Origin of the sequence: Clostridium tanneri (genome assembly GCF_033659955.1) — a bacterium.
GTDB classification, from domain to species: domain Bacteria; phylum Bacillota; class Clostridia; order Clostridiales; family Clostridiaceae; genus Clostridium_AM; species Clostridium_AM tanneri.
Window position 1 is genome coordinate 1 of sequence record NZ_JARUJP010000022.1, and the last position, 57671, is coordinate 57671.

The 57671-nt window shown below is 32.5% G+C and carries 47 protein-coding genes and 1 other annotated feature (1 of these 48 running past the window's edge); of the genes, 33 read left to right on the plus strand and 14 right to left on the minus strand.

Features of this window, described 5'->3' with window-relative positions:
* The 6 genes from P8V03_RS15295 to argF form a co-directional block, all read left to right on the plus strand.
* A partial coding sequence (locus P8V03_RS15295; protein WP_318798836.1) for a methyl-accepting chemotaxis protein occupies nucleotides 1–2125 on the plus strand: 2125 nt, incomplete at its 5' end.
* Between the two features lie 151 nt (nucleotides 2126–2276).
* Nucleotides 2277–2570: a hypothetical protein gene (locus P8V03_RS15300; RefSeq protein WP_261671297.1), complete on the plus strand. Its 294-nt coding sequence runs from the start codon at nucleotides 2277–2279 to the stop codon at nucleotides 2568–2570.
* Between the two features lie 165 nt (nucleotides 2571–2735).
* Complete coding sequence (locus P8V03_RS15305; RefSeq protein ID WP_318798837.1) at nucleotides 2736–4052, plus strand: hemolysin family protein; 1317 nt, start codon at nucleotides 2736–2738, stop codon at nucleotides 4050–4052.
* 279 nt (nucleotides 4053–4331) lie between these two features.
* Nucleotides 4332–5393 (plus strand): glutamine-hydrolyzing carbamoyl-phosphate synthase small subunit, encoded by a 1062-nt coding sequence (gene carA, locus P8V03_RS15310; RefSeq protein ID WP_261671295.1) that lies wholly within the window; start codon nucleotides 4332–4334, stop codon nucleotides 5391–5393.
* Between the two features lie 5 nt (nucleotides 5394–5398).
* The gene (gene carB, locus P8V03_RS15315; RefSeq protein ID WP_318798838.1) at nucleotides 5399–8596 is read left to right on the plus strand and encodes a carbamoyl-phosphate synthase large subunit; all 3198 of its coding nucleotides are present in this window, start codon (nucleotides 5399–5401) and stop codon (nucleotides 8594–8596) included.
* A 22-nt stretch (nucleotides 8597–8618) separates the two neighbouring features.
* Nucleotides 8619–9539, plus strand: a complete 921-nt coding sequence (gene argF, locus P8V03_RS15320) for an ornithine carbamoyltransferase (RefSeq protein WP_261671293.1) — start codon at nucleotides 8619–8621, stop codon at nucleotides 9537–9539.
* Nucleotides 9540–9595: 56 nt separating this feature from the next.
* Here argF and P8V03_RS15325 read toward each other — a convergent pair whose 3' ends face one another.
* The 3 genes from P8V03_RS15325 to argB are packed head-to-tail and all read right to left on the minus strand — an operon-like array spanning nucleotide 9596 to nucleotide 12755.
* Nucleotides 9596–10714, minus strand: coding sequence for a M20 family metallopeptidase (locus P8V03_RS15325; protein WP_318798839.1), 1119 nt, complete (start codon nucleotides 10712–10714; stop codon nucleotides 9596–9598).
* Nucleotides 10714–11880, minus strand: a complete 1167-nt coding sequence (locus tag P8V03_RS15330) for an aspartate aminotransferase family protein (protein WP_318798840.1) — start codon at nucleotides 11878–11880, stop codon at nucleotides 10714–10716. The genes P8V03_RS15325 and P8V03_RS15330 overlap by 1 nt, the downstream gene beginning before the upstream one ends.
* Complete coding sequence (argB, locus tag P8V03_RS15335) at nucleotides 11862–12755, minus strand: acetylglutamate kinase (RefSeq protein ID WP_261671290.1); 894 nt, start codon at nucleotides 12753–12755, stop codon at nucleotides 11862–11864. The genes P8V03_RS15330 and argB overlap by 19 nt, the downstream gene beginning before the upstream one ends.
* 138 nt (nucleotides 12756–12893) lie before the next feature.
* On the opposite strand from argB, the gene argC reads away from it, so the two are divergent.
* Both argC and argJ read left to right on the plus strand, forming a co-directional pair.
* Nucleotides 12894–13931: an N-acetyl-gamma-glutamyl-phosphate reductase gene (gene argC, locus P8V03_RS15340; RefSeq protein WP_318798841.1), complete on the plus strand. Its 1038-nt coding sequence runs from the start codon at nucleotides 12894–12896 to the stop codon at nucleotides 13929–13931.
* 84 nt (nucleotides 13932–14015) lie between these two features.
* A complete protein-coding gene (argJ, locus tag P8V03_RS15345) occupies nucleotides 14016–15242 on the plus strand; it encodes a bifunctional glutamate N-acetyltransferase/amino-acid acetyltransferase ArgJ (RefSeq protein WP_318798842.1) in 1227 nt (408 codons plus the stop codon).
* Here the strand turns inward: argJ and P8V03_RS15350 are convergent.
* The 3 genes from P8V03_RS15350 to P8V03_RS15360 form a co-directional block, all read right to left on the minus strand.
* Nucleotides 15239–15709, minus strand: coding sequence for a hypothetical protein (locus P8V03_RS15350; protein WP_318798843.1), 471 nt, complete (start codon nucleotides 15707–15709; stop codon nucleotides 15239–15241). The genes argJ and P8V03_RS15350 overlap by 4 nt on opposite strands.
* 255 nt (nucleotides 15710–15964) lie before the next feature.
* Nucleotides 15965–16459, minus strand: coding sequence for a thiol peroxidase (gene tpx, locus P8V03_RS15355; protein WP_318798844.1), 495 nt, complete (start codon nucleotides 16457–16459; stop codon nucleotides 15965–15967).
* 126 nt (nucleotides 16460–16585) lie between these two features.
* The gene (locus P8V03_RS15360) at nucleotides 16586–17473 is read right to left on the minus strand and encodes a DUF2156 domain-containing protein (protein WP_318798845.1); all 888 of its coding nucleotides are present in this window, start codon (nucleotides 17471–17473) and stop codon (nucleotides 16586–16588) included.
* Nucleotides 17474–17791: 318 nt separating this feature from the next.
* Between P8V03_RS15360 and ymfI the strand changes: the two genes are divergently transcribed.
* The 4 genes from ymfI (at nucleotide 17792) to P8V03_RS15380 (ending at nucleotide 21494) form a co-directional block, all read left to right on the plus strand.
* Nucleotides 17792–18535 (plus strand): elongation factor P 5-aminopentanone reductase, encoded by a 744-nt coding sequence (gene ymfI, locus P8V03_RS15365; protein WP_318798846.1) that lies wholly within the window; start codon nucleotides 17792–17794, stop codon nucleotides 18533–18535.
* Between the two features lie 113 nt (nucleotides 18536–18648).
* Nucleotides 18649–20295: a methyl-accepting chemotaxis protein gene (locus P8V03_RS15370; RefSeq protein WP_318798847.1), complete on the plus strand. Its 1647-nt coding sequence runs from the start codon at nucleotides 18649–18651 to the stop codon at nucleotides 20293–20295.
* Between the two features lie 97 nt (nucleotides 20296–20392).
* Complete coding sequence (locus P8V03_RS15375) at nucleotides 20393–20770, plus strand: SdpI family protein (RefSeq protein WP_318798848.1); 378 nt, start codon at nucleotides 20393–20395, stop codon at nucleotides 20768–20770.
* A gap of 271 nt (nucleotides 20771–21041) precedes the next feature.
* Nucleotides 21042–21494 (plus strand): DUF6241 domain-containing protein, encoded by a 453-nt coding sequence (locus P8V03_RS15380; RefSeq protein WP_318798849.1) that lies wholly within the window; start codon nucleotides 21042–21044, stop codon nucleotides 21492–21494.
* A gap of 77 nt (nucleotides 21495–21571) precedes the next feature.
* Here P8V03_RS15380 and P8V03_RS15385 read toward each other — a convergent pair whose 3' ends face one another.
* The gene (locus tag P8V03_RS15385) at nucleotides 21572–22849 is read right to left on the minus strand and encodes an SH3 domain-containing protein (RefSeq protein ID WP_318798850.1); all 1278 of its coding nucleotides are present in this window, start codon (nucleotides 22847–22849) and stop codon (nucleotides 21572–21574) included.
* A gap of 488 nt (nucleotides 22850–23337) precedes the next feature.
* Here P8V03_RS15385 and P8V03_RS15390 point away from each other — a divergent pair, with 488 nt between their 5' ends.
* Nucleotides 23338–25410 carry a methyl-accepting chemotaxis protein gene (locus P8V03_RS15390; RefSeq protein ID WP_318798851.1) on the plus strand — a complete coding sequence of 691 codons (2073 nt, stop codon included), beginning with the start codon at nucleotides 23338–23340 and terminating at the stop codon, nucleotides 25408–25410.
* 282 nt (nucleotides 25411–25692) lie between these two features.
* On the opposite strand, the gene P8V03_RS15395 is transcribed toward P8V03_RS15390, so the two are convergent.
* The gene (locus tag P8V03_RS15395; protein ID WP_261671278.1) at nucleotides 25693–27375 is read right to left on the minus strand and encodes a methyl-accepting chemotaxis protein; all 1683 of its coding nucleotides are present in this window, start codon (nucleotides 27373–27375) and stop codon (nucleotides 25693–25695) included.
* A gap of 326 nt (nucleotides 27376–27701) precedes the next feature.
* Here P8V03_RS15395 and P8V03_RS15400 point away from each other — a divergent pair, with 326 nt between their 5' ends.
* The 6 genes from P8V03_RS15400 to P8V03_RS15425 all read left to right on the plus strand — a co-directional run bounded on the left by P8V03_RS15400 (nucleotide 27702) and on the right by P8V03_RS15425 (nucleotide 35882).
* A complete protein-coding gene (locus P8V03_RS15400) occupies nucleotides 27702–28385 on the plus strand; it encodes a DedA family protein (RefSeq protein WP_318798852.1) in 684 nt (227 codons plus the stop codon).
* A 132-nt stretch (nucleotides 28386–28517) separates the two neighbouring features.
* Entirely contained in the window at nucleotides 28518–30989 is a 2472-nt protein-coding gene (locus tag P8V03_RS15405) for an ATP-dependent DNA helicase (RefSeq protein WP_318798853.1), read from the plus strand.
* 33 nt (nucleotides 30990–31022) lie between these two features.
* The gene (locus P8V03_RS15410) at nucleotides 31023–31667 is read left to right on the plus strand and encodes an HDIG domain-containing metalloprotein (protein WP_318798854.1); all 645 of its coding nucleotides are present in this window, start codon (nucleotides 31023–31025) and stop codon (nucleotides 31665–31667) included.
* A gap of 227 nt (nucleotides 31668–31894) precedes the next feature.
* Nucleotides 31895–32326, plus strand: coding sequence for a hypothetical protein (locus tag P8V03_RS15415; RefSeq protein WP_318798855.1), 432 nt, complete (start codon nucleotides 31895–31897; stop codon nucleotides 32324–32326).
* Nucleotides 32327–32530: 204 nt separating this feature from the next.
* On the plus strand, nucleotides 32531–35092 hold the full coding sequence (locus tag P8V03_RS15420; protein WP_318798856.1) for an EAL domain-containing protein: 2562 nt from the start codon (nucleotides 32531–32533) through the stop codon (nucleotides 35090–35092).
* A 91-nt stretch (nucleotides 35093–35183) separates the two neighbouring features.
* Nucleotides 35184–35882: a L,D-transpeptidase family protein gene (locus tag P8V03_RS15425; RefSeq protein WP_318798857.1), complete on the plus strand. Its 699-nt coding sequence runs from the start codon at nucleotides 35184–35186 to the stop codon at nucleotides 35880–35882.
* Nucleotides 35883–35948: 66 nt separating this feature from the next.
* Here P8V03_RS15425 and P8V03_RS15430 read toward each other — a convergent pair whose 3' ends face one another.
* A complete protein-coding gene (locus tag P8V03_RS15430; RefSeq protein ID WP_318798858.1) occupies nucleotides 35949–37115 on the minus strand; it encodes a cysteine desulfurase in 1167 nt (388 codons plus the stop codon).
* A gap of 124 nt (nucleotides 37116–37239) precedes the next feature.
* A complete protein-coding gene (locus P8V03_RS15435) occupies nucleotides 37240–37818 on the minus strand; it encodes a hypothetical protein (protein ID WP_318798859.1) in 579 nt (192 codons plus the stop codon).
* 125 nt (nucleotides 37819–37943) lie between these two features.
* On the opposite strand from P8V03_RS15435, the gene P8V03_RS15440 reads away from it, so the two are divergent.
* The 12 genes from P8V03_RS15440 to P8V03_RS15495 all read left to right on the plus strand — a co-directional run bounded on the left by P8V03_RS15440 (nucleotide 37944) and on the right by P8V03_RS15495 (nucleotide 52268).
* Complete coding sequence (locus P8V03_RS15440) at nucleotides 37944–39536, plus strand: spore germination protein (protein WP_318798860.1); 1593 nt, start codon at nucleotides 37944–37946, stop codon at nucleotides 39534–39536.
* A 51-nt stretch (nucleotides 39537–39587) separates the two neighbouring features.
* Complete coding sequence (locus tag P8V03_RS15445) at nucleotides 39588–40787, plus strand: Ger(x)C family spore germination protein (protein WP_318798861.1); 1200 nt, start codon at nucleotides 39588–39590, stop codon at nucleotides 40785–40787.
* Between the two features lie 5 nt (nucleotides 40788–40792).
* Nucleotides 40793–41026, plus strand: a complete 234-nt coding sequence (locus tag P8V03_RS15450) for a hypothetical protein (protein WP_318798862.1) — start codon at nucleotides 40793–40795, stop codon at nucleotides 41024–41026.
* Between the two features lie 36 nt (nucleotides 41027–41062).
* Nucleotides 41063–42157: a GerAB/ArcD/ProY family transporter gene (locus P8V03_RS15455; protein WP_318798863.1), complete on the plus strand. Its 1095-nt coding sequence runs from the start codon at nucleotides 41063–41065 to the stop codon at nucleotides 42155–42157.
* Nucleotides 42158–42196: 39 nt separating this feature from the next.
* Complete coding sequence (locus tag P8V03_RS15460) at nucleotides 42197–43291, plus strand: GerAB/ArcD/ProY family transporter (RefSeq protein WP_318798864.1); 1095 nt, start codon at nucleotides 42197–42199, stop codon at nucleotides 43289–43291.
* 7 nt (nucleotides 43292–43298) lie between these two features.
* Complete coding sequence (locus tag P8V03_RS15465) at nucleotides 43299–44387, plus strand: GerAB/ArcD/ProY family transporter (protein WP_318798865.1); 1089 nt, start codon at nucleotides 43299–43301, stop codon at nucleotides 44385–44387.
* Nucleotides 44388–44585: 198 nt separating this feature from the next.
* The gene (locus P8V03_RS15470) at nucleotides 44586–45503 is read left to right on the plus strand and encodes a putative selenate ABC transporter substrate-binding protein (RefSeq protein WP_318798866.1); all 918 of its coding nucleotides are present in this window, start codon (nucleotides 44586–44588) and stop codon (nucleotides 45501–45503) included.
* A gap of 86 nt (nucleotides 45504–45589) precedes the next feature.
* Entirely contained in the window at nucleotides 45590–46345 is a 756-nt protein-coding gene (locus P8V03_RS15475) for a phosphonate ABC transporter ATP-binding protein (RefSeq protein WP_318798867.1), read from the plus strand.
* Entirely contained in the window at nucleotides 46338–47138 is an 801-nt protein-coding gene (locus P8V03_RS15480; protein WP_261671261.1) for a PhnE/PtxC family ABC transporter permease, read from the plus strand. The genes P8V03_RS15475 and P8V03_RS15480 overlap by 8 nt, the downstream gene beginning before the upstream one ends.
* The gene (locus tag P8V03_RS15485) at nucleotides 47135–47995 is read left to right on the plus strand and encodes a PhnE/PtxC family ABC transporter permease (RefSeq protein ID WP_318798868.1); all 861 of its coding nucleotides are present in this window, start codon (nucleotides 47135–47137) and stop codon (nucleotides 47993–47995) included. Before P8V03_RS15480 ends, P8V03_RS15485 begins: the two co-directional genes overlap by 4 nt.
* 279 nt (nucleotides 47996–48274) lie before the next feature.
* The gene (locus P8V03_RS15490) at nucleotides 48275–49996 is read left to right on the plus strand and encodes a methyl-accepting chemotaxis protein (protein ID WP_318798869.1); all 1722 of its coding nucleotides are present in this window, start codon (nucleotides 48275–48277) and stop codon (nucleotides 49994–49996) included.
* Between the two features lie 232 nt (nucleotides 49997–50228).
* Nucleotides 50229–52268, plus strand: a complete 2040-nt coding sequence (locus P8V03_RS15495; protein ID WP_318798870.1) for a methyl-accepting chemotaxis protein — start codon at nucleotides 50229–50231, stop codon at nucleotides 52266–52268.
* 69 nt (nucleotides 52269–52337) lie between these two features.
* Here the strand turns inward: P8V03_RS15495 and P8V03_RS15500 are convergent, their stop codons facing one another.
* Nucleotides 52338–53621, minus strand: coding sequence for an ArsB/NhaD family transporter (locus P8V03_RS15500; protein WP_318798871.1), 1284 nt, complete (start codon nucleotides 53619–53621; stop codon nucleotides 52338–52340).
* Nucleotides 53622–53713: 92 nt separating this feature from the next.
* Nucleotides 53714–53766: a sequence feature (sodium ion sensor (DUF1646 type); this cis-regulatory element may regulate processes involved in with the transportation of sodium ions), on the minus strand.
* 149 nt (nucleotides 53767–53915) lie between these two features.
* A complete protein-coding gene (locus P8V03_RS15505) occupies nucleotides 53916–54260 on the minus strand; it encodes a hypothetical protein (RefSeq protein WP_261671255.1) in 345 nt (114 codons plus the stop codon).
* A 167-nt stretch (nucleotides 54261–54427) separates the two neighbouring features.
* Here P8V03_RS15505 and P8V03_RS15510 point away from each other — a divergent pair, with 167 nt between their 5' ends.
* Complete coding sequence (locus P8V03_RS15510; RefSeq protein ID WP_261671254.1) at nucleotides 54428–54625, plus strand: alpha/beta-type small acid-soluble spore protein; 198 nt, start codon at nucleotides 54428–54430, stop codon at nucleotides 54623–54625.
* Between the two features lie 120 nt (nucleotides 54626–54745).
* Here the strand turns inward: P8V03_RS15510 and nudC are convergent, their stop codons facing one another.
* Entirely contained in the window at nucleotides 54746–55522 is a 777-nt protein-coding gene (nudC, locus tag P8V03_RS15515; RefSeq protein WP_318798872.1) for an NAD(+) diphosphatase, read from the minus strand.
* 132 nt (nucleotides 55523–55654) lie between these two features.
* Here nudC and P8V03_RS15520 point away from each other — a divergent pair, with 132 nt between their 5' ends.
* Nucleotides 55655–57025 carry a Na+/H+ antiporter NhaC family protein gene (locus P8V03_RS15520; protein ID WP_318798873.1) on the plus strand — a complete coding sequence of 457 codons (1371 nt, stop codon included), beginning with the start codon at nucleotides 55655–55657 and terminating at the stop codon, nucleotides 57023–57025.
* Nucleotides 57026–57067: 42 nt separating this feature from the next.
* Here P8V03_RS15520 and P8V03_RS15525 read toward each other — a convergent pair whose 3' ends face one another.
* Nucleotides 57068–57671, minus strand: partial view of a PAS domain S-box protein gene (locus P8V03_RS15525; RefSeq protein WP_318798874.1) — the 3' end only. The gene runs 1574 nt beyond the window's last position; the window shows 604 of its 2178 coding nt (coding positions 1575–2178); the start codon falls outside the window, past its right edge; it ends in the stop codon at nucleotides 57068–57070.

Consider the following 57671-nt stretch of genomic DNA (forward strand, 5'->3'; position numbering starts at 1 on the left):
GTCAGTATTTACTAATAAAGAAATGAATAAAAATACTCGATACATATGGTATGGGCACTGGTATCAGCATATTCAGTTTAGAATCAATTGTACTAAATCTATATTAGGAAGGGTGTTATACATGAAATTGAAAGCTATAAAAGTTAAAAGCATAAAGTCCAAGCTTACTGTAAGTATGATTTCTATTTGTGTAATTTCAGTACTGGCTTTAGGAATCGCCTCTTACCTTCAGACTAAATCTCTTTTAGCGAAAAAATTAGAGGTTACAAGTAAACAAACCTTATCAGAAGTAAATAGTTCCTTAAATAATTATTTTGAAGGTATTTCGGTACAAATGAAAATGGCATCTAATAATGTGAATTTTTCTGAAATAGATTTATCTGAGGGACGTATAGAATTTACGAAGAAATATCTTGAGGATATGAAGAAAAGTAGCGAAAGCATTATAAGAACATTCTATGGAACGGAATCCGGTAAATTTGCAATATATCCACAAGTAGAACTAGGTAATGATTTTAGTTACAAGAACAGAGACTGGTATACTTTAGCTGTAAATAATAAAGGTAAAACAGTATTTACTGATCCCTATAAGGATATAGTAACGAACAAAATAACTATCACTGCAGCTAGAGCTGTAGAACTTAATGGCAAGTTGGTAGGAGTAGCTGCCATGGACTTATCTCTCGATGTCCTTTCTGATACCTTTTCTAAGTCAAAAGTAGGAGAAACAGGTTACATATCTATATTTGATAAAAAAGGGATTATAATCTCTCACCCTAATAAAGAATTTATAGGTACAGATACTCCAACAAAGCAAAGTTTTTGGAAGGAAGTAAAGGAAAATAAAAGTGGTTTCATTTCTTATAGCTTTGAAGGACAAAGTAAGTTTGCGTCCTATGCTACAAATGAGGTAGCAGGATGGAAGCTGCTGGGCACAATGAATGAAAGTGAACTTCTAAAGGATGTAAATACTATAAAATACTTGATTTTTGTAACAATCTTAGTAGTAACAGTCTTAGCATCTATTATAGCGTTTCTCTTAAGTAGAGGTATAGGAAACAATATAAATAGAATTAAGACCTCCTTCAGCAAAGCGGCACAAGGAGATTTAACCACTGTGGTAGATATTAAGTCAGAGGATGAGCTTGGAGAACTAGGTGATGACTTTAACCTGATGATGTTAAACTTATCTAATTTAATGAAAAACCTAGGACTATCTTCTAAAACTATTCTAGAGGCATCCTCCAATATTGCAGGTATGTCGGAAGAAACTACTGCATCTATTAATGAAGTTTCCAAAGCCATAGGAGAGATATCTCACGGTGCCACTAATCAGGCGCAAAATGCTCAACAAGGTGCTAGTAATATGGGAGAATTAGCCCAGAAATTAGATCAAATAACCGAATCAACTATTGAAGTATCAGAGATTTCTTCAGAGACGCAAAAATTAAGTTCAAAAGGACTGCAAATGGTTGAAACCCTTACTTTAAAATCTGAAATAGCAAAGAAGTCTTCTGAGCATGTAAGTGGAATTGTTGAAGAGGTAAACAATAGTATAAGTCAAATCACATCAATTTCAGAGTCTATATCACAGATTACAGAACAAACTAATTTATTATCTCTAAATGCATCTATTGAAGCAGCTAGGGCAGGAGAAGCAGGAAGAGGATTTGCAGTAGTAGCTGATGAAATTAGAAAACTTGCTGAACAGTCGAGAAACTCTACTGAGGAAATTAAGAAAATTGTAGAGGATATACAAAGTAAGTCAATGACAGCAGTAAGTGCTATGGGAAACTCGGAAAGTATAATAAAGGAACAGGAAGAAGCTGTAATTGAAACAAAAGAAATATTTAATAACATAATAAATGGAGTTATATTGTTAACAGATAAGATAAGCAAGATCCAATATTCAATAACAGATATAAATGGAAACAAGAATATTGTGGCATCTCAAATTCAGGATATATCTGGAGTATCTGAAGAAATTGCATCAGGTACGGAGGAAGTCTCAGCGGCTACAGAGGAAGTCAACTCCACAATGGATGAATTGACAAAATATGCAGAGGATCTACAGGAGCTAGCTGAAAAGCTACAAGAAGAGATGAATAAGTTTAAGGTTAACTAAAGAAAGCAGTAAAGGTTTATCTATTTTGTTGCCGAAAGGCAAAATAGATAAACCTTTATTTATATTTAATATAAATGTAGCATAATTCACTCTTTTAGCTTAAAATATTAAATGAACTTTAAAATACTGAAGATTAAGGAGAGAATTATCTATGAGAAAAAATTTTCCCGTAAATAAAAGAACAGATGATGCAAAAAAGCCTATTCTACCTACAATTATAATTTTAGGATTACTTCTTTATATTCAAGGTTTTATTTTTGTTTCAAAGCTTAATACTATAATGATGTTGGCAGGAGGATTGTTTATATTCATACCACTTTTTATTATTGCATTTTCTAAGAGAAAAAAGCAGAAAGTAATGTCATCACTATTAATAATAATTTCAATTTATTTTATATTTCTTTTAATATATATGTTATATACAGTACTTCGCACAATGTTATAAAGACATAGTATTTAAATTGATTTCTGGTTATAAAAATGTAGGCTAAAATATATACTTTATATAAGCCTTATAAAAACTTTACAGATACTTAATTTGAAAAATTCTAATTTTTGTGATATTATTCTTAGTACTAATATTTTTTATGATTTCTAAGGGGGAATATCAATGGAGGGAGACCCTGGTAGTAGTATATTACCAGAATTATTATTAATACTATTTTTAATTTTAATTAATGCCTTTTTTGCTGCAGCGGAGATGGCAATCGTATCGCTAAATAAAAATAAAGTAAATCTTCTTGCAGAGGAAGGAAATGAAAAGGCAAAATTATTATTAAAGTTGACGGAAGAGCCAAGTAGGTTTTTATCTACTGTTCAGGTTGGAATTACTCTTGCAGGATTCTTCGCAAGTGCATCTGCGTCTGCAAGTATAGCTGACAACCTGTCACCTTTGCTTAATGAACTAGGTATACCATATAGTGAGAAAATTTCTGTGATTTTAATTACTATTGTTCTTTCTTACATTACTCTTGTCTTTGGAGAATTGTTTCCTAAGAGAATAGCATTACAAAAATCAGAGACACTAGCGATGTTTGCAGTAAAACCAATTATAGTTGTTTCTAAGTTAACTCTGCCTTTTGTAAAGTTGCTTTCAGGTTCAACAAACTTACTTCTTAGAATCTTCGGAATAAATATAGATAATCTAGAAGAAAAAGTATCTAAGGAGGAAATTAAGTCATTAATTGAGGTAGGACAAGAACATGGAGTTATTAATGAAACAGAAAAGGAAATGATAAATGGTATATTTGAGTTTGACAATAAGCTTGCAAAGGAGGTTATGACTCCAAGAACAGAGGTATTTTTAATTAATATTGATACACCAATAGATAAAGTTATTGACGATATACTTGAGGAACAATTTTCTAGAATACCAGTTTATGAAGGTGATATTGATAATATTATAGGTATTTTATATATAAAGGATGTCTTTATTGAGGGCAGAAAAACGGGAATGGAGAAGGTAGATATTAGGAAAATTTTACGACCAGCTTATTTTGTTCCTGAGACTAAAAATATTGATGATTTATTTAAGGAACTTCAAAATACTAAAAACCATATGTCAATTTTAATTGATGAATATGGCGGTTTTTCAGGTATTGTTAGCATAGAAGACTTAATAGAAGAGGTAATGGGTAATATCTTTGACGAATATGATGAAGTTCAGCAGGATATAAAGAAAATTGATAATAATACTTTTATCTTAGATGGATTATTACCAATTGATGAGGTAAATGAACACCTCCACCTAGACATAGAGTCATATAATACTGATACCATTGGAGGGTTTGTTGTTAGCTTGCTAGGAAGTATACCTAAGGATAATGATCAAAATGTAATTGAGTATGAAAACTTAATTTTTAAGATTGAAAAGGTAACTGAAAAAAGAATTGAAAAACTAAGATTATGTATACAAAAAGAGGCCTAGGCCTCTTTTTTTTACTTAAAATAATGGAAAGGCGTATTGCATTTATATTCATTAATATGTATAATCATAAATATGTTGTAGTATATTATTCTAATTATACAACTACACATAGTTATTAGGTAATTCAATACTCATATTATTATATATTTTCATGTCATTATGAAAAAGGTATGCAGAGTAATGGAGGATTATAATTATACACAAGGATTTGTAAAAAACAATAAAGCAAAACTCAAGGAAAAGAGAATATTGATCTATAGAATAGAAAGGAGATTATAAATGAAAGCAATACTTGTACTTCAAGATGGAACCTATTTTTCAGGAAATTCCTTTGGATCTCAAGGTGAAACCTTTGGGGAAGTAGTCTTCAATACCTGTATGACTGGATATCAAGAAATTCTTACAGATCCATCCTACAATGGTCAAATAGTTGCTATGACTTATCCCCTTATAGGAAACTATGGCTTCAACGATATTGACAAAGAATCATATAAGCCCCATGCAGAGGGATTTATTGTTAGAGAAGGCTGTGATACTCCAAGTAATTGGAGGGCTAGCATGAGTGCAGAAGATTACCTGATTAAAAGTGGAATTGTAGGAATTAAAGATATTGATACAAGAGCTCTTACGAAACACATTAGAAAATTTGGAAGTATGTTTGGAATAATTTCAACGGAATGTTTTGATATAAAGAAAAACATTATGCTTATAAAAGAAAAAGCATTAGAAAAGAGAAAATTAGTTAGAGAAGTAAGCACTAAGGAAATGTATAGAATAGAAGGTAACGGTAAAAGGGTGGCAGTAGTTGATTTCGGAGTTAAGCGTAATATACTAAGGTCTTTAAAAGAAAGAGGATGTGATATATACGTATTTCCTTCTGATTCATCAATAGATAGTATTTTATCCGTTAATCCAGAAGGAATTATGTTGTCTAATGGCCCTGGAGATCCTGAGGATTTAACAGATGTTGTAGAGAATGTTAAAAAACTTATCGGTAAAAAGCCTATAATGGGAATCTGTCTTGGACATCAGCTTTTAGGAATGTCTCTTGGCATAAAAACCTATAAATTAAAATTTGGTCATCATGGAGGAAATCATCCGGTAAAAGATTTAACTACAGGTAGAATATATATTACATCCCAAAATCATAACTACGCTCTTCAGGAAAGTTCTAATGAGGAAATTCAAGTTACACATTTAAATGTTAATGATGGAACAATAGAAGGTTTCAGGCACAAGCGTTTTCCAATTCTCAGTGTACAATATCATCCAGAAGCAACTCCTGGTCCACAGGATTCAAATTACATTTTTGATCAATTTATTAAGATGATGGAGGTATAGTTATAATGCCGAAAAGAGAGGACATAAACAAAGTAGTAGTAATTGGATCAGGGCCTATTGTTATAGGCCAGGCTGCAGAGTTTGACTATTCTGGTACCCAGGCCTGTAGATCCTTAAAGGAAGAGGGAATAGAAGTTGTTCTTATAAACAGCAATCCGGCAACTATTATGACAGATAAGGATATAGCAGATAAGGTATATATAGAGCCTATAACCTTAGATTTTGTTAAAAAGATTATTTATAAAGAAAGACCAGATGGAATTCTTCCTTCTTTAGGAGGACAGACAGGACTGAATATGGCTGTGGAGCTTGCTGAAGATGGAATACTAGAGAAGTTTAATATAAGATTACTGGGAACATCACTAGAATCCATTAAGAGGGCAGAAGATAGAGAATTATTTAAATCCACCATGAAGGAAATCGGAGAAAAGGTTCCACATAGTAAAATAGTAACTAACTTAGAAGATGCAATTGACTTCGCAGAGACAGTTGGTTTTCCTATAATTATTCGTCCTGCCTATACCCTAGGAGGTACTGGCGGTGGAATAGCTACTAGCCTGGAAGAATTTAAGGATATTGCTAGTCGTGGGTTGAAGCTTAGTATTATACATCAAGTTCTTCTTGAGCAGAGTGTTGCGGGATGGAAGGAAATCGAGTACGAGGTTATGAGAGACAATGTAGATAACTGTATTGTAATATGCAATATGGAAAACTTTGATCCTGTGGGCGTTCATACTGGAGATAGCATTGTAGTGGCACCTAGTCAAACCCTTAGTGACATTGAATATCAAATGCTTCGCTCTGCATCAATAAAGATAATCAGAGCCCTTAAAATAAATGGAGGATGTAATATCCAGTTTGCTTTAAATCCTAATAGTCTTGAATATGTGGTTATAGAGGTAAATCCAAGAGTAAGCCGTTCTAGTGCATTAGCTTCAAAGGCTACTGGTTACCCGATAGCTAGGGTTACTGCTAAAATTGCCATTGGTTTAAATCTTGATGAAATAAAAAATTCTATTACTGAAAACACCTATGCTTGCTTTGAACCGTCACTGGACTATGTGGTGACAAAGGTTCCTAGATGGCCTTTTGATAAATTTATAACTGCAAATCGTACATTAGGTACACAAATGAAGGCAACCGGTGAAGTTATGGCAGTAGGAAGAAACTTTGAAGAGTCCTTTCTAAAGGCAATAGATTCACTAGATGTAAAGCTAGATTATCAGTTAGGATTAAAGCTATTTGAAGATAAATCTGTAGAAGAACTTAAAGAGTTTATAAAAAGTGCCAGTGACGAAAGGGTATTTGCCATATCAAAGGCTCTTCAGAAAGGAGTATCTATAGAAGAAATAGTAGGAATAACGGAAATAGATTACTTTTTTATTAGTAAATTAGAAAAAATAGTTCTACTGGCAGAAGAGATAAAAAATAGTAATATTTGCAATATAGATTGTGAGCTTATGTATAAAGCTAAAAAGATAGGCTTTGGAGATAGCTATATAGCAAACTTATTAAACACCTCAACGGAGGCTGTAACTGAAAAGAGAAAGAAATTTAATCTCCGCCCTGTATATAAGATGGTAGATACCTGTGCAGGAGAATTTGAAGCTGCTACACCATACTATTATTCAACTTATGAAGAAAAGGATGATGTAGCAGCAGATGAAGGAAGAAAGGTTATAGTAATAGGCTCTGGCCCTATAAGAATAGGCCAGGGAATTGAATTTGATTACTGTAGTGTTCACTCAGTTAAGTCTCTTAAAGAAAAAGGCATAAAGGCAATAATTATAAATAATAATCCTGAGACTGTAAGCACTGACTTTGATACTTCTGATAGACTTTATTTTGAACCTCTTACCATTGAATGTGTACTGGACATCATTGAAAGAGAAAAACCAGAAGGGGTAATCATTCAATTTGGAGGGCAGACTGCTATAAACCTTGCAGAAGGTCTTGAAAAAGCTGGTGTTAGAATCCTGGGAACGGATGTAGAAAGTATAGATACTGCGGAAGATAGAGATAAATTTTTAAAACTGCTGCAGAAGCTTCAGATCCCAATTCCAGAAGGAAGTACTGCTTATTCTATTGAAGAGGCTCTGAAAATTGCTGGTGAAATTGGCTATCCAGTCTTAGTGAGACCTTCCTATGTGTTAGGTGGAAGAGCTATGGAAATAGTTTATAGTGATAAAGAATTAAGAGAGTATATGCAGCTGGCAGTAGATGTGTCTAATGTGCACCCAATACTTATAGACAAATATATTATGGGAAAAGAGGTAGAAGTAGATGGAATTTGTGATGGGGAGGATGTACTGATTCCAGGAGTAATGGAGCATATAGAGAGAGCAGGAGTTCATTCAGGAGATAGTATGGCTGTATATCCACCCTGGGATTTAAGCGAAGACATCCAAAATACCATTGTACACTACACTATGAAATTAGCAGTTGCATTAAGAGTAAAGGGATTATTTAATATACAGTTTGTTATAGATGAAGAGAATAAGGTTTATGTAATTGAAGTGAATCCTCGAGCCAGCAGAACGGTACCACTATTAACAAAGGTTACAGGTATACCTATGGTGAAACTAGCTACTGAGATTATTATGGGAGATACTCTTAAAGATATGGGGTATGCTTCAGGTCTTGCAGACATAGGAGAGTTGATAGCTGTAAAGGCTCCTGTTTTTTCCTTCTCAAAGCTTACAATGGTGGACACTTTCTTAGGTCCAGAAATGAAGTCTACTGGAGAGGTTATGGGAGTAGATAAAAAAATAGATAAGGCCCTATATAAAGCTTTATTGGGCTCTGGTATGAAACTATCAAAGGATGGTAATGTGCTTTTATCCATTGCAGAAAGAGATAGAGATGAAAGTATTAAACTATCAGAGGAACTGCTCAGCCTAGGGTATAAGTTGTTTGCTACAGATAACACATATTCTTATTTAAAGGAACAAGGAGTTAATATTAGCTTACTTCCTATGAAGGATGTTAACAAGTGGATTAAGGAAAATAAGTTGACTATGATTGTCAATACTCCTACAAAAGGAAAGGTAAATATAAGAGATGGGTTCTTACTAAGACGTACTGCCATGGAGTATAATGTGACCTGTATAACTTCCCTAGACACTATAAAGGCAGTTATTAGGGCCCTTACAGTTTACAAAGAAGAAGATGAAATTGAAATTTATTCATTAGATCAGTACTAAAAATGCAGAGGGGGTTATTACAATGAAGGATTTAATAAGCTTACACTACCTAAGTACGGGGGAAATTTTTGAAATTTTAAAGGTAGCTGAAAAGTTAAAGTATGAGCTTAAAAATGGTATAGCTCATAATATATTAAAGGGTAAAACTTTAGGAATGATTTTTACTAAGTCCTCCACTAGAACTAGAGTTTCTTTTGAAGTTGGAATGGCTCAGCTAGGGGGATATGCCCTATTCTTGAGTTCTAATGACATACAGCTTGGAAGAGGGGAAACTATTTATGACACAGCTAACGTACTTTCAAGATATATAGATGGAATCATGATAAGAACTTATAAACACAGTGATGTAGAAGACCTTGCTAAATACTCATCTATACCAGTTATAAATGGACTTACAGATCTCCTTCATCCCTGCCAGGTATTAGCAGATCTATTAACTATTTATGAGCACAAGTCAAAGCTTGAAGGACTTAAGCTTGCATATGTAGGAGATGGAAACAATGTAGCACATTCTCTTCTTTATGGTTGTGCAAAGGTAGGAATGGATATATCAGTAGCTACACCTAAAGGATATCAGTGCAATTTCGATGTGGTTGAAAGTGCAAAGGAAGATGCAAAGCTTACAGGAGCCAAAATAGTGACTACAGAAGATCCTGTAGAGGCTGTTAAAGATGCAGATGTGATATACACAGACACCTGGGTAAGTATGGGACAGGAAGATGAAAAGAAGGAAAGAATAAATATATTTAAACAGTATCAGGTTAATGGAAAACTTTTCTCAATGGCAAAGGAAGATGCAGTGTTTCTTCACTGTCTTCCTGCTTACAGAGGTCTTGAGGTAACAGAGGAGGTTATTGATGGGCCACAGTCCTTGGTTTTTGATGAAGCGGAAAATAGACTTCATGCTCAGAAGGCGGTTATGGCACTGCTTTTAGGAAAATAAAATAAGTGAAGAGGATGTAACCTAGGGAACAGTACCCTAGGGAACAGTACCCTAGGTTACATCCTCTTTACTGTAGTTATAAAGTTCACTAATGTGCAAATGCCATGAAAGATAGCTTCATTAGAAGCATCAAAATCACAGGAGTGTAGTGGATGAGTCCCTTTAACTCCATCTGATATTCCAAGCCTAAAGTGAACTGCTGGAACTTTTTCAGCAAAAAAAGCAAAATCCTCGGCAGCAAAAGTTCTCTCTAGAGGAAGAACATTATGTTCCCCAACTAATTTTTTAGCAGTTTTAATAAAAGCATCCGTTAAGTCAGGATGGCTTACAAGTGGAGGATATTGAAATTTATAATCTACCTCAGCACTGCAACCATATTTTTTAGCGCATATATAAGAGTTCTCTAAAAAATCTTCATGTATTTTTTTTCTCAGATTATTATCAAAAGTTCTAACGGTTCCACAAATTTTACAATCATCTACAATTATATTAGGTGCATTACCACACTGAATTGAAGTAAAGGTGATTACATGAGAGTTTAAAGGATTGCTTTCTATCTGGGATTTTACATTAATTGTTTGAATAAAATCTATAGCAGGATATAATGGGTTTTTAGAAAGGTGGGGCATGGCTGCATGACCACCTTTTCCTTTAAAGGTTATATAAAAATCATCCACCGAAGCCATAGAAGGACCACTGGAAACTTCTATCTTACCAACATCTAAATTAGGCCATACATGAAATCCTAATATAGATTTAACTCTAGGGTTTTCAAGAACTCCTTCTGCTATCATTGTCTCAGCACCGCCAGAAGCTTCTTCTGCCGGCTGGAAAATAAGTTTTACTGTTTTATTTATTTTAAGCTCTTTAAGAACTAAGGCAGTTCCTAATAAGATTGCAGTATGGTAATCATGTCCACAGGCATGGGAAATGCCATTGACAGGGAGAGCGTCTATATCAGCCCTAATTGCAATACAATCATCATCGCTATTTAAAGTAGCTGAAACTCCAGTTTTAGCAAATATTTTAGTATCTAACTGGAGTTTGTTTAAAAAATCTAGAATGATAGACTGAGTTTTATATTCTTGAAAAGCCAATTCTGCATTAAGGTTAAGTTTTTTTCTTAAGTTTATTAACAGGTTCATATTTTTCTTTACTACTTCCTTGATACCCATTAACTTAACTCCTTAATTGCTTCCTCAAGTATTTTAACAGCTGTGTCAATTTCTTCTACAGTAACATTAAGTGGTGGAAGAAGTCTTATAACATCTGTTCCAGCAGTGACTACTAGCAAGCCCTTCCTAAAGCATAAGTTTGTAAATTCCTTTGGACTTGTATTAATACTTATTCCTAATAATAATCCCATACCTTTAACTTCATCAATCAAACTATACTTATTTTTTAATCCATTTAGCTTTTCTTTAAGATAGCTTCCTTTTTCCTGTACAGAATTGATAACACCACCATCAGTTAACTCTGTTATAACTGCTAAAGCAACAGCGCAGCCTAGAGGATTTCCTCCAAAGGTACTGCCGTGGTCACCAGGTACAAAAGCTTTAGCAGCTTTTTCATTAGCAATAACTGCTCCTATTGGGAAACCACCTCCTAAAGCTTTAGCTATAGGAATTACATCAGGAATTACATCAAATTGTTTATAGGCAAATAGATTCCCTATTCTACCCATGCCGCATTGTATTTCATCGAATATTAATAGAGCATTAAATTTATCACATAGTTTTCTGGCTTCTTTTAGGTATTCAGTACTTGCAGCGTTAATGCCGCCTTCACCCTGGATTGGCTCAATAATTATGCCGCAGACTTCATTGGTGAAATTTTCATATAAGTCTTCTATATCATTAAAGTTAATCTTCTTCACTCTAGGAATTAAAGGTAAAAAGTCCTGTTGATATTTTTCTTGACCTGTTACAGAAAGGGCTCCCATAGTTCTGCCATGGAATGAATTATCCATATATAAAATTATATCTTTATTAGTATTTTGAGATTTTCCATATTTTCTAGCTAATTTTAAAGCCCCTTCTATTGCTTCTGTTCCACTATTGCAGAAAAATACCTTGTTATGATCACAGTGCTCTATTAACTTTTCAGAAAGCTTTATGTGTTCAGTATTCCAATAGTAATTTGATACATGAATTATTTTTTTGCTTTGCTCTGAGAGAGCTTTAACCATAATAGGGTGACTGTGTCCCAGACAGTTGACGGCTACACCAGAAACAAAATCCAGGTATTCTACTCCATTGGTATCATAAATTTTAGTTCCAATACCCTTTTCAAAGATAACATCAAATCTTCCGTAGGTATTCATTAAATTATTTTTTTCCATTGATTTACACCTCTTTCACTAATAATTTTAGTTCCACAGTTTCTAGTTATACCATAGATAAGACTATGCTCTTTTCTACCATCAATTAAATGAACATCTTTAGTTCCTTTTTCCAGAGCACTGATACAACATTCTAGCTTTGGAATCATACCACTGCTAATAGCACCAATTTCTGAAAGGTGTTTTATTTCATCAGTTGTTATAGATGATAAGAGGGTAGAGGGATTATTTATATCTGTGTATACCCCTTCGATATCTGTCAAAATTATTAGTTTTTCAGCCTTTAAAGCACTACTTATAGAGGAAGCTGCATAATCTGCATTTATATTATAGCTATTGCCATCTGTATCTGAGGCTACAGGAGAAATTGTAGGAACATATCCCCTCTCAAGAAGGCCTAAAAGAACTTTTTTATTTATATTTACAATTTCTCCTACAAAACCTAAATCTATCATCTCATTATTTTCAAAAAGGTATTTTTTCTTGGCATTGATCAAATTACTATCTTTACCGCTTATACCAATAGCATTAATTCCTATTCTACTTAAATCTGATGCAAGTTCCTTATTTACGTGCCCTGATAATACCATTTCAACAATTTCCATTGTAGTTTTATCTGTAACTCTTAATCCTTTAATAAAGTTGCTTTCTATACCTATTTTGTCAAGCCACTTAGAAATTTCAGGTCCGCCGCCATGTATGATGACAACTTTAATACCTAAATTTGTTAATTGTAATACATCATTGACAAAGGCAGTTTTAGAGAGTTCATTGTTCATTATGCTGCCACCATATTTAATAACAAAAGTTTTTCCACTATATACTTTAAGCTTTGATAAAAGTTCTATGTCTACAGAACCATGTTGGACAACCATTTCATCACTCCACTCTGATGTATAATATATGAATAATTATACTAGTTATTTAATAAAAATTCAATAAGTTATTGTATTTTTTCTAAAAATGTTGCATAATTATACTATAAATAAATTAGCAAATCTGAGGTGGTATTTATGATTAATGTTGGTATAATTGGAGCTACAGGCTATGCAGGAGAACAATTAGTTTGGATACTGAATAATCATTCAAAGGTGAATATAGAGTTTATAAGTTCCTATAATTATTCAAATGAGAGATATAGTGAAATTTATAATAATTATTATAGTTTCTTTCAGCAAATTTGTATTGATACAGAAGAAGCATTAAATAAATTAGAACTTATAGATGTATTATTTATTGCTCTCCCTCATAGTAAGTCCTTTGAGATAACTAGAAAGGCCTTGCAATTAGGAGTAAAAGTTATTGATTTGGGGGCTGATTTTAGGTTGAATTCAGAAGAAGAATATGAAACTTGGTATGGAGCTCAGCATGGCTATCCTGAAGTACTAAAGGATGCAGTTTATGGCCTAACTGAAGTTAAAAGAGAAGAAATAAAGAAAAGCTCCTTAATAGCTAATCCAGGGTGTTATCCTACTGCAAGTATATTAGGGCTGGCACCTCTTTTAAAAAATAGTTTAATAGATGACAGATCAATAATTATTGATGCAAAATCAGGTGTATCCGGTGCAGGAAGAGCAGCGACCATAGGAAATATTTTTTCAGAATGTAATGAATCTATAAAGGCTTATTCTGTAGGAAAACACAGGCATACTCCAGAAATTGAACAGGAATTAGGTAAAGTTTCAGGAAAAGATATAATTTTATCTTTCACTCCCCATTTAGTACCAATGAATCGAGGTATTCTTGCTACCTGTTACAGCAGATTGAAAAATAAAATTACAAAGGAAGATGTGTTGGAATTATACAGGAATTTTTATAGGAATGAATATTTTATTAAGATTATTGATGTTCTTCCTGAAACCAGATGGGTTAAGGGGTCTAATCTTTGTCATATAGGAATAGAAGTGGATTCCAGAACGGATAGGGTAATTGTAGTATCTGCAATAGATAATCTAATAAAGGGAGCTGCTGGGCAGGCAGTTCAAAATATGAATGTGATGTTTGGTATAGAAGAAACTAAAGGTTTAGATTTTGTAGCAATGTTCCCTTAACTAAAATAAAGTTAAAAAAATTTTTTTATCTAGGGTTGTTATTTATAAGTATACCTTTGTTCAATGAAAATATTATAAGAAAGGATGATTAGCGTGGAAGTTATAAACAATAAAACTATTACTGATGTACCTTATTTTAAAGCCTCAGGAATTCACATAGGATTAAGAAAGAAAGAAAAAAAGGATTTATGTGTGATATATAGTGAGAAAAAAGCTGTGGCAGCTGGGGTGTTTACAAAGAATAAAGTTAAAGCAGCCCCTGTTATAGTAGATATGAATCATATTGGTTCAAGAAATACTCAAGCTATTGTAGTTAATAGTGGTTATGCTAACTCTTGTACAGGCAGCAAAGGGATCGAAGATGCTTACGAAATGGCAAGAGTTACAGCGGATTGCCTAGGGTTAAAGCCAGAGGAGGTGCTAGTTGCGTCCACAGGGAGAATTGGAGTGTCATTACCTATGGATAAAGTTATTCCAGGGATAAGATGCGGCTGCAGCGAACTGTCTTATAGTGGAGGAAAGGATGCAGAAGAAGCTATTTTAACTACAGATACCTTTACAAAAAGTATCTTTGTTGAACTTAATATAGATAATAGAAAAGTTTATATAGGTGGTATTGCTAAAGGTTCCGGTATGGTTCATCCTAATATGGGTACAATCTTAGGGTTTATTGCTTCTAATATAAATATAACTAAAGAGATGCTAACCAAAGCTTTAAAAGATAGCGTTACTGATTCTTATAATATGATATCCGTAGATGGTGATACTAGTACCAATGACATGGCTATAGTTCTTGCTAATTGCACTGCTGGAAATAACTTAATAGATCAGGAAAATAGCCAGTATTATAAATTCAAAGAAGCTTTAGATTTTGTAAATAAAGAACTTTCAAAGATGATAGCTAAGGATGGAGAAGGTGCTACAAAGCTTATAGAGATAAGCTTAAAAGGTGCAAGAAGCAAAGAAGATGCCAGAATTTGTGCCAAGTCTGTTATCTCTTCTAGTTTAGTTAAATCTGCTTTTTTTGGAAGTGATGCCAATTGGGGAAGAATTATGTGTTCCCTAGGGTATTCAGGAGCTGATTTTACACCACAAAAGGTTGACATAGTCTTTAAAAATAATTCAGGAGCTATAATGGTAGTTAACAAAGGTGCGGCAGCTATATTTAATAAACAACTAGTAGAGGAAATATTAAAACAGGATTATGTAAATATATTAATCGACTTAAATGATGGGATTCATGATGCAGTAGCCTGGGGCTGTGATTTAACTTATGACTATGTGAAAATTAATGGATATTACTGGACTTAGCCTATATTGCCAAAAGAGGAGTAAATCCTCTTTTGGGGACTTAGGGGTAAGTAAGGTGAAAACTTAAGCTTTTTTAAGAGTATGTCGAGGTTACCTTTAAAAGTGAAGAATAGTGCTCTATCTTTATTATCAAATACCATAAGGTAAGGCGTTTCATCCTTTGGTAGTATTATAATCACTTCATCTACAAAGGATTTAAGTAGTGGATTTTCTACTTCTACAGGAGTATCAAAAGGAATTTTAATCATATAACCATTATTAGGAATAGGATTAAATTTAGTAATCACACCATTTATATTTTTCAAGTAACCTTCCGCTTCTTTTTGCAGTTCAGGATCTGATTTAATTCGTTTTACTACTGATTCTTTTCTTACATCAAAAATCTCTATATTTGTAAGTTCTTCTGCTGAAACATTTATTGAAAATAGTATTAAAGAGATTAAGACTATCAATAATCTTTTAGTCATTAGCCATCACCTCATAATTAGTATTACCAATAAAGTAGAAGCTATAAAAAGTTATCTATAACTAATGAAGATATTTTAAGTTTTAATACTAAAAACAAATAAACAAGGAAAGTAGTTATATATTAAAAACTCATCCTTGTTTATTTATGTGGCTATTTTATTTTAAATTTATTATTACCAATAGTAATTAATTTATACATGATTTTCAATAATTATTTAATTTGTCTATAAAACTTAACCTAATAGTGAAAAAATCTACTTAGCTTCTTTAGCAGCTTTTAAAATAGCTTCATAGTTTGGATAATCTGTGACTTCAGGTACATATTCTACGAAAACAACCTTATTACTACTATCAATTACAAAGGCAGCCCTAGCAAGAAGTCCTAAATCTTCAATGTAAGTTCCAAAATTCTTGCCTACTGTTCTATCTTTATAATCAGATAGAGTAATTACACTTTTTATACCATGAGCTGCACACCATCTTGATTGGGCAAAAGGTAAATCCATAGATATTGTGTAAACAGTAACGTCAGGAATTTCAGAAGCTCTTTCGTTAAAAGTTCTTGCTTCTAAATCGCAAACAGGTGTATCTATAGAGGGAACGGTAAGTATTATTCTTACTCCTTTTGTATCTTTTAAAGAAATTGGTGCCATAGAGTTATTTATAACAGTAAAGTCTGGTGCCATGTCGCCTACCTTAACTTCATCCCCCAAAACCTTTACTGGATTTCCTTGAAATTTTAATTCCATATTACACGCCTCCAATAATTTATATTATTTAGTAATTATTATCTAATAATATTTTAACATTATTTTTAATGTTATTCAACTATTTTTTTCCTAAAAAAATTAATTGTTCCATATGTAATGGAAATATCAGTCTATAGTAAATTTTTTAGCTAATTTAATGGGTACGTAAGTAAGTTTTGCTTGTCTAAGCCCCTCTATTCCTAAGTCTTGTTCTCTATTTATATAAGGCACCTCCATAAAATGATCCTCAATAAAGGTTTTATTAATAAAATTATATAAACCTCTAATGTCTGGATCAGCCTTTTCTATATGAATTATAGCCATGTTTTCATTAATTTTTTCCCCAATGGTGAAGGCTGACAATTTACCTTCTACATAAACTACCATACCTATAAAGTCTAAATTTGATGAATTCCTTAACATTTCCTCTATAGATCTTAGTTCGTAAAGTAAGTATCCTTTGCAAACATGTTTATGACACCATTCCCGCGCAGACTTTATACAAGGCTGAATTAATTCAGAGGTAATAGGAGCCACTTCATAATTATAATTTTTTATAAAATAATTATAATGGTTTTTTTTCTTATGAAGTTTTTTTCCAGACAGGCTAGAAAGAGCCTTGCTTTCATATATGTAATCAAAGTTATCTCTATCTTCTGATATAGCAAATTTACCTTCGCCATAGACTGACGTTAGTTCTTCAACAAACCATTCCTCAACATCCTTAAAAAGATGAGGGAGGCCTAACTGGCTTTTTAATTCTATTAAGAAGTTAATAATCTCTTCTAAGTTTTCTCGTTTATAACCTATAGGTTGCATGAAGTGAAGTTCACCTTCAAAATCAGATTTAAGAATAATTAATACATCTTTATATAAAGCATATTGTATGTCTAAAGCTTTTCTCCATATAAAAAGGTTTGTAAAGGAATATTCACAGGTTTCGAAGATATATGGTTTTAGATATTTGTCAAAGAGGTCTTTATCATTAATGGTTAAAGGTTTAAATTCAAGCATGTTAAAAACATCCTTTCTCTAAAAATAAGCGTAAATCAAAGTGTAACGTTGCTGAATTTTGCAATAGTATTATATTATGAAAAAAATTGATATAAATGCAGCTATAATAATATTATTTTAAATTAATTAACAAATTTAATACTTCCTGCAGTACAAAAGTTCAATTATTATTAAGGTATTTGGTAATAAGTTATAAGTTTGTTAATTTGATAGAAATTAATTTGTTGAATTTAATTCTTCATAGGATTAATATATTAATATGTAAGTTTTAAAATACATTAATAGCAGCTTATATTTTAGCAGGGAGTGAATAGTTAAGTGGAAAATTTAAATGGCAAAGTTGCAGTTGTTACTGGGGCATCGAGGGGGATAGGGAGAGGAATTGCAGTGGAGTTAGCTCGTTGTGGAGCAAGTATTATTATTAACTATAAAAATAGTGAGGAAGAAGCACAAAAAACTTTAGATATAATAAAATGCTTAGGCGGTTACGCTATTAAAGTTAAGGCTGATATAAGTAATTATGGTCAAGCAAAGTTACTTATAGATACTGCCGTGGAAACCTTTGGGAAAATTGATATTTTAGTTAACAATGCTGGAATATCCAGTGTAGGATTATTTATGGATATGAGAGAAGCTGAATGGAATGAGATGATAGATATAAACTTTAAGGGAGTTCTAAATTGTTCTCATAGCGCTCTCAAGTATATGGTTTCTCAAAGAAGTGGAAATATAATCAATATATCTTCAATATGGGGAAACTCAGGAGCATCTTGTGAAGTAATCTATTCTGCTGCAAAGGGAGCTGTAAATTTGTTTACTAAATCCCTTGCAAAAGAAATGGCTCCTTCAGGTATAAGAGTTAACGCTGTGGCACCAGGAGTTATAGACACAGAAATGAATAGTTGGTTAAGTAGTGAAGAGAAAAAACAATTAGAAGAGGAAATTCCTATGGGCAAGTTTGGAGGTGTACAAGATATAGGTAGAGCAGTGGTATTTTTAGCTAGCAAGGAATCTCAATATATAACAGGACAGGTATTAACTATAGACGGTGGTATGATTTAATTATAGTTATTATAAACTTAGGAAGGAAAAGTGCGTACAAGACTTGAAGAACTTAAGTTTTTAGGTCAAGTAAAGAGTGTTTAGATAAGAGAAAGAAGAAGGAGTTGTGATTGGTGTTTGGAAGCTTAAAAAAAAGAATAAACTTTGGCTTTATTGCAGTAACACTTTTGTGTATATTGTCAATAACCTCTCTGTCTGTATATCAGACAATAAAAACAGCAGAAAATCAGATGAAAAATGATGGAGAAACTATTGTGGCTTTAACTAATCAAAGCATAAGTACATATAGTGTAACTAAAGATTTGGATAAAATAACAAAAGTACTGAAAGATACTAAAAGTGCCAGTGGTAACAGTATAGCATATGTTTCCGTAATAGATACTAGTTGCAAAATAATAGCACATAATGATGATAGTATGTTAGGTCAAAGTTCAGATAGAAGCAAGTTTAGCAAGGTTCTTGATGATGGTAAGAATGATGGGTTTATGTTTTTAAGACCTACAGGAGATAGAGTTTACAATGTGTCCATGCCCTTAAAGGAGCAGGGGAAAATAGTAGGGGCTGTCTCTGTTGGTATTTCACTAGAAGCTATGACTAGTATAGCTAGAGAAAGTTTTATGTTGAATATAGTATTATCCTTAATAATATTAGCTATTTCAATTATTGTAGGAGCTATCATTTCTCATAATATTTCAAAGCCGTTAGTACAAATACAAGATAAAATGAAAAAGCTGGCAGAAGGGGACTTTACAGTAGACTTTCATGCAAAATCTAAGGATGAAATAGGATCTCTGATGACTACATTAAGTTTTGTAATAGGGGAAATAAGAAGCATGATGACTAGACTAAAGGAAGCTATAGAAAACTTAGATAATATGTCTAACAACTTATCAGCTTCCGGTGAAGAAGCGGCATCATCAAGTGAAGAGGTGGCAGCTTCCGTTATGAATGTGGGCAATTATACTGCAGACCAGAATGATAAGATAGAGAACATGAAAGGCTCTATAGAGGATTTTGCAGAGTCTTTAGATTTAATAAACCATAAGCTTTCAAAGGTTTCCCATGGAAGTGAAAAGATAAAGGTATCTGCAGATATGGGAGCTGTAGAGTTAGAGAACTTGGTAAGTTTAATAGATGAGGTAAGAAGAGAATTTGAAGATACAGAAAAAAGAATAAGTAATTTAAATGAAAATGTAGGCAAGATATCAGAAATAACTGACGTAATAAATTCTGTAGCTGAGCAGACAAATTTACTGGCTTTAAATGCAGCTATTGAGGCTGCAAGAGCAGGGGAAGCAGGAAGGGGATTTTCTATAGTAGCAGATGAAATAAGAAAGCTTGCAGAACAGGTACTAGAATCCTCCAAGACAATAAATAGTTTAGTTAGTACTATTACAAATAATACAGAAAATGTTTCCAGTATGACTAAAGAGGTGTCAGGCAAAATGGAAAACCAAGTTAACTCTGTAAAGAAAACAGTAGAATCCTTTGGTCATATTCTTCAGCAAATAGATGGAATACTTCCGCAGATGGACAATGTTTATGGTGAATTAAACAGCTTGATGAACAAAAAAGATAATTTATTAGAGCAATCTAGCTTTATTGCAAATTTATCAGAACATATAACAGCTTCTTCTCAGGAAATATCTGCTGCTGTTGAAGAACAGAATTCGATTACTGAGGAGCTATCAGCTTCTGCAGAAGATCTTAAAAATACAGCAGATAGCATAACTGATGCTTTGAATAAATTCAAAATATAGTAATTATTCAAAATAGACTAGATTTTTCTGAGAATTTGTTTTATCATAATGACATAATACTTTGACAAGCATAATTATTTAAAAGGGGTGTGGCATTATGATAAACTCATTAATTTTTGGACTAGTAACACTAGCGTTTGGGATAATTCCTAAAATAGTAAAACCTAAAAAAATTAATTCATGGTACGGTTATCGTACACCTTTGTCAATGAAGAATCAAGAGATATGGGATGAAGGAAACAGATATTCAACAAATCAATATATAATTGCAGGAATTATTTTATTAATAATAGGTAGAATAGGATATGCTTTTTTAGGAACTAAAGGGTATCTAGTTCCACTAATAGGTTTTTTACCGGTACTATACTTCACTATATTTACAGTTGATAAACATTTAAAAAAGACTTTTGATAGTAATGGGATGAGGATAAATAGTAGTTCTGCAAAATTAAATAGGAAAAGCGCTGAACAATAGAATAAATATTAAAGAATATAGGGGTTCATTTTACTTAAGCATTGAACTCCTATATTCTTTTCATTTATATTACTATTTCATTAACACTTATATAATTACCTCCTAGTTTAAAAAACTAGGAGGTAATTATATATTAAATAAAACATATATTAAGATAATTATAAAAAGATTACAAAATTTTACATATATGGTAACGCAACTATGATATAATTTTAATTAGGAAATTACTTGAAAAAATTCATTATTTTTTGTGACGATAGGAGGTTATGTTTTGAAAAAGAATAGCAAGTTATTAATTGGATTATTCATAGGGATAATGGTTTTATCTGGAGTAATTGGTTTTGCAGCAATTAATAAGGGCTTTAGTAAAGATAGTAATACTTCAGAAAACATTGACAAAATCACAAAGGTATTTAAGAAAGATGAAATCAAAGACAAAAAAACCTTAGAAGCATATCAAAAGGTTCATGAAATGGCCAATACAAAAATTATTGCAGAAGATGGTTTAATATGGGGTGAAATAGAGCCTACGACAGAAAAAATTGACTTACTTATAAAAGAAGTTTGTAGTTCTAATTATGAAGATAAAGACAAGCTATTACAAATTTTAAATAGGTGGAAAAGCGGTGATTTCAGCAATTGTGTAGAAGAACATAATTTTGTTTGGAAGAAGCTAGGAGGAGAGGTAGGGAAAGCCTCAAAGTTAAGAGAAGGAGTTAAATAGCATTTTATTGCGTAACAAAAGTTTGGTGCACTGAACACCGGTGTTCAGTGCACCTAAACCTTTATGTCGCATTATACTTATATCTTAATGTAATCTGAGTGAACATATCCAACTTCTGATCCTGATTTTACCTTTAGCCATCTTCCGTTAGTTCCCAAAACCTCAACTTTCGTTCCGTAAGAGAGAGTTGAAACTATTCGTCCAGTCCATGGATTGTTTCTTAAGTTTAGAGTAGAGGAGTGATCGCTTAGTACAACTGTTCCAATCTTAGAGTCTGGTGAAGTGCTATTTGCGGTATTAGTTTTTGCTGCTTGAGAAACACTTACAAAGTCAGAATGAACATATCCTATATTTCCATTTGCTTGTACCTTGTACCAGCTACCACTAGTCTCTAAGATATTAATCTTTGTGCCATGACTTAAAGCTGTTAGCACGTTTCCACCTGGCGCAGTTCTTAGATTTAAGGAAGATGATGTATTCTTCAATTGTACTACTGCAGAGGCTCCACTACCGGAAGATATGGAAGAAGGGTTTCCGGTTGAAGTTGACGGCGTTGTAGTATTTTGTCCTGATATACTTATATATTTAGAACTTACATAGCCATAGGAGGAGTTATACTTAACTTTATACCAGTCGCCGTAGGTACCAACTATGTTAACGGTTTCTCCCTTTCTAAGCAACCCTATAACTTCGGAGGAAGTAGCTCCGCTGCTTCTTACATTTAGAACAGAACTGGAACTTGAAATATTAACTGTTCCTTTGTTAATTACAGGCTCATTATTGCTAGGAGCTTGTACATTTTCATTACTTGATGTACCGTTATTAGAAGACTGATTTTTACCATCACCCAAGTAAATATATCCCTTTAAATATAGGTTTCCTCTCTTTTTAATTTCTTCTTTAGAAAGGGTTTTGATTTTACCATCATAATCACCACGTACACTAAAGTTTCCCTCTGTAAAATATACTGTATTGCCTTCTACTTTCTCAACGAAGGCAACATGGCCGTAGCCTTTATTACCGCCAGACCATACAACAATAGAGTTAGCTTTTGGCTCAGTACCATAGGAGTATACTTTATCTCGAGCATTAGCATACCACCAATCTACTGCATTTCCGTAAAATTCCGTTGGTAATGACAGATTTAACTTTTCAAGCACTCTTCCATATGTAAACCATGTACATTGTCCTTTATACCCATATTTTGTGAAAACATTAACATTACTGGTATAGGCACTGCTCTGAGGATTAGGTGTAGTTTCAGCAGCTTGTACACTATTATGTAATAACAATTTGTTATTCATAAGAGCTGCAGATATAAAAAAAGCAAAAATTATTTTCTTAGAGCTTTTCATGCTGGAGCCTCCTTGAGTTATATGATATGAAATTAATTTTCATTAAAATTTCGATTAAAGTTCGTGAATATAAAAATATTATCGTAGATAACTTTTAATAATTTATAGTTCTTTGGAATAATTTAGTGATGAATTTAATATATTTATATTTTATCACAATTTCCAATACTTTGGGAGTAATTTAATTCACTATTTTATTCTTAATTTTATTTTTATTTTTTATCAGAAAATTTTTAGTTGCTTTTTCTCAAATAGATGTAATTATAAAAAAGAAGGTACTAGCAATACTTACATCTACTATGAGTTGTAAATTTTGTTTTACGACATAAAATTAGTGGATTTTTTCACAAAAAAAGAGGAATTTGGAAGATGGTGTAGAATTTATTTTCTGACGTAGAATTTATTTTTTGTTGAGTTAACAGAATTTATATGGGGATTAGGTTGTTGTTATTAATGCGCTTTAAAATTTGCAGGAGGGGAATATTATTATGAAGAAAATTAGAAGCAAAATCATTCTAGGAATATTAGTTTGTACCTTTATAATGGCACTGTTAATTGGTGTAACTAGTATAAACCAAGCATCAAAGGCAATAGATAAGGAGGCCAGAGATAAACTTCTTGCTATTACAGAGAGTAAGTCAAAGGATTTCAGTGCGATGTTTAAAGATATAGAAAAAACTGTAGATTTTGTATCTAATACAGTTTTGTCGGATTTTGATTTAGAAAAAGCAAAGGCTGACCCAGCTTATCTACAGGAATATGAAAATAAGATAGAACCTCTTATTAGAAAATTAGGAGAAACTACAGATGGGGCAATGGGAAGTTATATATATTTTAATCCTGAGCTTGTAAACGTATTAAATTACGTTTCCTACGATGATACAGATAAGGATAAGAAATTTACAAGGAAGACTTCCTATACTATTGATAACTTTAAGAAGGATAATAAAGACATGGATTGGTTTTATGGACCAGTAAAAAAAGGAGCTGGAACATGGAGTGATATTTACGTAGATATGCATTCAAAGGTAGAAATGATTTCTTATGGTAAGCCTATTCTAATAAATAATACGTTAGTTGCTGTTGCCGGTATAGATGTTGATTTTAACTTATTTCGAAATGCCATTAATAAGGTGAAATTATATGACTCAGGCTACTCATATCTAGTGTCGGCAGAAGGAAATATGTTGGTTCATCCTAAATACAAGAGAGAGAATACTATATTCTCAGTAGAAAACGGAATTTTTAAAAATGTATGGGATGAATTTAAGAAAAATAAATCAGGAGTAACAGAGTATGACTATAATGGGAAAAAGATAACAGGATACTACACTATGCCTAACGGGTATATTCTAAGTACTAGCGTTCCCTACAATGAAGTTTTAGCAAGTATTAATAAGTTAGAATTGCTGATACCTGTTATAGTAGCAGCAGGTATGATTATAGCTGTAATAGTTGCAATACTTATTGCTAATAGAATCTCAAAACCTCTTATGGAGGCGATAAGATTATTGAATAAGATTTCCAAACTAGATCTAACTTATGATAGCAGTTATGAGAAGTTAGCAACAAATAAAGATGAGATAGGAATTATGGCTCATGCACTGGGAGCAATGAGAGAATCCTTACAAACTATGGTAGGAAGTATTAAAGGTGGCTCAAGAAATACTGCCACTAGCGCTGAAGAGCTATCAATTATATCTAAAGAAAATGCTAATTCTATCGATGCAGCTGCAAAGGCCACATCTGAAATTGCACAAGGATCTACTGACCTTGTTAAAAACGTAGAAGTTGGAGTAGAAAAGTTAGACTATTTAGCTAAGCAGATAAATAATTCTGTAACAAACTCAAACCTAATCAGAACTAATATGGATAAAACCAGCAAAGTTAACGCAGAAGGTATAGAATATGTAAATAAGTTAGAGACTGCAGTTAAGGAAAATGTTCAAGTTATAGAGAAGGTAACTTACCAGGTTAGTGAACTAAATAATAAGTCTGAATTGATAGGTAAAATTACAGATACTATTAAATCTATTACAGATCAGATTAATTTATTATCTTTAAATGCAGCTATTGAGGCTGCCAGAGCTGGAGAACAGGGTAAGGGTTTTGCGGTAGTAGCAGATGAAATTAGAAAACTAGCTAGCGAAACGGCTACGTCCACAAAGGAAATTGAGAACATTGTCAGAGATTTTAAGTCAAACATTGAGGATACTAAACAACAAGTTGGTGAAGCGAAAACTGTCATTGATAAAACAAATGAAGTTTCTAAAAATACAAAAAAAGCTTTTTCAGCTATTGATAAATCAGTTTCTAATGTTATAAAGCAAGTTGACATGCTTATAGAGAATATTAACAGCATAGGTGAAAATAAGAACGAAGTAGTTAATTCTGTGGATAGCATATCTGCAATTTCTCAGGAGACTGCAGCAACTATTGAAGAAATCTCAGCATCTGTTCAGGAACAATCTGCAAGTATGGAACTTCTTTTTAAATCTACCAATGAGTTAAGCAATATAGCTATGGATTTAGAGAAACAAGTAGATAAGTTTATAATTTAAAAGTTTGAAATTTTAGGTAACAGAGCAAGATAAGGAGATGTAGTTTTATTCCTGCTCTATTATCTATATTTATTTGTAATTATATGATATTGCTCTAAAGTTAATATGCCCTTAGAGTTAAAATTTAATTCATAGGCATCTAAACTCTAATGGTTGCAATTTCCGGTTTGAAAGAGATAAAACATATATTATAATAAAAATATCTCCTTTTTAAACTTAATTTTGTTTGTTGTTATTTAAGTAAAGGGAAAGCTTGATTAAGAAGACAAGCTTTCCCTTTTTTTATATTTTAAATCTATTAAGTTGGGATGTGATCTTCTGTGCTACTTCATTTAGCTTCTGTGCGGAATTTGATACCTCTTCCGAACTTGCACTCATTTCCTCACTAGAGGCAGAGATTTGTTCTGCAGCAGCAGAAGTCTCCTCAGATACAGAAGATACAATTTCTATCTTTTCTACTATCTGGTCTTTTTCTACATTAATAGTCATAGCTGAATCTTTTATAGCATTCATTTGAGGAAGTATTACCTGGATGGCTGCTACAATCTCCTTGAAAGAATTTATTGAATCCTTAATTCCTTCTACTTGATTAAATAGTACATCTTTAACCTGCTTAGTGGAATCAGTAACTACACTAGACCTTCCTGTTATATCATTTAGAAGTTTATTTATGTCAAGAGAAGACTCTTTAGACTGTTCAGCTAGTTTTCTAATTTCATCTGCAACTACAGAGAAACCCCTTCCAGCCTCTCCAGCTCTAGCTGCTTCTATGGCAGCATTTAAAGCTAGTAAATTTGTTTGATCTGCTATATTGTTAATAACAGTAGTAATTTCATTAATCTTTTTCATATCTTTCTCAAACCCTAATATCTCACTAATTAGTCCTGAAAAAGCATTATTTAATTCTTTTATTGAGTTTGACATTGCTTGAAGTTCAGTACTGCTGTCCTTTGCCATTGAATCTATTCTTAGAGCACTGTCATCAACGTCATCTATTTTTCTGCTAATATTATTTACTTCATCACCGAAATTAGCGGTTCTATCATTTACTGCCCCTAGCTGCTCAGCCTGTTCGGAAGCCCCTTGAGCAACTTCTTGTATAGCGTTTGCAACTTCCTGAGATGAAGAACTTAACTCTTCTGATATAGCGGATAAGCTTTCTGCTTGCTCGTGAAGTATACTAGAGTTAGCTTGAATTCCTTTAATCATTCCTGATATATTTAAAACCATAGAGTTAAAGTTATCTGAAAGCTCCTTTAGTTCATCTTGTCTATTTAACTTAATAGGTTGAATTTTTAAATTTCCAGACTTAACTTCATTCATAGCTTCAGCAATTCTTTCTATAGGGTTTGATATCTTTTTAGACATAAAGAAGGTTATTATAGAAGTTAAAATCAATATAATAAACCCAACTCCAAATACAACAAGTAATGCTTTGTTTTGTGTTCCTGTAAAATCTTTAATATCTCCACTTAATACAACATACATGTCCCATTTCTCATAGTAAGTATAGTAAGCAAATTTCTTCTTCCCTTGCCAATCGTATTTAAGTTCTTTAACCATTGCATGTCCATACTTTTGATTTGAAAATTCACTGTTATTTTTGATCATTTCTTTTATGAAATCATATTGGTTTCCATCAGTGCCTATAAGTTTTGTATCAGGATGAAAGATAAATTTTCCCTTAGAGTCAAAGGTGTATCCGTATCCATTATTTCCAACTTGACGAGAGATTATGTATTTAGAAAAAGCAATTTTAGCTTCTTCTTCTGTTTTAGAGTTAAAATTTAGTCCATCTGCAACATCCCAGGCGCACATAACCCTTTCTTCCATTTGAATTCTTAGAGTTTTATTTGATTCACCAACAATGGTAAAGTAACTAGGTACTGCAATAGCTATTAATGTAATTAGAATCAAAGAAACGATTGAAATTACTAATTTTACACTAAGTTTTTTCATATTCATATATTTACTCCTTTCAGGATTAAAATCTAATATTATTTATCGATAGTATATATTTATGCTATAAAGAGGCCCAAATATTATCACAACTTATTATAAGGACTTTATAATTATGTTAGAACTAAGTTAGTTGCAAGAGTTATATCTATCATAAGTGAATTATAACAGATTTTGGATTGAAATAAAAGTAATAATTATTAAAAAGTAATAGTTACTACTTTTGTGGTTTATAACCTGTTAATACTCTCTTCATTGAATTTGAGGAGAAAGTAGTATATACTATATCCGTAAATATAATAATTAAATAATGTATAAAAGGAGAAGTGTAAATGGATTTACTAAAGAGTTTTATAGATGTTATTATTCATCTTGATAAGTATTTAAACATAGTAATACAAAACTACGGAACAGGAACATATTTAATTTTATTCTTAATTGTATTCTGTGAGACTGGATTGGTAGTACTTCCTTTTCTTCCAGGAGATTCTTTGCTCTTCGCAGCAGGAGCTTTCGCAGCTCTTGGCTCACTAAATGTTTACTTGCTATTTTCACTTTTAGTCATCGGAGCTATTCTTGGAAATACAGTAAATTACTATGTAGGAAGAGCTATTGGACCTAAAGTATTTAGTAAGGAAAATGTTAAGTTTCTTAATAAAGAATATTTAGATAAGACTCAGGCTTTTTACGATAAGCATGGAGGAATAACTATAATAGTAACAAGATTTATGCCTATAATACGTACTTTTGCGCCCTTTGTAGCGGGAATTGGAAAAATGAATTTTGTTAAGTTTATGTCTTATAATATAGCTGGTGGAGTATTATGGGTTGCTTTATTTGTATTTGGTGGATATTTCTTTGGAAATATTCCTATTGTGAAGAAAAACTTCACTGTGGTTATCTTTGCTATAATTTTCATTTCGTTACTTCCAGCAGTAATAGGAGTATTAAAAGAGAGATTTGGGAAAAAAAAACAGGTTAATGAATCAAATGAACTAGATAACAAGATAATATAGAAGATAAGTATAATTCAATAACTATAGGGTTCTAAGCTTTAAGAGTGGAACCCTATAGTTATTTGTGAGTTTAACATAAAAATCTAATTGTAAAATATAAGAACATTCTTTAGAATGTAAATAGGTGATTTTATGGAAAGTAATATAATTAGGATATCCGTAAGAAATTTAGTAGAATTTATTTTAAGAAGTGGAGATTTAGATAGTAGATTTACGGGATTTAGTAGAGCACAAGAAGGTACTAAGGCTCATCAAAAGCTTCAAAAAGAATATAAAGATAAATACTCTGAGGAAAGACAGGTACAGTTAGAGGAGATTGATCAAACTAAAAATATAAGAATTGAATACAATGCAGAGGTGAGTTTAAAGCATACCTTTGAATATAAAGATTTCTCCTTTGTAATTGAAGGCCGTGCAGATGGAATAATAGTAAAAGATGAGGAGGTAACTATAGATGAAATAAAAAGTGTAACAAGACCACTAGAGTTTATAGACGAAAATTATAATCCTCTTCACTGGGCTCAGGCTAAATGTTATGCCTATATCTATGGTGTTCAAAATAACCTATCACATATCAATGTACAAATATCATATTATAATTTAAATAGTAATACGACTAAAAGGCTGGTAAAAGGCTTTGATATAGAGGAACTACAGCAATTTTTATTTTTTTTATTAGATAGTTATTACTTTTGGGCTAACTTCACTAGAGATTGGATGGTAAAGAGGAATATTTCAATAAAGAATATGTCCTTTCCCTTTGAAGCTTATAGAAAGGGTCAAAGAGAACTAGCTGTTGCAGTGTATGGGACTATAAAGGAAGGAAAGAAACTTTTTGCACAAGCACCTACAGGAATAGGAAAAACTATATCCACACTGTTTCCTTCTGTAAAGGCAATGGGAGAAGGGTTAATTATAAAAGTATTCTATTTAACAGCTAAAACAATAACGAGAACTGTTGTAGAAGAAACGGTGTTAAAAATGGGTGTTGCAGGGTTACAACTAAAAACAATAACGCTGACAGCTAAGGATAAAATATGTTTTCAAGAAAAGTCTTCTTGTAATCCTGAAGACTGCCAATATGCAAAAGGACATTTCGATAGGGTAAATGAAGCTATTAAGGAAATTTTGACTAAAGAAAACATTATGAGTAGAGAAGTGATAGTAAAGTATTCAGATAAATATAAAATTTGCCCCTTTGAATTTTCACTAGATTTAGCACTATTAGCTGATTGTGTTATTTGCGATTACAATTATGCCTTTGATCCAAGAGTTTACTTGAGAAGGTTTTTTGATAGCGGAGAAGAGGATTATGTATTTTTGATTGATGAAGCACATAATTTAGTAGATAGAGCTAGAGAAATGTTTTCAGCAGAACTTAATAAGAGTTCCTTTTTAGAGTTGAAAAAGGTTATGAAGAAAGTAGCGCCTAAGATTGCTAGAGCTCTTGAAAAAATAAATTCTTGTATGTTAGGGTTTAGAAAGCTATGCGAAGGGGAGGCTTTGGAAAAAGACTCCATAGATGGATATAGTGATATAAATACAGAGTTAAAGATGGCAGATAAGAATGTGTATATACAAAAAAAAGAATTTGAAGAAATATATCCCCTTTTAAGAAGGTTTTCCTCTGAAGCTGAAGAATTTCTTACTAGTAATGAAAAGACAGAAAACCAAGAGGAACTGTTAGAATTATATTTTAACGTGCTTACATATACTAGAATAGCAGAATTATATGATGAACACTTTGTTAATTACTTGCAAAAAATCAATAGTGATGTAAAAATGAAAATATTTTGCCTAGACCCTTCTCATCTTCTAAGGGAGGCTATGAAAAGAGCAAAGGCTATTATTCTGTTTTCAGCTACACTATCACCTATGAATTATTTTAAAGAGATATTAGGTGGAACTAAAGATGATTATTCAGTTAGATTGTTATCACCTTTTTCTGTAGAAAATAGAAAACTGTTAATTGCAGATAGAGTTTCTACAAAATATAAGCATAGAGAAAACACTTATTCTACAGTATCAGAGTATATAAAGGCTGCCATTGACAATAAAGTAGGAAATTATTTAGTGTTTTTTCCATCCTATAGCTACATGGAAAGGGTTTATGAGGATTTTAGTGAGAAATATCCTGGATATGGCACTATAATACAAAAAAACAATATGGTAGAAGAAGAACGAGAGATTTTTTTAGGAAATTTCCAGGAAGGTAATGGAGAAACGCTGGTAGCCTTTGCCGTATTGGGAGGAGTATTTTCAGAAGGCATAGATTTAAAAGAAAACAGGCTAATTGGTGCTGTTATTGTTGGAGTAGGACTACCTCAGCTTTCTTTGGAGAGAGATATAATAATGGATTACTTTAACAAAAAGAATAGTTCTGGCTACGAATATTCTTATATGTATCCTGGCATGAATAAAGTATTACAGGCTGCAGGAAGAGTAATTAGGACAGAAAGAGATAAAGGTGTTATTTTATTAATAGATGAAAGGTTCGGAAATAGAACATATAAGAATCTTTTTCCAAAAGAATGGCATCCTAATACAGTTGTCAGAAGTGCTAGAGATATACAAAATAATATAAATGATTTTTGGAGAAAATAATATCACTAATTCTTAAAAGAAGGTGAGAACTAGATGGAAGATTTACAGGAAATATTTAAAGACTTTGATAAACATTTGATGTCAGATGAAGAGCCTTCAAGATATTTTAATGAATTAATAAAAAGTGGAGTATTTGAAAATACTTACCCCCTTACTATGTTAGGAGATTTAATTAAAACTCCCCAATCACCAGTATATCATCCAGAAGGAAGTGTATGGAATCATACTATGCTTGTGATTAATGAAGCTGCAAAGAGAAAGAACAAAAGTGAAGATCCAAAAGCCTTTATGTGGGCAGCTCTTCTTCATGATATTGGAAAGGCACCAACCACAAAAATGAGAAAGGGAAGAATAACTTCCTATGATCATGATAGGGTAGGTAAAAAACTTTCTATAGAATTTTTAAGAGAGTTTAATTGCAGCGAAGATTTTATAAAAAAGGTATCTTCTATAGTAAGGTGGCATATGCACACTTTATTTGTAGTTAAAAATTTACCTTTTGCAGATGTTAATGCTATGATAAAAGAAGTTAGTATTAAAGAGATAGGATTATTTTCTTTATGTGATAGACTTGGCAGAGGTAATATAACTCCAGAAAAAGTGAAAGAAATACATGAAAATATAGAGTATTTTACTAGAAAATGTGAAAAGTATATGGCTGTGCCGATTCATAATTAACCATTAGTTATAATTAATAGTAGAATAGATAGCTAATTACTACAAAAAGGCTTTTCTCAGCTTAACTGAGAAAAGCCTTTTTTTAGAGCTTAATATATGCTAATTATTATTCAAAAATATTTTTAATTTAAGTAATATTATTCCATAACTCATCATATGGTAAAGTGTGTTTACTATTTATATGTTAAAAGTAATGTAAACATAATAAACTATTTGGGGATGATATTATGGAAAAACTAAAATCATTTATATTGGACATTCTTATGTTCATGATTATACTTTCAGTCGTATCTGTAGCAGGACTAATAGACATAAGGACATCACAATCTAATGAAGGGTCACCTATAGAAAAAGAAATAGGATTGCAATTAGAAAAGTATAATAATGATATTAAGACTATGGGAGATAAAATAGCTAAAGAAACTAAGGAACTTGAGGAATTAAAAAAACAGATAGATAGCATGAAGGACAGTAACAACTCTAAAAGTTGGAATAGCAGCATAATAACCTACAACACCAAGTTAACTCAGTATAAAAAAGATATGGAGGAATATAACAAGAAAATAGAAGAACATAATAAGATCTATAGTCAATATACATTACTTGGAGAAAAAAATGAAAGTGTCCTAGTATGGGTTAAGACGTTAATAGGAATATGATAAGGCAAAGTTAACAGACTTTGTCTTATTTTCATACTTGCACTAATATTTTGAATTATCTCAGTACTAAATAGTCCTTACCAATTGAAAATAGCTCTGTATTAGAGTAAAATTTAAATTACTAGGTGTATGTTTAGTACAATTATGTTAAATAATGCTTGATTTTTTATATACAGTAAAAATTTATAGGCAAGAGGTAAGATTATGAAGTGGATAAAAAATATGAAGATAAGGCAGAAGCTTTTAAGTGCATTCTTACTTGTATCCTTATTTATAGCAGCTGTTGATATTATATCTATAAGCAGTATGCAGAGAATAAAATATAATTCGGAAAGTGTTTATGCAAATAATCTCGTTTCAATACATGATTTAGATGTATTAAACGAAAATATTTTAGATATTCGTTCAAGTATACTAACTATTATAAACACAAACTTTGATGAAGATAACATATATAGGACTTTAAATCGAATAGAATACTTAGATAGAGTAAATAAAGCTCTTATGAGTAAATATGAAAGAACTAAATCCACTAATCACGAGAAGGATATCTATTCTAATTTCAAACAGGAGTATGAAAGTTATATAGCAGAAAGAAATGAAATAATTAAACTTATTCAAAAAGGAAATTTTGAAGAAGCTAAAGTAGAAGTTCAAAAAGCTTCGAAAATTAAAGAAAGTATGTTTAAGTCACTAGACACACTTATAAGTATTAATATGAATAATGCAATGCAGAGCAACATAAGAAGTGATGAGGTATATAATAGAGTATCATTAGCAATTAAGCTTTTAATGGTTGCTGAATTATTTACAGCAGTATTCCTAGGGATTTATATTTCCAAGTATATGTCCACACAGTTGGAAAAGGAATTAAAGTTTGCTGAAGAATTAGCTGAAGGTAATTTAAATGGAGTTATTGATATAGACACTAAAGATGAGTTTGGTGTGTTATCAAAAAAATTAAATAAGGCAGCGGAAAATACTTTAGAACTCATAGAAGAGCTTACTGCTAAAGAAGAGGAATTAAGAGAGCAGATGAGTGAGCTGCAGAATATGCATGAAAAACTAATGCTTAGTGAAGAGAGGTATAGGCTGGCTATAGATGGGGCAAATGATGGTATTTGGGATGCAGACTTTGTAAATAATAAAATTTTTGTATCAGATAGATGCAAAGAAATTATGGGACTTCAATCTAAAGGGAATAACTATAACTTGGATTACTGGCTTACAATGGTATTTGGATACGATAGAGAATATATTATGAGCAAAATTACAGAAAACTTTGAAGAAAATACATCTTTTTATAGTTTTGAATTTCCTGTGTGCACTCCTTTTGGTGAATACAAATATGTTTTATGTAGAGGCAAAGCTATAAAGAGCAAAAAAGGATATGTGTCGCATATGGCAGGTTCGCTTACAGACATAACTGAAAGAAAAAAAGCTGAGGAAATAATTAGTAATATGGCTTATTACAGTGAAATTACAGGTTTACCTAATAGAACCTATGTTATGAAAAAACTATACAATCATGTGGAAGATTTAGCAGTTAATAATAAAAATTTTGCCTTATTCTTTCTAGATATGGATAACTTTAAGACAGTAAATGACAGTTATGGTCATGATGTTGGAGATGGATTTTTAAGTAAGGCTGCTGAACTGTTTAAAAGTTGTTTAAAGGAAGGAGATGAGGTATGTCATCTAGGTGGAGATGAATTTATATTCTTAATTTCCTCCTGTGAGGAAGCAAAAGAAATTACTGAAATTGCAGAATTAATACTAGATATATTTAAAAGGCCCTTTAATATAAAAGGTCATGAGATTCTCTATGTTACAGCTAGTATGGGAATTGCTATCAGTCCTTGTGATGGAAGAGATCTAGAAGAACTGCTAAAAAATGCAGATACTGCTATGTACTATGCTAAAAATACTGGAAGAAATAAATTTGAGTTCTTTAATGGGCATATGAACTCTGAAGTAGTAGAAAAGATAAAAATGAAAAGCGAGTTGAGTAATGCACTTATTAATAGAGAATTTACTGTGTTTTATCAACCAAAGGTCTCTGCTAAAGAGGGTACTATCGTAGGAGTTGAGGCTTTAGTAAGATGGCAAAATCCTAAGGAAGGATTAGTTTCTCCAGGGAGATTTATTCCTGTTGCAGAAGAAACTGGTCTAATAGTACCTATTGGTGAGTATGTTCTTAGAAGCGCTTGCATGCAGAGTAAGGCTTGGCAGGAATCTGGCAAAGAGCCCTTGAGATTAGCGGTAAATTTATCTGTAAAGCAACTTCAGAGGAATGATATAGTAGAGGGAATTAAACAAGTATTGCAGGAGACAGGTTTAGAAGCCAAATGGCTTGAGATAGAAATTACAGAAAGTGTTGTCATGGAAAACTTTGATAGAGCTATTGATGTATTATCTGAACTAAAATCTATGGGAATACATATATCTCTAGATGATTTTGGAACCGGATATTCATCACTAAACTATTTGAGAAAGCTTCCTATTAATGCTATAAAAATAGATAAATCATTTATTGATGGACTTCAACCAGGAGCTACAGAAAATCTTATTGCTTCTTCCTTAATAAACTTAGCCCATGGAATAGGAATAAGAGTTGTTGCAGAGGGTGTTGAGAATATAGACCAAATAAACATCTTAAGAAGTTTCAATTGCGATGAAATACAAGGATACTTTTTCAGCAGACCTGTTAACGCAAAGGAATTTGAAAAATTAATAGATAATGAGCAATGCCAGCTGGTTATATAGAATGTTTAATGAGTTGTTAAAAATAATTAAATTTTTAATGGCTCATTTTTGTAATTTGTGTTAAAATTTCTATATAAATGTGTATAGAGGAGTGATAATCTTGAAAAGAAAGAAGAATCTTTCTCCTGTATTATTTTTTGTGTTTGGAATAGTCTTAATTTCTCTTATTACAGGATTATCTATAAAAAGGCATGTAAAAAATAAAAATATTGAATCATATAAACAAGTAAATATTAGTAAGGACAAAGAATTTACGGAAACATACAATGGTAACCAAAGTAAAGTTCAAGAACTTGAACTTTACTTTAGTAAACCGGAGGCTACACCAAGCAAGACCTTAGTAAAAGTTTATAAGGAAAAGAGATTGCTAGAACTTTATGGAGACGGAAAGCTCATAGGAAGATTTAAAATAGGTCTTGGAAGATCTCCTTGGGATGATAAGGAGAAAGAGGGGGATAATAGAACACCAATAGGAACCTATTACATATGCTCTAGAAATGGAGCAACAAAGTACACCTATTTTATGGGACTAAGCTATCCAAACACTAAGGATGCACAAAAAGGTCTTGATAAAGGTCTTATAGATAAAGCTACATATAATAAAATAAAAGATTCTATAGAGTTAAAACAGCAGCCACCATGGAATACTCCACTGGGCGGGGCAGTAGGAATTCATGGTGGAGGAAATAAATATGATTGGACCTATGGTTGTATTGCAATGACAAATGAAGATATAAATTTACTTAAACAGTATACTCCTGTGAAGACTCCCGTTGAGATTTATAAGTAACTAACGGAAATATTGAGCAGTAAAAAGGGCTCCCTTTTGGGGCCCTTTTTACTGCTCAATATTATCTTAAGATATTTTACCTTTAGATGCTTCAATAGATATACTTTTTAAAGCTTTTACGAGTATATCTATGTCTTTCTTTTTATTAAAGTATCCTATACCAATTCTAACTGTCCCTCTATCTAAAGTATCTATAACAGTGTGGGCTGTTGGTGCACAGTGAAGACCAGCCCTTACTGCAATATCATATTTACTATCAAGTTCACGAGCTATTTCTTCTACAGACAGGTTACTTAAGTTAAAAGATATAACTCCAACTATTTTCTTTGTATCCCTAGGACCATAAATCTTTATACCCTCTACTTCTAGTAGTCTTTTAAGAGCATAGTCTACTAGTTCTTCCTCTTTTTTTCTAATTTTATCTATTCCGATGGAAGAAAGATAGTTTAAGGATTCACCAAGTCCTACAATACCAGCTGTATTTGGCGTGCCTGTTTCATATTTAGTTGGGAAACCCTCTGGTTGATATGGATTTTTAGAATCACCACCGGTACCTCCAGATTTTAGCGGTGACATGTGAGTATCACAATTTATTAGGAGACCTCCTGTACCAGTAGGGCCTAAAAGACTTTTATGACCAGTAAAAGCTAGGTAGTCTATGTTGTCCTTTACAACATCTATGGGATATGCGCCTGCAGTTTGAGCCGAATCTACAAGCAGTGGAATTTTATGATTTTTTGCTATTTTGCCAATTTCTCTTATAGGCTGGATTGTACCTATTACATTGGAGGCATGAGTAAATACTATAAGCTTGGTATTTGGTCTTATTAATTTCTCTACGTCGGCAGGAACAGTAATTCCAGTAGTAGTACAAGGAGTTATGGAAATTTGAATTTTTTTATCTCTTTCTAAAGTCTTTAAAGGTCTTCTTACGGCGTTGTGTTCTAGACTACTGACTATAACATGATCCCCTGATTTTAAGAGACCATTGATTACTAGATTTAAAGATTCTGTAATATTAGATGTAAATATTACCTTGTTGGGGTCACTACCGTTAAATAGTTTGCATATTATTTTACGACAATTAAAGAGAAGATTATCTGTTTCTTTTGCATTTTTATAAGCTCCCCTACCAGCGGTGGCGCCTATCTTTTTCATATAACTAGCCATTGTGTCTATAACTACATTAGGTTTTGGATAAGAGGTAGATGCGTTATCTAGGTAAATTGGCAACTTAAACACTCCTTAATTATGGTTACATTAATATTATATTCTTTTATATAACTAAGGTGCTTTACAATACAAAGATAGAGCGGTAATTTAGCTTACCGCTCTACTTTTGTGTTATAAAATATTATTAACGCATCCACCAAGGTCTTGGTCTATAAGGGAAATAAGGATATTGAGGATAATAAGGGTAAGGAGGATAGTAAGGAGGACGACGGCGACGGCGGCGTGGTCGATGGTGATGATGCTGTCTATCCATATCGTCATCATCATGTTCATAAACATCATCAAAATCTTCACGGGTCATATTACAAGGCATCATAGCAGCAGGTTGTATTTGCTGATCATGCATCATAGGGCAGTGCATCATCTGTTGTCCGTGCATCATAGGGCAATGCATATTTTCATGTTCATGCATCATAGGACAATGCATCATCTGCTGTCCATGCATCATAGGACATTGCATACATGGCGAATAATGCATTGGCTGCATTTCAAATGGCATCATTTCAAATCCGTCAGTAGTTTTATCAGTAGTAGTATCAGTAGTGTGGTGGTGATGGTCGGTAGTATGATGATGATGATCAGTAGTATGATCTGTGCAGCCGCACTTATTTTGATGTTTTTTCTTACGAGGATCGTCTACTGCCTCATTAAAGTTTTGATCAAAATCCATATTGTCATTTCTATAATACATAAGTACCTCCATAAAATTAACTACACTATTATACTATTCTGAAGGTAAAAAAAGGTTACAACTTTTAACAAAATTCCAGTTGAATAAAACTTCTAGTATTAGAAAAAACTATAAAAAAGTAAATAGGGGTTTTGCCTATGAATATCATTAAACATTTTATAAATAAGAGTAAAAGTTCGTCGACATCTAACAGTATTCAATCAGATACAGTTTTTCAAGCGGACCCGTTAAGTTGTAATATACAGGAGAATATCAATAGTATTAATAAGAAGACAGGAAGCAGTTCAGATATAGTTATAAGAGAACTAACCGGTGGAGCAGATAATAGTGTAAGGATAGCAGTGCTCTATACAGAAGGTTTGGTAGATAAAGAGTATATAGTAGATTATGTGCTAGAAAATATAGCAGAGGGACTAAAAGGAAACAGTCTAAATCAGCAGAACTGTTTTGATGCTCTAAAAGGAGTAGACCTTCCTGTAGCTAGTATAAAGGTAATAGAAAAAATAGATAATCTCTTTACAGATCTGCTTTCTGGAGAAACTATTATTTTAATAGACGGATTTAACCAATGTCTTTCTATAACTTCAAAAAAATGGGTAGATCGTGGGGTACAAGAACCAAGTTCTCAGACTGTAGTCAGAGGTCCAAAGGATGGGTTTACAGAAACTTTAAGAACTAATACAGCACTTATTCGAAGGAGAATTAGAGATCCTAATCTTTGGATAGAAACAAAGCAGATTGGAAGGAGAACAAAAACAGATGTAGCTGTTGCTTATATAAAAGGTATAGCAAATGATAAAATCATTCAGGAGCTATATACACGATTAGATAAAATCGATATAGACGGAATATTAGAAAGTGGATATATAGAAGAGCTTATTCAGGATGAAGGCTTTACTATTTTTCCTACTGTATATAACACTGAGCGGCCAGACGTAGTGGCTGCAGGATTACTAGAGGGGAGAATAGCAATAATAGTAGACGGAACTCCTTTTGTTTTGATGATACCTGTACTATTTGTTCAATTTTTTCAGGCTAGCGAGGACTATTACAATAGAGCTGATATAAGTACTCTTATACGGATCCTTAGATTTATTTGCTTTATGCTAGCACTACTTGTTCCAGCTACCTATGTGGCAATAACTACCTTTCACCCGGAGATGATACCAACAACACTGCTTACCAGCCTTGCATCCCAACGTGAAGGAGTACCTTTTCCTGCCGCTGTAGAGGCGCTGCTTATGGAGGTTACCTTCGAAGTTCTTAGAGAAGCAGGTATTAGAATGCCAAGAGCTATCGGATCAGCTATATCTATTGTAGGGGCACTAGTGTTAGGGCAGGCAGCGGTGGAAGCAGGAATTGTATCACCTATAATGGTAATTATAGTATCTTTTACTGCTATATGCAGTTTTGTATCTCCATCTTTTAATATGGCAATGTCTATAAGAATGCTCCGTTTTGCATTTTTGCTTTTAGCTGCCACCTTTGGGTTATTTGGAATGGCCTTAGGGTTAATTACTATGGTACTTCACCTTTGTAGTCTCCGTTCCTTTGGAATTCCCTATTTGTATCCTATGGGGCCTTTCAATTTAGAGGATCAGGAAGATTCAGTAATCCGTGTTAATAGGAGAAATATGGTTACACGTCCTAATCTAATTAATAAAGATGATGTTGTCCGTGAAGGTGCAAGTCTACAAAAGGAAACACAGGATAAAGGCGACGAACAGTAGAATAGTAAACCATAAAGGTAGGAGAAGCCTATTGAATAAAGGGGAATGGTTATGAAGAGAAGGATAGCTATAATATTGATTTTTATATCAATGGCAAGTCTACTTACGGGATGCTGGAGCAAAAGAGAGCTGAATGAACTCTCTATTGCGACAGCTATTGGTATTGATAAAAGTGGTGACAAATACACCGTTAGCGTTCAACTTATGAATCCATCAGAAATTGCTGGTCAAAAATCTTCAGGTCAACGGGCGGCGTCAGTTGTGTATAAAGCAGAGGGAAAAAGCATATTTGAAGCTTTAAGAAGAATGACTTTGTCTACTTCCAGAAGAATCTATGTTTCCCATGTTAGAGTAATTATATTTGGAGAACAAGTATCTAGAGAAGGCATTAAAGATCTGCTAGATTTTTTGTCAAGGGATCATGAAATGAGGTCCAATGTATATATGTTGACGGCAAAAAATTCTAGAGCTGAAGATGTTTTAAGCATATTATCCGTTGTTGAAAAGATTGCAGCTAATAAAATATACTTATCTCTTAGAAGCTCAGAACAGTCTTGGGCAGCAACTAGTGTTGTCAAGTTAGATGAATTAATAGATAGTATTAGTAGTAAGGGAAGAGACGCGGTGATGAATGGGGTATTAGTAAAGGGAAACTTAGAAATTGGCAGCACAAATGAGAATATAAAAAACTCTCAACCCCCTGCGATTTTGGCCATAGACAATATAGGGGTATTTAAAAAAGATAAATTAATTGGATGGTTAAGTGAAAAAGAGGGCATAGGTTATAACCAGATAATGGGGAAGATTAAAAGCACAGTTGTTACCGTTAATAGTCCTGAAGGTGGTAATGTAGGCATTGAAATTAAGAATTCAAAGTCATCAGTAAAAGGAAAGGTTGAAAATGGTAAACCCAAGATATATATAGATTTTAAAGCATCGGGAAACGTGGGAGATGTACAAAGTACTGTAGATGTAACAAAGGCAGAAAATATAAGAAAGCTAGAAGCTGAAACAGAAAAGAATATGGAAAAAAACATGAAGGAGGTTATAGAGAGAGCGCAAAAAGAGTTCCAGAGTGATATATTTGGTTTCGGAGAAGCTATTCGTAGAAGCAACCCTAAGGAATGGAAAAAAATCGAGAAAAATTGGAATAATGGATTTAAAGATTTACCTGTAGATATAAATACAACAGTAACTATTAAACAAATTGGAACTACAACAAAACCTATTCCCGGGGAAATTAAGGAGTAAGGAATATGAAAATAGTTTTACTTATACTGCTACTAACTGTAGTTATCATATTGATAGAGGTTCCAGCACTGATAAAAAAAGGACTAAAGAAAGAATTAAAGGTTTTTTTTGTACTGCTTTTTATTTCAATGTCCTTAAGTATAGCAAAAGGTTTAAACATGAATATACCTAATCCTTTTGATTTATTAACAATTATATACAATCCTATAATTAAAATTGTAAGCAATATATTTAAATAGAAATCAGTATTTTAAATTTAGAAACGAGGAAATATAATGCTAGAAAGTGGAAGTATTAGTGAACACCAAATTAAGGTCTTAGTAATATTAAATTTTATAGGCACAGCTGTAATAAATGCACCAGGGGCCTTAATGATGGAGGCAAAACAAGAGGTTTGGATTGTTGGCATTATTGGGTTAATAATTGGATTAGCACTTATGAAACTCTACACGGCTTTAGGAATGATGTTTAAGGGAATGACCCTAGTTCAATATTCTAGAAAACTACTTGGTAAGATTTTTGGCACATTAATATCCTTTTGGTTTGTTTTGTTTCTGATACTTAACACTTCCGCCTTTCTTTGGATTGAAGGCGATTTTATTTCTACACAGATTATGACTGAAACACCACAGTTAGCCACAAATATACTTTTTATGACTGTTGTAATTTTTGCAAGTAGGCTTGGTATAGAAGTATTGGCAAGAACAGCAGAAGTTCTATATCCCTGGGCGGTAGGTGGCATTGTGATTCTAACCATACTTGTATCTCCTTCAATAGAAGTTAGAAATCTAATGCCTATACTGGAAGTGGGCATAAAACCTATAGCTAGAGGAGCATTATTTTATCAAAGTTTTATTTCACTTACATTTGTGGCTTTTTTGATGATTTTTCCTGCCTTTGTTAACAATGTAGAGAATGCGAAAAAATCCTTTTTCACTGGTATGATACTTGCAGGATTATTATTTGAAACTATAATACTAGCAACAGTGCTGGTAATGGGAGCTAATGTGGCCTCTAGAAACCTATACTCTACTTACGCATTAGCGAAGATGATAAGTATAGGTGAATTTGTTGAGAGAATAGAAGCAATAATAGCCATGGTGTGGGTAATTTCAATTTTTTTCAATACAGTGTTATACTTCTATGGAGCATTGATAGCATTGGCCCAATTGCTAGACTTAAAGGATTATAAGGCTTTAACTATACCTTTAGGTATCATAGTAATTATTCTTACAGAAATTAGGTTTCCAAACAGTGCCTATGCCCTTCAATGGAATACTACAACCTGGGTAGCTTACGCACTTACAAATGGATTAGTTATTCCATTACTGATTTTGGTAGTTGGTAAAATAAAAGGTAAGAAGACCTAAGTATATTCTATACAAACAAAAGGTAAAGGAGCGCTATCTATGACAAAATACAAAATTAGCTTAAGACAGCTATTTGCCATGATGGTATTATTCCAGCAAGGCAGTGCAGTAGTTGTAGGATTAGGAATGAAGGCAAAACAGGATGCATGGATAGCTATCCTTTTGGGGATGATCGGTGGATTGACATTATTTATATTATATTTTTATATTTATTTTAAAAATTGCAATTTACCTTTCACCAGTATTATCAAGAAACTGTTAGGTAGGTACTTAGGAGGTTTTGTTGCAGTTGTTTATATTTTATATTTTGGTTATATTTCCGCAAGAGTACTAAGAGATTTTACTGAGCTTGTTATAACTAGTATTTTAGAAGGAACACCTTTAGCTGCAGTCAGTCTTATTATTATAATAGTTGTCGGTTACAGCTGTTATTTAGGAATTGAGGTTTTAGCAAGAACAACTGAAATATTGTTTATAGTAATCTTCCTTCTTACCCTGCTGCTTGTAGTTTTAGTTATAAGTGGTGCTAACCCTGAAATTAAGAATCTTTTACCGATATTAGAAAATGGATGGAAGCCGATTTTTGCTACAGCATTTCCTTTGACCATAACATTTCCCTTTGGTGAAACTATTGTATTTACAATGTTTTTTTATAATTTAAATAAACCAAATGCTGGTATAAAATATGGAGCTTATTCCATAATTTTTAGCGGATTACTGTTAAGCTTCATTACTGCAGTTAACATTAGTGTCCTCGGTTCTAGAAGAGCTGGTATGTCTAACTTTCCTCTTTTGGAGACCTTAGAAAAAGTAGAAATTGGAGAATTTGTAACTCGTTTAGACTCAATTGTAGTGCTGATATTAATTATTAATGGATTTGTGAAAATTGCAGTTTTTGCCTATGCTGTGGTAATAGGACTACAAGATATATTTAGGTTTAAGAATTATAGGATAATAATAATTCCTGTTTGTGCTGCCATTCTAATTAGCTCTTTAAAAATGGCATCTAGTTACTCAGAACATATCCAGATAGGATTAGAATTAGTGCCTAAATATATACATATACCACTTCAAATAGTAACGCCATTATTACTAGGTATAATTACTTTCGTTAAGTCTAAAAAAGAAAGGTGAAAAAGTAATGGCAAAGAATGAAAAAATAAGTGAACACGGGTTCAAAGTTTTCGTAGTTCTAACCTTTACTGGAACATCGGTGCTAAATGTTCCAGGAGCTTTAATTGGGAAAGCTAAGCAGGATGCCTGGATTGCAGCTATAATTGGTATTATAATTGCCCTACTAATAGTAGCTTTTTATAATAAGGTAGCGACTCAGCTTGGCAACATGACTTTAGTAGGATATGCTCATAAAGTTATGGGAAAAAGAGTTGGAAAAATAATTTCTGTATATTTTGTTATATTTTTAATCCTTAATTGTGCATCAGTATTATGGATTGTAGGAAATTTTATATCAACGGCAATTTTGGAAGAGACTCCTCAAATTATAGTTAATGGTTTGTTTATGATAGTAGTTATTTTTGGGTGCAGGCTAGGCATAGAGGTAGTTACTAGGTCAGCAGAAGTTTTATATCCTTGGGCTATTGCAGGCTATTTAACTTTAATCATTTTTACACTGCCTAGCATGAAATTGAGAAATCTCAAACCTTTTTTTGAAGCGAAGTCAATAGACGTATTCCATGCAGTATTACTCTTTGAATCCTTTGTACCTTTAACCTTTATAGCCTTTTTAATGATTTTTCCAGTATCAATAAATAATATTAAAGAAGGGAAAAAGGCTTTTAACAAAGGAATAATAGTTGCAGGAGTTTTACTTGTTTTGTTAACAAGTGTAACTATTTTAGCTTTAGGGACAGAATGGGCCAACAGAAGTGTGTATCCCAGTTATGCACTAGCTAGAAGTATACAATTAGCTAATGCGCTGGAGAGAGTAGAGGCAATTACAGCTATGGTATGGATTATTGCTATATTTTATAAAACAGTTTTATATTTTTATGGAGCTGTTATAGGTTTTAGTGAGATTTTAAGTTTGAAAGACTATAAGGCATTAACTTTACCTTTAGGAGTAATTATAGTTATTCTTTCTCAGGTGATATATCCAGATGTAGTTTATGAAATGGATTGGGATACTACTACTTGGATACCTTATGTCTTTACTAATGCAATCCTTATCCCTTTGTTCCTTATCATAGTTGATAGAATCAAAAATAAATAGGAGTATATTATTAAGTTTACTTATAAAATCATTTTGTATAAGAAAAAATTATAGTTAAGATTGAAACTATTACAAAATGTTATTTTACCAAGTACACAGAATGATATAAAATAACTATGAATACAAAATGATAATCGTTATCGTTTTTATTTAATATTAATTTTAAAAAACATACTAAGGATAAATTGGAGGTATACTATGAAAAAATTTATGGGAGTTTTCTTAGCAGGACTTATGATGTTTTCATTAACAGCTTGTGGACAAAAAAACACTAGTGATACTGCTAAAAAAGAAACTACAAAGGAACAAAAGGAATTCAAAATAGGAGCAATTCCAGACCAAAGTGCTTCTGAACTAAATCCAAATATGGAGGCAACAGCAAGATATCTTAGCGAGAAGACAGGATTAAAGGTTAAATTTGTTCCATCCAATGATTATGCAGCCTTAGTTACTGCTTTTGAAAGAGGAGAAATTCAATTGGTTTGGTTTGGTGGTCTTACAGGAGTTCAGGCAAGAGCGGTAGCGCCAGGTGCTGAAGCTATTGCACAAAGACCAAGAGATGCTAAATTCCAATCAGTTTTTATAGCTCAAAAGGATTTAAATGTTTCTAAGTTAGAAGATTTAAAGGGAAAGACTTTTACTTTTGGTAGTGAAAGTTCAACATCAGGAAGCTTAATGCCTCGTTATTTCTTAACAAAGGAAGGCATAGATCCTGAAAAAGATTTTAACGGCAAACCAAATTACTCAGGTTCCCATGATAAAACAATTAAGCTTGTAGAATCAGGAGCTTTTCAAACAGGAGCTTTAAATATATCTGTATGGGAAAAAACTATTAAAGAGAATAAAGTTGATTTAAATAAAGTTAAAGTTTTCTATACAACACCAGAGTATTTTGATTATCACTGGACAATTAATAAAGATGAAAATATAGATAAAGTATACGGAGAAGGAACTAAACAAAAGGTTAAGGATGCATTACTTTCCATGAGCCTTGATAAAGGTGGAGATCAAGCACAATCTTTAAAGTTCTTCCAAACAGACAAGTTTGTTGAAACTAAAAATGACAACTATAAAGCAATAGAAGAAGTTGCTAAAAAACTAGGTATGGTTAAATAGTAGAATAATTTAATATACTAATAGATAAATAGATACTTAATTTATTATTAAGTATCTATTTATCTATGTGAACAGAAGGTGACATTATGAAGAATATATTTGAATTACAGGATGTATCTAAAATCTATGGTAATAAAACAGCACTAGCACCTCTTTCTATTACTATAAAAAAAGGTGAGATAGTTGCTCTAATAGGTCCAAGTGGAGCAGGAAAAACAACTCTACTGAATGCTTTAGCTAATATTATTAAGCCAGATAGCGGTAAACTACTTATTGATGGAATTTCAGCTGCTGAATATAAGACTGGTAAGCAGCTAGCTAAGAAGGTTGGGATTATTCGTCAACAGTTTGATTTAGTAGGTCAGTTACCAGTAATTCAAAATGTCTTGGCTGGCAGACTGTCTGAATGGGGATTTTTTAAATCCTTTTTATCGTTGCTTTTCCCACAGGAGAAAGAGCTAGCGGCTAAGGCTTTAAAAAGAGTAGGGTTATTAGAAAAAATCTATGAAAAGACTTCTACTTTATCTGGTGGAGAGCAGCAAAGAGTTGCTTTAGCTAGACTGTTAGTGCAAAAACCAGAAGTTATACTAGCGGATGAGCCAGTTGCATCTTTAGATCCTGCTCGTTCGGAGGATGTTTTATCTATGTTAACAGAGCTTGTAAGAGAAGAAAATCAGACGCTTGTGGCAAGTGTGCACAGCGTCGAGTATGCTAAAAGGTATTTCACACGTGTTATAGCACTAAGGCAAGGAAAAGTTTACTTTGATCTTCCAACAGAAAAGGTGACGGAGAGAGATTTAGCTATGCTCTATGATTTAAAGGAGCTGAGGAAGGATGCATAACATTAAATCTTATTTAGAATTTCATAAAAAAAACATACTTACTTTAATTCTCATTTTAATTTTTATATGGAGTCTATTTTCAATCCATTGGGGACCAGAGCTTTTACATCCAGGTGGAAAGGTTACTATAGTTCAGGTTGTGGAATCATTGTTTAAGCCAGACTTATCCTCTGAAACTTTACAGTCCGCATTGATTGCCGCTTGGAGGACTCTTGCCTATGCTGTAGCAGGTATGACACTAGCATTTATCATTGCAATGGTTTTTGGAATACTAGCCTCTGGTATTTTAGCATATAGTGAAGTTAATCGTAGGGTTTCTAAAACTATATTCAGAGGTGTACTTGGATTTATGAGGGCTATTCATGAGCTAGTATGGGCTTGGTTATTTGTTGCTGCCATTGGATTAACTCCTTACGCTGCAATTTTTGCTTTGGCAATACCCTATGGAGGAACTCTTGGACGTATTTATGCGGATATGTTAAATGATGTTCCAAAAGAACCTATAAAAGCCTTAAAGGCAGCAGGAGCTTCTAGGTTACAGGTTTTGATCTACGGATATTTTCCTATAGCTAAGATTGATATGCTAAGCTATACCATGTACAGGCTGGAGTGCGCCGTTCGCTCATCAACGATTATGAGCTTTATTGGACTTGGTGGATTAGGCTATCAAATTCAATTGGCATTGCAAGATTTAAACTATAATGTTATGTGGACATATATGTTTTTTTTAACAGCGCTTGTAGTTCTTATTGACCTCTGGAGCAACATGCTTAGAAGGAGGCTTGTAATATGAAATATGAAATAGATATACCTAAGAAAAATATAAAATTTGATTTTATCAAGTTCTCCATTCTTCTTATTTTTATAATAACCATTGGATCCTGGATATTTATATATAAGGTAGATAATGCAGATTTTTGGGGATTATTCTCTGAAAGTAATATTAATTATGGAAAGAAGTTTTTAAATGGATTACTAGGTGTTGGAGAAGAAAATCCTGCATTTTTCAGTGGTGAAAGTTGGACAAATGCCTTAAAGCTCACTTACGAAACTCTTCAAATGAGTATTATGGCTATTGGCTTTGCAACAATAGGGATGCTTTTAACAGTAATTCCTGCTGCAAGAAATACTGCCGATGGTACATTGACCTTATCGAAGAAATGGTATAGCTGGATTCTATTTGGAGTAATGAGAGGTTTATATATTTTTTCAAGAGCAGTTCCGGAGTTAGTTTGGGCTATGATTATAGTTTTTATCTTTAAACCAGGTATTCTTCCAGGAGCTATAGCATTAGCACTGCATAACTTTGGAATACTAGGAAAGCTTTGTGCAGAAGTAGTAGAAGACTTAGACTTAAGACCTATCAGAAACCTTGCCTCCTGTGGGGCAAATTCCGCACAAATACTTATTTACGGGGTAATACCAACGGTAATGCCTAAGTTTCTTACATATATTTTATATCGTGGAGAAGTAATACTTCGTACTACTATTGTTGTAGGGTTTGTAGGTGCTGGCGGATTAGGTCAGCAATTTAAGCTTAGTATGAGTTATTTTAGATACACAGAAATAACATTGCTTTTAATTTGTTATTTATTGCTAGTAGTACTTGCAGATTTGTTGTCAGAGGTTTCACGTAAAATAAGTGAATAAAATTTTTATATAAATACTAAGGACTTACGGTTAATACTGAACTACTTTTACTATAGATTCAGTACTAGCCGTTTATTTATGATATAATTTTAAATTAGATGATTTTTTTACCAAGGAGTTGTTAACGGATATCTTTTCGGTAAAAAAGAACATGATTGCAAGAAGAATAATGAACAGTTAATATCTTTTATTATGGATGGGTTAAAAAAATAATTTTTTAAGATAATGCGAATGAACATTCATTCAGAGAATACAAAACTAAGAATGGGGGAGATTTTTATGAGGTGGTTTAAAAACTTGAAAATATCACACAAACTAATATTTTCTTGTATTTTAGGAGCATTATTTATTGCTGTTATGGGGGTTATTGGCGTCGTGAATATGAAAAAAATATATTCAAGCAGCGATTTAATCGTAGTACATAATTTAAAACCTTTGCAGCAAATAACAGCTATTAGACGGAATATAATGGAGATAAATTATGACATGCTTCTAATTACTAATCAAGAGAATAAAGAAGATATTCAGAGATTAGAGGAATCTGTTAAAAAATTAAGAGAAGCTGACGATGCGTTGTTGAAAGAATATAATAGTTTGCCGGAACTTGAAATAGAAGCTGAAGAGAGCAAGGCATATGGAGAGTTTGTAAAATTACTTCCAACCTACAGAGAAAAACAGGACAAGTTATTTATTCTTGTTAAGGAAAATAACTATGCTGAGGCAAAGGAAGTATTTAAAGAGTATTATGACACTCAAAGTAAGATTCAGGATTCAATCCAGAAAATTGTAGAATCCAATATACAGCAAGCGGAGAAACGAGTAACGAATAGTTCACAAGTGTATAAAAGCTCTTCTAGTATAATGATTGGCTTAGCTATTTTAGGTTTGGTAACAGCCAGCTTACTAGGTGCTGTTATAGGTAACATGATAGGTAAAAATTTAAAAAAGGTTGTGGTTTTTGCAGAGAGGTTAGCACAGGGGGATTTAACTAAAAATATTGATATAGACACAAAGGATGAAATTGGTGATATGTCAAAAGCACTAAATAGGGCCATAGAAAATATAAGGGAATTAGTGAATGAAATTATTCATAGTACTGGTAAAATAACTTCTTCCACTAAAGAAATTTCAACTACAGTTGAGGAAGTTTCCTCTAAGATGGAACTTATAAATCAAAGTACAATAGAAATATCTGCTTCCTCTGAAGAATTAAGTGCAACAGTAGAAGAAGTAAATGCATCAACAGAAGAGATATCTTCTTCTGCAAGTGGATTAGCTGTTAGGGCTAAAGAGGGGGAAAGCTCTTCAATAGAAATAGAAAACCGCGCTTTAGGGATAAGGGATAAGGGTCAAGAGGCAATTACTGTAACAGAAAAAGTATATGAGGAAAAGTATAATAATATTTTAAGGGCAATAGAAGCTGGAAAGATAGTAAGTGAAATTAGATCTATGTCCGATGTTATCGCTGCTATAGCAAATCAAACTAATCTTCTTTCATTAAATGCCGCTATAGAGGCTGCTAGGGCAGGAGAGCATGGAAAAGGTTTTGCTGTAGTTGCCGATGAAGTTAAAAAGCTTGCGGAGAATTCCTCCATATCAGTTTCGAAAATTCAAAGTTTTATAGGTGAAGTAGAAGAAGCTTTTATAAATCTTTCAAGTACTTCAGAGGAAATTTTAAAACATATTGGAGAGAATGTAAGAACAGATTATCAATTATTTCTAGACGCAGGCTTTAGATATGAGGAAGATGCCAGATATGTAAAGAACATGTCTCAGGAAATATCATTATCAACTAAAACTATGTTATATTCTATAAAAGAAGTAAGTGAAGCTATTCAAAATGTGGCAGCTACGGCACAGAGTTCTGCTTCAAGTTCTGAGGAGATACTATCTAGTATAGAGGATGCTACTATGTCTATTCAGGAAGTTGTTAAATCAACTCAAATTCAATCTGAATTAGCAGAGAGATTAAATGGAATGGTGCAAAAATTTAAAGTGTAATATTTCAAAAAAGTTATAAGTTGATAAGTAGAAGAAGTTTTATTTATATTTTTACAAAAAGTGTCATTATCATGGCTATATTTTGTCCATTTATCATCTAAATAGTACGCTAACTTCCGGCGTACTATTTTTTATTTACTTTCAATTAAATATTTCTGAAAATTTTTTATTCACAATATTTGACAAAGATGATAAACTGTAATTAATCGAATTATATACGGAGGTGTCAAAAATGAAAAAAAGTAAGAAGAAAGTTGAAAAAAGTAGTATAAAAGTAACAATAACTAGAAAAATTGGCACAAAAATTTTTATTGCTTTAATAGCTATATGTATAGTTCCAATGTTACTTTTAGGACTAGTTTCATATAATCAAGCTTATAGTGTACTTGACAATAAATTCAAAATAACTACAGAACAAACTCTTACAGAAGTAAACAGAGGACTTGATAACTATTTTGAAGCAATGTCAAGGCAGATAGTGATGCTATCTAACAATGTAGATTTGAAGGAGATTGAAGCAAAGCCAGAGTTTGAGTCATTTTCAAGGTATTTGCTCCAAAATGTAAAGGAAAGTAATGAAGAAATTTTTACTGTATATTATGGAACTGAAACAAGAAAAATGATTACCTATCCTGAGGTTAGTTTGCCAGCAGATTTTAATCCTACAACAAGACCTTGGTATGCAGATGCAGTTAAAAATAAAGGAAAGCTAATTTTCAGTGAAGCTTATAAAGACGCAGCTACAGGTAACATAATTATTTCTATATCTAAAGCTGTAGAAAACGATGGACAACTTGTAGGTGTAGTTTCAATGGACTTAAATTTAGATAAACTATCTCAGCAACTATCTGGAATAAGGATTGGGAAAGAAGGATATGTATTTATTGCTGACTCTAAGGGTACTGCTTTAGCCCACTTAGATAAAAAATTGGTTGGAACAGACGTGGTTTCAAAACAAAACTTTTGGAGTGAAGTAAAGAGTAAAGAAAAAGGTTTTGTAGAATATAAATACACAGAGGATAACTCAAATAAATTTGCAAGTTATACTACAAACAAGAAAACAGGCTGGAAGATTGTTGCTTCTATGAAAGAATCAGAGTTACTAGGTGATACTAATATCATTAGAAATTTGACCTTTTTATTTATTTTTGTAGCAGGAATCTTTTCTATAATTATAGCGATATTCATAAGTAAGGGGATAAGCAAAAATGTACTTAAGCTAAAGAGTTCCTTTGAAAGAGCAGCAGATGGAGACTTAACCACAAGGGCAGTTATAAATTCGAAAGATGAATTTTTGGAATTAGGAAATAGTTTTAACGCAATGATGGAAAATATATCTACCTTGACTAAGAATGTAGAAGAATCCTCTAAGGTTGTTTTGGAAACCTCTAGTATTTTCAGTGCTATGACAGAGGAAGTTTCTGCTTCTATAAATGGAGTTAGCCAAGCAATGGAGGAGATTTCTAAAGGTACTATAGAGCAAGCAAGGAATGCAGAACAGGGAGCATTACAAATTAATGAGTTGGCAAGCAGAATTGAGGTTATTACAGAGTCAACAAAGGAAATGGATAGTATATCTTCAGAGACCAATAGTCTAAGCAATAAAGGTTTAGAAATGGTAGATACATTAGTAGAAAAGTCCAGCAATACTAAACTATCTACATCAGAAGTTAATGAAATAGTTAAAGAAGTAGATATAAGTACCGAGGCTATAAGTTCTATAACAGAAACCATAACACAAATAACGGAACAAACAAATTTATTAGCTTTAAATGCAGCTATTGAAGCTGCAAGAGCAGGGGAAGCTGGTAGAGGTTTTTCAGTTGTTGCTGAGGAGATAAGAAAGCTTGCGGAAAGATCCAGAGATTCAGCAAAAGAGATAAGTGACATTATTGGAAAAATCCAAAGTAAATCTAAATCAGCAGTAGAGGCTATAAATAGAGCAGAAGAATTCGTTCAGGATCAGGAGTTGGCAGTTGGAGAAACTAGAGTGATTTTTACTGAAATATTAAAGTCTATTAATAGTCTTATAGACAAAGTAAGCGAAATCAGATTATCTACCGTAGAAATGAATGATAGAAAAGAAGAAATTGTACAGGAAATAACCAATGTGTCATCTATATCTGAAGAAACAGCGGCAGGAACAGAAGAGGTATCTGCTTCTGCAGAAGAAATTTCCGCTACTATGGATGATTTTATAGAATATGCTGGCAAGTTGAAGGATTTGTCCAGTAAATTAGAACTTGAACTGAAAAGTTTTAAATTAAGTTAGTACTATAAAGGAGTAGAGCACCTTCTAGGAATTAGATTGTGCACTGCTCCTTTATTTTTCATATTCACACTACGCAAAATAAAGCAAGTATAAATAAATAGTAGCAAGTATAATTGTAAAAATCATTATAGGAAAGGCTACTTTAAAGTAGCTTTTGAAGGAGATTCTATAGCCCCTATCTGCTGCCATCCCCGTTGCTATAACATTAGCACTAGCTCCGATTATAGTTCCATTTCCGCCTAGACAGGCTCCTAGTGAAAGTGCCCACCAAAGAGGAGTAAGATTCATACCTGAGATTGTTCCCATATCTTGAATCATAGGTATCATTGTTGCAACAAAAGGAATATTGTCAACAAAGGCAGAAGCAATAGCGGAAACCCAAAGTATTGCCATAGTTGATAAGATTAGATTTCCATTAGTCAGGTCTAATACCCACTGAGCGAGAAGTTTTATTGCTCCGGCTTCCTTAAGACCGCCTACTAACATAAATAGACCAATAAAAAAGAATATTGTGTTCCACTCAAGTTCATGTAGAACCTCTTCTGGTCCTATGCGAGATATAGTCAGAAGTACAACAGCACCTACAATAGCTATAGTCGCAGATTCATAGTGAAGAACACCATGAAGCATAAAGCCAGCTAGGGTTACTCCTAGTACTAATAGGCTTTGTTTAAGAAGTCGTACATCTTTTATTGCTAACTTTTCATCCATTTTTAAAACTTTTTCTTTTGACTCTTCTGTTGTAGTTAACCCTTTTTTATTTAGAACAGCAAAGATAAGAGTAGTTGCTATTAAGGCAAGTAGAGCAATAGGTGCATTAACTTTTAAGAAACTTATAAAATCTAGGCCTACTGCACTTCCTATCATAATATTAGGAGGATCACCTATTAATGTAGCTGTTCCTCCTACATTAGAAGCAAAAACCTCAGCTATTATTAAAGAGACAGGAGATATTTTTAGTTCCTTAGCTATATCAAAGGTCATTGGCGTTATTAGAAGTATCGTTGTAACATTATCCAATATAGCTGAGAGACCACCTGTTATCATGGATAATAAGATTAGTAATCTTAGGGGTTGAGCCTTTGAAAGCTTCACCACTTTGATTGCTAAATATTCAAATAAACCTGTTCTTTTGATAACCATAACCATAGTCATCATCCCAATTAATAGCCCTATAGTATTAAAATCGATGTGTCTGAAGGCGTTTTCCTGATTTATTATTCCTGTAACTATCATAAGGGATGCTCCTATAAAAGCAAGCAGGACTTTATCAAGTTTCTCAAATATTATTAATGTGTAGTTTGAAATAAATATAGCACATGCCATAATAAGATTAAAAGAATTAGTTTCCATAGTTAATCCCCCTTTAAAAGTTAAATAAATAACTATATTACCTGGATTTTAAAAATATTTGACGAACAAAAAAGGTGAAAAAGTCCTAAAAGGACTCCCCACCCTAGAAGTCAATTGCTTGAAAGCGAATTTGTATCGCCCAACCGAATTAGTAATATGTTACTTTTTTATCAATGTAATGTCAATATATCATAATGATGGGAAAAAGTCAACATAATTTTCAGAAGATTTAAACTCCGCTGAAGATACTGTTAATTATAAAGGAGAACCGGTAAGACTGGTTCTCCTTTATAACTAATCTATTAGATATATATATATTTGTCTGTTTGTTCGCTTATTGTAGTCAACTAAAATATTAGAGTTATAAGTATGAGCTAATTCTTCTTCTAAAAGTTTGATTTTTTCATCTGTGAAGCCTATAGGAGTTATAATTCTTAGTTCATATCCATTGGGTATTCTTTTAATGTCTCCTATAGCATAGTATTCTCCTAAATTATTTTTCAAGTTTTTTTCCTGCATTAGCTTTCTCCAGGCTAGTTTTATTGCTCTTTTTTCTCTGAGTGTTTGTAGAGAGGACTTTGGAACGCATAAACAAATACCGCATATAGCAGCACCAGCTAATACTATTTGATTAAACATACAAACCTCCAGTAAATGTATATACAATTTATCTTATTAATACACTAGAATTTTTATGACAATTGTTATCATTTTTTCATCCAATTTCATAGGGTAATAATCCTGAAATTACACAAACTTTAAATGTAAATATTGAATTATAGAAAATTAAAAGGAGGAACTTAACTATGGCAAATAGAAGTAATAGAGTATTAGTACCACAAGCAAAGGCTGGATTAAATCAATTTAAAATGGAATCAGCAAGAGAAGTAGGAGTAAACTTAAAGGAAGGTTATAATGGGGATTTAACTGCAAGAGAAGCAGGATCAGTAGGTGGAAACATGGTTAAAAAGATGGTTGAAGCTTATGAACAAGGATTAAAGTAAAGACTAACCTTAAATAGAACATAGAAAGATAACCTGCATTCTGTATGAGTGCAGGTTTTTTTGTAATTTAAAATTGATAGCTAATCAACTTGGTAAAGTATATTAAAATACTAATTGAATTTATGCATAGTTATGAATAAACCATTCTATAAGCCTACCAGCTATACTGCCCTTAGGAGGTGTTTTAGGTAATTCATCTACAGCATACCAGTAAGCCTCATCAATTTCTACACCATCCACTTTAATTTCACCATCATCATATTCACAGGTGAAGGCTACCATTAAAGAGTCAGGAAAAGGCCAGGGTTGACTTCCGAAATATTTTATATTTTTAACTTTTATGCCTGTTTCCTCAAAGACCTCTCTAGCAACACAATCCTCAAAGGTTTCACCAGGTTCTACAAAGCCTGCGATTACACTGTATGTTTTATTGGCAAAGTTTGTATTGTGAGCTAGAAGTAGTTTTTTATCTTTAGTAACGGCAGTTATGATTGCAGGAGATATTCTAGGATAATTAATAAAACCGCACTGGGGACAGATTTTTGCTCTTTCATCTTCTTTTTCTTTCATTAAAGTTCCACATCTGTTGCAATATTTGTATGTATTATTCCAGCGTATTAAATGAAATGCTTTCGCAACTAGATTGAAAAGAGAGTTTTCTATTAGGTTAGCTAGAGGACGCAACCCGTAAAACTCAAATCCAATTGGAATACTGTCTATTTTTGATATTTCTCCGAAAAAAATTTCCTGGTTAGTTCCTGATAAAGAAGAATCCAATACATCTAAATCAATGTTGAAATCTTTCATATTTTTTTCATTAGGTATTATGATATTTTCACTTTCTACTTTAACTAATAGTTCACCATTGTAAAAAATCAAATATAGTTTATCCTTCATAAAAATCCGTCCTTTTTTCAAGTTTTAGTATAGTACTATAATAACATATTTTTGTTATAGACAGTTATATAATACTGTAAAAATGTGATATTATAAAGGTAAATGGATTTTACTGGAATTTTGGGGTGGGGTATGAATAAAAATAAAGTTAGCAAAAAGAATACATATATTATTGGTGTTTTTACACTTGTATCAATAATAAGTTGTGTGATTTTTAGAATAAGTCTATTTTATGGTTTTTTTAGTAGTATAGTGCTTTCTTTAAGTATATTGTTAAAAGGCGGATTTACCATAGAACAACTATTGTATATGATTAAAAATAGCTTAGTTGAATGTAAAGATCTATTTATTCTAATATTACTAATTGGTGCTACAGTACCTATATGGTTTTCAGCTGGTGTTATACCAACTATGATGTATTATGGATTTGTATATATGCAGGGAGTTAACTTACTATTTATGGTCTTTATATTTACCTCTATTGTTTCAGTTTTTATGGGTTCAGCCTTTGCAGTTATTAGCACTGTAGGAATTGCAATATTAGGAGTAGGAAAGGTATTCGGAATTCCTGACTATATCCTTTTAGGGGCTATAGTTTCCGGTGCGTTCTTAGCAGATAAAATTTCTCCTATATCTGGGTTGATGAATCTTACATTGATCACTACTAAAACCTCGTACAGGAATGCGTTATCATCTATGTCTAGAACTTTATTGCCCGGTTACTTTTTTTCAGGAGCAGTATATTTTTATCTTGGTAAGGGATATAATTTAGTTTTAAATAGTTCTGATCTTGTTATTATGGAACTGGTACTAAAAAAGAGTTTTTATATTTCTCCAGCATTATTATTGTTGCCTGTCTGCATGTTCATATTATGTTTCTTAGGAATAAAAATAATCAGGGCAATATCCTTGGTTTTAATAAGTGGAGTAGTAATTGCTGTTACTACTCAGAAAGTAAGTTTGACTAATATTTTTTGGTCTATTCTAGCCGGATATAAAGGAAATACAGAGTTAGAGGAATTAAATAGTATACTCCTTTGTGGAGGGATTACTTCCATAGTTGAAATTTTGTTAATAATAATAGGAGCTATTACCTTAAGTAGCCTCTTCCGAGGAACGGGCTTAATAGCTCCTCTAGTAGATAGAATTATTGCTAGGGTAAAGTCAAAAAGGGAAATGGTTTTTAAAACTAGTATTATAAGCTCTATACTGACCTTAATCTGTGACCAAAGCGTAGGAGTAATATTGCCAGGCGAACTTCTAAAAAACAAGTATAGAGAATTAGGTATAGACAATGCCACACTAGCTAGAACTATATCAGATACAGGAATTATTATTGCACCACTTATTCCTTGGAATGTAAATTCCTTGTTTATATTAATGCTTACAGGAGTTTCCGCAACTACTTATGCTCCATATGCAGTATTATGTTATGCTTTGCCTCTTATAACAGTGTTATCAGGATGCATTGAAGGACTTAGGAAACTTCCCAATTCTCAGTGAAGATAAAATGATTAGACGCCCGGTAACTTACCGGACAGCTAATCATTCTATCATTTTAATGAAGGTATCTATAAGACTTGGGTCAAATTGAGTACCTGAATTTTTTTTCAACTCATCGATGGTTGCTTGCTTTGACATAGGTTTTTTGTAAGGTCTTTCATTTAGCATAACATCATAAGCATCAATAATAGATATAATTCTAGATAGAAGAGGAATCTCTTCCCCCTTTAAACCGTGAGGATATCCACTGCCATTCCATTTCTCATGGTGATATAAGATAAGTTCTGAGATACTGCTGAGATCAGGACTAGAGTTAGTAATATTATAACCAATTTGACAGTGTCTTTTCATTATATCCCATTCCTTCTCCGTAAGTTTATCAGGTTTTTCTAGAATATTTTTAGGAATAGCAATTTTGCCAATATCATGCAAAAGAGATAGTAGAATGAGTTTATCCAGATCTCCATTAGCTAACCCGATTATATGACCAAATTTAATAGCCATTTTTCTCATTCTTTGACAGTGATCACTAGTTTCAGGAGTACTGGCATGTAATGTTTCCTGTAATGATGAAATAACTGAGCTTCTTAAGCTTTTACTTTCTAACAACTTATTTGTGTACATAAAGTTTTCCGCTTCTTTAAAA

What these genes read in the sequence shown, in the direction of transcription:
- nudC (WP_318798872.1), bottom strand. Translation starts at nt 55,522, where the DNA reads ATGAAGGATAAACTATATTTGATTTTTTACAATGGTGAACTATTAGTT.
- P8V03_RS15520 (WP_318798873.1), top strand. Translation starts at nt 55,655, where the DNA reads ATGAATAAAAATAAAGTTAGCAAAAAGAATACATATATTATTGGTGTT.
- P8V03_RS15330 (WP_318798840.1), bottom strand. Translation starts at nt 11,880, where the DNA reads ATGGAAAAAAATAATTTAATGAATACCTACGGAAGATTTGATGTTATC.
- P8V03_RS15450 (WP_318798862.1), top strand. Translation starts at nt 40,793, where the DNA reads ATGAAAATAGTTTTACTTATACTGCTACTAACTGTAGTTATCATATTG.
- P8V03_RS15480 (WP_261671261.1), top strand. Translation starts at nt 46,338, where the DNA reads ATGCATAACATTAAATCTTATTTAGAATTTCATAAAAAAAACATACTT.
- argF (WP_261671293.1), top strand. Translation starts at nt 8,619, where the DNA reads ATGAAGGATTTAATAAGCTTACACTACCTAAGTACGGGGGAAATTTTT.
- argC (WP_318798841.1), top strand. Translation starts at nt 12,894, where the DNA reads ATGATTAATGTTGGTATAATTGGAGCTACAGGCTATGCAGGAGAACAA.
- P8V03_RS15405 (WP_318798853.1), top strand. Translation starts at nt 28,518, where the DNA reads ATGGAAAGTAATATAATTAGGATATCCGTAAGAAATTTAGTAGAATTT.
- tpx (WP_318798844.1), bottom strand. Translation starts at nt 16,459, where the DNA reads ATGGAATTAAAATTTCAAGGAAATCCAGTAAAGGTTTTGGGGGATGAA.
- P8V03_RS15375 (WP_318798848.1), top strand. Translation starts at nt 20,393, where the DNA reads ATGATAAACTCATTAATTTTTGGACTAGTAACACTAGCGTTTGGGATA.
- P8V03_RS15495 (WP_318798870.1), top strand. Translation starts at nt 50,229, where the DNA reads ATGAAAAAAAGTAAGAAGAAAGTTGAAAAAAGTAGTATAAAAGTAACA.
- P8V03_RS15440 (WP_318798860.1), top strand. Translation starts at nt 37,944, where the DNA reads ATGAATATCATTAAACATTTTATAAATAAGAGTAAAAGTTCGTCGACA.
- P8V03_RS15460 (WP_318798864.1), top strand. Translation starts at nt 42,197, where the DNA reads ATGACAAAATACAAAATTAGCTTAAGACAGCTATTTGCCATGATGGTA.
- P8V03_RS15455 (WP_318798863.1), top strand. Translation starts at nt 41,063, where the DNA reads ATGCTAGAAAGTGGAAGTATTAGTGAACACCAAATTAAGGTCTTAGTA.
- P8V03_RS15385 (WP_318798850.1), bottom strand. Translation starts at nt 22,849, where the DNA reads ATGAAAAGCTCTAAGAAAATAATTTTTGCTTTTTTTATATCTGCAGCT.
- P8V03_RS15395 (WP_261671278.1), bottom strand. Translation starts at nt 27,375, where the DNA reads ATGAATATGAAAAAACTTAGTGTAAAATTAGTAATTTCAATCGTTTCT.
- P8V03_RS15325 (WP_318798839.1), bottom strand. Translation starts at nt 10,714, where the DNA reads ATGGGTATCAAGGAAGTAGTAAAGAAAAATATGAACCTGTTAATAAAC.
- P8V03_RS15350 (WP_318798843.1), bottom strand. Translation starts at nt 15,709, where the DNA reads ATGACTAAAAGATTATTGATAGTCTTAATCTCTTTAATACTATTTTCA.
- P8V03_RS15510 (WP_261671254.1), top strand. Translation starts at nt 54,428, where the DNA reads ATGGCAAATAGAAGTAATAGAGTATTAGTACCACAAGCAAAGGCTGGA.
- P8V03_RS15390 (WP_318798851.1), top strand. Translation starts at nt 23,338, where the DNA reads ATGAAGAAAATTAGAAGCAAAATCATTCTAGGAATATTAGTTTGTACC.
- P8V03_RS15465 (WP_318798865.1), top strand. Translation starts at nt 43,299, where the DNA reads ATGGCAAAGAATGAAAAAATAAGTGAACACGGGTTCAAAGTTTTCGTA.
- P8V03_RS15475 (WP_318798867.1), top strand. Translation starts at nt 45,590, where the DNA reads ATGAAGAATATATTTGAATTACAGGATGTATCTAAAATCTATGGTAAT.
- P8V03_RS15360 (WP_318798845.1), bottom strand. Translation starts at nt 17,473, where the DNA reads ATGCTTGAATTTAAACCTTTAACCATTAATGATAAAGACCTCTTTGAC.
- argJ (WP_318798842.1), top strand. Translation starts at nt 14,016, where the DNA reads ATGATTAGCGTGGAAGTTATAAACAATAAAACTATTACTGATGTACCT.
- P8V03_RS15500 (WP_318798871.1), bottom strand. Translation starts at nt 53,621, where the DNA reads ATGGAAACTAATTCTTTTAATCTTATTATGGCATGTGCTATATTTATT.
- P8V03_RS15435 (WP_318798859.1), bottom strand. Translation starts at nt 37,818, where the DNA reads ATGGAGGTACTTATGTATTATAGAAATGACAATATGGATTTTGATCAA.
- P8V03_RS15505 (WP_261671255.1), bottom strand. Translation starts at nt 54,260, where the DNA reads ATGTTTAATCAAATAGTATTAGCTGGTGCTGCTATATGCGGTATTTGT.
- P8V03_RS15415 (WP_318798855.1), top strand. Translation starts at nt 31,895, where the DNA reads ATGGAAAAACTAAAATCATTTATATTGGACATTCTTATGTTCATGATT.
- P8V03_RS15300 (WP_261671297.1), top strand. Translation starts at nt 2,277, where the DNA reads ATGAGAAAAAATTTTCCCGTAAATAAAAGAACAGATGATGCAAAAAAG.
- P8V03_RS15400 (WP_318798852.1), top strand. Translation starts at nt 27,702, where the DNA reads ATGGATTTACTAAAGAGTTTTATAGATGTTATTATTCATCTTGATAAG.
- P8V03_RS15420 (WP_318798856.1), top strand. Translation starts at nt 32,531, where the DNA reads ATGAAGTGGATAAAAAATATGAAGATAAGGCAGAAGCTTTTAAGTGCA.
- P8V03_RS15485 (WP_318798868.1), top strand. Translation starts at nt 47,135, where the DNA reads ATGAAATATGAAATAGATATACCTAAGAAAAATATAAAATTTGATTTT.
- carA (WP_261671295.1), top strand. Translation starts at nt 4,332, where the DNA reads ATGAAAGCAATACTTGTACTTCAAGATGGAACCTATTTTTCAGGAAAT.
- carB (WP_318798838.1), top strand. Translation starts at nt 5,399, where the DNA reads ATGCCGAAAAGAGAGGACATAAACAAAGTAGTAGTAATTGGATCAGGG.
- P8V03_RS15490 (WP_318798869.1), top strand. Translation starts at nt 48,275, where the DNA reads ATGAGGTGGTTTAAAAACTTGAAAATATCACACAAACTAATATTTTCT.
- P8V03_RS15470 (WP_318798866.1), top strand. Translation starts at nt 44,586, where the DNA reads ATGAAAAAATTTATGGGAGTTTTCTTAGCAGGACTTATGATGTTTTCA.
- P8V03_RS15305 (WP_318798837.1), top strand. Translation starts at nt 2,736, where the DNA reads ATGGAGGGAGACCCTGGTAGTAGTATATTACCAGAATTATTATTAATA.
- argB (WP_261671290.1), bottom strand. Translation starts at nt 12,755, where the DNA reads ATGGTTGTCCAACATGGTTCTGTAGACATAGAACTTTTATCAAAGCTT.
- P8V03_RS15445 (WP_318798861.1), top strand. Translation starts at nt 39,588, where the DNA reads ATGAAGAGAAGGATAGCTATAATATTGATTTTTATATCAATGGCAAGT.
- P8V03_RS15410 (WP_318798854.1), top strand. Translation starts at nt 31,023, where the DNA reads ATGGAAGATTTACAGGAAATATTTAAAGACTTTGATAAACATTTGATG.